50 protein-coding genes (1 of these 50 running past the window's edge) are annotated in these 57,671 nt (G+C 59.7%); 27 read left to right on the top strand and 23 right to left on the bottom strand.

The features are described from left to right. The 3 genes from ACIQU2_RS25455 to nagE form a co-directional block, all read left to right on the top strand. A protein-coding gene (locus ACIQU2_RS25455; RefSeq protein ID WP_403144819.1) for an SIS domain-containing protein crosses the window boundary here: on the top strand, window positions 1-24 show its final stretch. 999 nt of this gene lie to the left of the window's left edge; the window shows 24 of its 1,023 coding nt (coding positions 1,000-1,023); its start codon lies beyond the left edge, outside the window; its stop codon occupies window positions 22-24. A gap of 210 nt (window positions 25-234) precedes the next feature. Continuing rightward, window positions 235-2,751, top strand: a complete 2,517-nt coding sequence (gene ptsP, locus ACIQU2_RS25450) for a phosphoenolpyruvate--protein phosphotransferase (RefSeq protein ID WP_403144816.1) — start codon at window positions 235-237, stop codon at window positions 2,749-2,751. A gap of 46 nt (window positions 2,752-2,797) precedes the next feature. After that, on the top strand, window positions 2,798-4,513 hold the full coding sequence (gene nagE, locus ACIQU2_RS25445; RefSeq protein ID WP_403144814.1) for an N-acetylglucosamine-specific PTS transporter subunit IIBC: 1,716 nt from the start codon (window positions 2,798-2,800) through the stop codon (window positions 4,511-4,513). Between the two features lie 196 nt (window positions 4,514-4,709). On the opposite strand, the gene ACIQU2_RS25440 is transcribed toward nagE, so the two are convergent. Both ACIQU2_RS25440 and purL read right to left on the bottom strand, forming a co-directional pair. After that, a complete protein-coding gene (locus ACIQU2_RS25440) occupies window positions 4,710-5,021 on the bottom strand; it encodes an NGG1p interacting factor NIF3 (RefSeq protein ID WP_403144812.1) in 312 nt (103 codons plus the stop codon). A 20-nt stretch (window positions 5,022-5,041) separates the two neighbouring features. Continuing rightward, window positions 5,042-8,938 carry a phosphoribosylformylglycinamidine synthase gene (gene purL, locus ACIQU2_RS25435; RefSeq protein WP_403144809.1) on the bottom strand — a complete coding sequence of 1,299 codons (3,897 nt, stop codon included), beginning with the start codon at window positions 8,936-8,938 and terminating at the stop codon, window positions 5,042-5,044. Between the two features lie 274 nt (window positions 8,939-9,212). Here purL and mltF point away from each other — a divergent pair, with 274 nt between their 5' ends. Continuing rightward, window positions 9,213-10,673: a membrane-bound lytic murein transglycosylase MltF gene (mltF, locus tag ACIQU2_RS25430; protein WP_347803220.1), complete on the top strand. Its 1,461-nt coding sequence runs from the start codon at window positions 9,213-9,215 to the stop codon at window positions 10,671-10,673. Between the two features lie 97 nt (window positions 10,674-10,770). Here mltF and pdxJ read toward each other — a convergent pair whose 3' ends face one another. From pdxJ to lptF, 8 genes are all read right to left on the bottom strand, one after another. Further along, entirely contained in the window at window positions 10,771-11,517 is a 747-nt protein-coding gene (gene pdxJ, locus ACIQU2_RS25425) for a pyridoxine 5'-phosphate synthase (protein WP_008004962.1), read from the bottom strand. Window positions 11,518-11,726: 209 nt separating this feature from the next. Continuing rightward, window positions 11,727-12,416, bottom strand: coding sequence for a DNA repair protein RecO (recO, locus tag ACIQU2_RS25420; protein ID WP_283189055.1), 690 nt, complete (start codon window positions 12,414-12,416; stop codon window positions 11,727-11,729). 172 nt (window positions 12,417-12,588) lie between these two features. Next, entirely contained in the window at window positions 12,589-13,491 is a 903-nt protein-coding gene (gene era / locus ACIQU2_RS25415) for a GTPase Era (RefSeq protein ID WP_008151577.1), read from the bottom strand. Further along, the gene (rnc, locus tag ACIQU2_RS25410; protein ID WP_010463056.1) at window positions 13,484-14,173 is read right to left on the bottom strand and encodes a ribonuclease III; all 690 of its coding nucleotides are present in this window, start codon (window positions 14,171-14,173) and stop codon (window positions 13,484-13,486) included. Before rnc ends, era begins: the two co-directional genes overlap by 8 nt. A gap of 184 nt (window positions 14,174-14,357) precedes the next feature. Further along, window positions 14,358-15,212, bottom strand: a complete 855-nt coding sequence (gene lepB, locus ACIQU2_RS25405) for a signal peptidase I (RefSeq protein WP_403144806.1) — start codon at window positions 15,210-15,212, stop codon at window positions 14,358-14,360. Between the two features lie 5 nt (window positions 15,213-15,217). Continuing rightward, window positions 15,218-17,017 carry a translation elongation factor 4 gene (gene lepA, locus ACIQU2_RS25400; RefSeq protein ID WP_008151572.1) on the bottom strand — a complete coding sequence of 600 codons (1,800 nt, stop codon included), beginning with the start codon at window positions 17,015-17,017 and terminating at the stop codon, window positions 15,218-15,220. 171 nt (window positions 17,018-17,188) lie between these two features. Next, entirely contained in the window at window positions 17,189-18,250 is a 1,062-nt protein-coding gene (lptG, locus tag ACIQU2_RS25395) for an LPS export ABC transporter permease LptG (protein WP_347803218.1), read from the bottom strand. After that, window positions 18,243-19,361: an LPS export ABC transporter permease LptF gene (gene lptF / locus ACIQU2_RS25390; protein ID WP_347803217.1), complete on the bottom strand. Its 1,119-nt coding sequence runs from the start codon at window positions 19,359-19,361 to the stop codon at window positions 18,243-18,245. Before lptF ends, lptG begins: the two co-directional genes overlap by 8 nt. A 306-nt stretch (window positions 19,362-19,667) precedes the next feature. Between lptF and ACIQU2_RS25385 the strand changes: the two genes are divergently transcribed. From ACIQU2_RS25385 to rlmF, 5 genes are all read left to right on the top strand, one after another. Next, complete coding sequence (locus ACIQU2_RS25385) at window positions 19,668-21,158, top strand: leucyl aminopeptidase (RefSeq protein ID WP_403144802.1); 1,491 nt, start codon at window positions 19,668-19,670, stop codon at window positions 21,156-21,158. 60 nt (window positions 21,159-21,218) lie between these two features. Further along, window positions 21,219-21,647: a DNA polymerase III subunit chi gene (locus ACIQU2_RS25380; RefSeq protein ID WP_046048214.1), complete on the top strand. Its 429-nt coding sequence runs from the start codon at window positions 21,219-21,221 to the stop codon at window positions 21,645-21,647. 8 nt (window positions 21,648-21,655) lie between these two features. After that, window positions 21,656-22,051 carry a DNA polymerase III subunit chi gene (locus tag ACIQU2_RS25375; RefSeq protein ID WP_403144799.1) on the top strand — a complete coding sequence of 132 codons (396 nt, stop codon included), beginning with the start codon at window positions 21,656-21,658 and terminating at the stop codon, window positions 22,049-22,051. A 215-nt stretch (window positions 22,052-22,266) separates the two neighbouring features. After that, window positions 22,267-25,113, top strand: coding sequence for a valine--tRNA ligase (locus ACIQU2_RS25370; RefSeq protein WP_347803214.1), 2,847 nt, complete (start codon window positions 22,267-22,269; stop codon window positions 25,111-25,113). A gap of 267 nt (window positions 25,114-25,380) precedes the next feature. Then, the gene (gene rlmF / locus ACIQU2_RS25365) at window positions 25,381-26,403 is read left to right on the top strand and encodes a 23S rRNA (adenine(1618)-N(6))-methyltransferase RlmF (protein ID WP_403144796.1); all 1,023 of its coding nucleotides are present in this window, start codon (window positions 25,381-25,383) and stop codon (window positions 26,401-26,403) included. A 103-nt stretch (window positions 26,404-26,506) separates the two neighbouring features. Here rlmF and ACIQU2_RS25360 read toward each other — a convergent pair whose 3' ends face one another. Next, the gene (locus ACIQU2_RS25360) at window positions 26,507-26,788 is read right to left on the bottom strand and encodes an HU family DNA-binding protein (RefSeq protein WP_007905514.1); all 282 of its coding nucleotides are present in this window, start codon (window positions 26,786-26,788) and stop codon (window positions 26,507-26,509) included. A 395-nt stretch (window positions 26,789-27,183) separates the two neighbouring features. On the opposite strand from ACIQU2_RS25360, the gene yejK reads away from it, so the two are divergent. Together yejK and ACIQU2_RS25350 are read left to right on the top strand one after the other, a co-directional pair. After that, window positions 27,184-28,188, top strand: coding sequence for a nucleoid-associated protein YejK (gene yejK, locus ACIQU2_RS25355; protein WP_403144793.1), 1,005 nt, complete (start codon window positions 27,184-27,186; stop codon window positions 28,186-28,188). Beyond that, the gene (locus ACIQU2_RS25350) at window positions 28,188-28,538 is read left to right on the top strand and encodes a glutaredoxin family protein (protein ID WP_403144790.1); all 351 of its coding nucleotides are present in this window, start codon (window positions 28,188-28,190) and stop codon (window positions 28,536-28,538) included. Before yejK ends, ACIQU2_RS25350 begins: the two co-directional genes overlap by 1 nt. Window positions 28,539-28,658: 120 nt before the next feature. Here the strand turns inward: ACIQU2_RS25350 and ACIQU2_RS25345 are convergent, their stop codons facing one another. The 5 genes from ACIQU2_RS25345 to ACIQU2_RS25325 all read right to left on the bottom strand — a co-directional run bounded on the left by ACIQU2_RS25345 (window position 28,659) and on the right by ACIQU2_RS25325 (window position 32,595). Beyond that, window positions 28,659-29,594, bottom strand: a complete 936-nt coding sequence (locus tag ACIQU2_RS25345) for a glutathione S-transferase family protein (RefSeq protein ID WP_403144788.1) — start codon at window positions 29,592-29,594, stop codon at window positions 28,659-28,661. Window positions 29,595-29,682: 88 nt separating this feature from the next. Then, window positions 29,683-29,994 carry a GIY-YIG nuclease family protein gene (locus tag ACIQU2_RS25340; protein ID WP_403144785.1) on the bottom strand — a complete coding sequence of 104 codons (312 nt, stop codon included), beginning with the start codon at window positions 29,992-29,994 and terminating at the stop codon, window positions 29,683-29,685. Between the two features lie 40 nt (window positions 29,995-30,034). Next, window positions 30,035-30,505: a nuclear transport factor 2 family protein gene (locus ACIQU2_RS25335; RefSeq protein ID WP_403144783.1), complete on the bottom strand. Its 471-nt coding sequence runs from the start codon at window positions 30,503-30,505 to the stop codon at window positions 30,035-30,037. A gap of 124 nt (window positions 30,506-30,629) precedes the next feature. Further along, complete coding sequence (locus tag ACIQU2_RS25330; RefSeq protein WP_403144781.1) at window positions 30,630-31,946, bottom strand: CynX/NimT family MFS transporter; 1,317 nt, start codon at window positions 31,944-31,946, stop codon at window positions 30,630-30,632. Then, window positions 31,936-32,595 carry a FadR/GntR family transcriptional regulator gene (locus tag ACIQU2_RS25325; RefSeq protein WP_403144780.1) on the bottom strand — a complete coding sequence of 220 codons (660 nt, stop codon included), beginning with the start codon at window positions 32,593-32,595 and terminating at the stop codon, window positions 31,936-31,938. Before ACIQU2_RS25325 ends, ACIQU2_RS25330 begins: the two co-directional genes overlap by 11 nt. A gap of 165 nt (window positions 32,596-32,760) precedes the next feature. Between ACIQU2_RS25325 and ACIQU2_RS25320 the strand changes: the two genes are divergently transcribed. Beyond that, the gene (locus tag ACIQU2_RS25320; RefSeq protein WP_134418944.1) at window positions 32,761-33,072 is read left to right on the top strand and encodes a type II toxin-antitoxin system MqsR family toxin; all 312 of its coding nucleotides are present in this window, start codon (window positions 32,761-32,763) and stop codon (window positions 33,070-33,072) included. Beyond that, window positions 33,069-33,557 (top strand): type II toxin-antitoxin system MqsA family antitoxin, encoded by a 489-nt coding sequence (locus ACIQU2_RS25315; protein WP_403144776.1) that lies wholly within the window; start codon window positions 33,069-33,071, stop codon window positions 33,555-33,557. The genes ACIQU2_RS25320 and ACIQU2_RS25315 overlap by 4 nt, the downstream gene beginning before the upstream one ends. Window positions 33,558-33,621: 64 nt before the next feature. On the opposite strand, the gene ACIQU2_RS25310 is transcribed toward ACIQU2_RS25315, so the two are convergent. From ACIQU2_RS25310 to ACIQU2_RS25295, 4 genes are all read right to left on the bottom strand, one after another. Beyond that, a complete protein-coding gene (locus tag ACIQU2_RS25310; RefSeq protein WP_129441418.1) occupies window positions 33,622-34,386 on the bottom strand; it encodes an amino acid ABC transporter ATP-binding protein in 765 nt (254 codons plus the stop codon). Window positions 34,387-34,397: 11 nt separating this feature from the next. Continuing rightward, complete coding sequence (locus ACIQU2_RS25305; RefSeq protein ID WP_403144774.1) at window positions 34,398-35,495, bottom strand: amino acid ABC transporter permease; 1,098 nt, start codon at window positions 35,493-35,495, stop codon at window positions 34,398-34,400. Window positions 35,496-35,505: 10 nt separating this feature from the next. After that, window positions 35,506-36,687: an amino acid ABC transporter permease gene (locus ACIQU2_RS25300; RefSeq protein ID WP_283189069.1), complete on the bottom strand. Its 1,182-nt coding sequence runs from the start codon at window positions 36,685-36,687 to the stop codon at window positions 35,506-35,508. Window positions 36,688-36,752: 65 nt separating this feature from the next. Then, entirely contained in the window at window positions 36,753-37,781 is a 1,029-nt protein-coding gene (locus ACIQU2_RS25295) for an amino acid ABC transporter substrate-binding protein (protein ID WP_283189070.1), read from the bottom strand. Between the two features lie 467 nt (window positions 37,782-38,248). Between ACIQU2_RS25295 and ACIQU2_RS25290 the strand changes: the two genes are divergently transcribed. The 5 genes from ACIQU2_RS25290 (at window position 38,249) to ACIQU2_RS25270 (ending at window position 43,514) form a co-directional block, all read left to right on the top strand. Further along, window positions 38,249-38,905: an alpha/beta hydrolase gene (locus ACIQU2_RS25290; protein ID WP_347803203.1), complete on the top strand. Its 657-nt coding sequence runs from the start codon at window positions 38,249-38,251 to the stop codon at window positions 38,903-38,905. Window positions 38,906-39,002: 97 nt separating this feature from the next. Beyond that, window positions 39,003-40,490, top strand: a complete 1,488-nt coding sequence (gene rhlB, locus ACIQU2_RS25285) for an ATP-dependent RNA helicase RhlB (RefSeq protein ID WP_403144770.1) — start codon at window positions 39,003-39,005, stop codon at window positions 40,488-40,490. 141 nt (window positions 40,491-40,631) lie between these two features. Beyond that, window positions 40,632-41,579, top strand: coding sequence for an ornithine cyclodeaminase family protein (locus ACIQU2_RS25280; RefSeq protein WP_403144768.1), 948 nt, complete (start codon window positions 40,632-40,634; stop codon window positions 41,577-41,579). Between the two features lie 58 nt (window positions 41,580-41,637). Then, entirely contained in the window at window positions 41,638-42,765 is a 1,128-nt protein-coding gene (locus ACIQU2_RS25275; protein ID WP_403144766.1) for an NAD(P)/FAD-dependent oxidoreductase, read from the top strand. Window positions 42,766-42,857: 92 nt separating this feature from the next. Then, entirely contained in the window at window positions 42,858-43,514 is a 657-nt protein-coding gene (locus ACIQU2_RS25270; RefSeq protein ID WP_403144764.1) for a transcriptional regulator, read from the top strand. Window positions 43,515-43,546: 32 nt separating this feature from the next. Here the strand turns inward: ACIQU2_RS25270 and hmpA are convergent, their stop codons facing one another. Beyond that, a complete protein-coding gene (gene hmpA, locus ACIQU2_RS25265) occupies window positions 43,547-44,728 on the bottom strand; it encodes an NO-inducible flavohemoprotein (RefSeq protein ID WP_403144761.1) in 1,182 nt (393 codons plus the stop codon). A 156-nt stretch (window positions 44,729-44,884) separates the two neighbouring features. Between hmpA and norR the strand changes: the two genes are divergently transcribed. The 5 genes from norR to ACIQU2_RS25240 all read left to right on the top strand — a co-directional run bounded on the left by norR (window position 44,885) and on the right by ACIQU2_RS25240 (window position 49,297). After that, on the top strand, window positions 44,885-46,435 hold the full coding sequence (norR, locus tag ACIQU2_RS25260; protein WP_403144760.1) for a nitric oxide reductase transcriptional regulator NorR: 1,551 nt from the start codon (window positions 44,885-44,887) through the stop codon (window positions 46,433-46,435). A 270-nt stretch (window positions 46,436-46,705) separates the two neighbouring features. Continuing rightward, a complete protein-coding gene (locus ACIQU2_RS25255; RefSeq protein WP_008147551.1) occupies window positions 46,706-47,608 on the top strand; it encodes a chemotaxis protein CheV in 903 nt (300 codons plus the stop codon). Between the two features lie 27 nt (window positions 47,609-47,635). Beyond that, on the top strand, window positions 47,636-48,094 hold the full coding sequence (locus ACIQU2_RS25250) for an N-acetyltransferase (protein ID WP_347803196.1): 459 nt from the start codon (window positions 47,636-47,638) through the stop codon (window positions 48,092-48,094). Between the two features lie 43 nt (window positions 48,095-48,137). Continuing rightward, on the top strand, window positions 48,138-48,464 hold the full coding sequence (locus tag ACIQU2_RS25245; protein WP_403144755.1) for a hypothetical protein: 327 nt from the start codon (window positions 48,138-48,140) through the stop codon (window positions 48,462-48,464). Window positions 48,465-48,547: 83 nt separating this feature from the next. Next, a complete protein-coding gene (locus ACIQU2_RS25240) occupies window positions 48,548-49,297 on the top strand; it encodes a YkgJ family cysteine cluster protein (RefSeq protein WP_403144753.1) in 750 nt (249 codons plus the stop codon). Window positions 49,298-49,357: 60 nt separating this feature from the next. Here ACIQU2_RS25240 and ACIQU2_RS25235 read toward each other — a convergent pair whose 3' ends face one another. Both ACIQU2_RS25235 and ACIQU2_RS25230 read right to left on the bottom strand, forming a co-directional pair. Continuing rightward, on the bottom strand, window positions 49,358-50,497 hold the full coding sequence (locus ACIQU2_RS25235; protein WP_403144750.1) for a transporter substrate-binding domain-containing protein: 1,140 nt from the start codon (window positions 50,495-50,497) through the stop codon (window positions 49,358-49,360). Between the two features lie 141 nt (window positions 50,498-50,638). Next, a complete protein-coding gene (locus ACIQU2_RS25230; RefSeq protein ID WP_008147542.1) occupies window positions 50,639-50,896 on the bottom strand; it encodes a hypothetical protein in 258 nt (85 codons plus the stop codon). A gap of 290 nt (window positions 50,897-51,186) precedes the next feature. Between ACIQU2_RS25230 and ACIQU2_RS25225 the strand changes: the two genes are divergently transcribed. The 4 genes from ACIQU2_RS25225 to ACIQU2_RS25210 are packed head-to-tail and all read left to right on the top strand — an operon-like array spanning window position 51,187 to window position 57,486. Then, window positions 51,187-52,347, top strand: a complete 1,161-nt coding sequence (locus ACIQU2_RS25225; RefSeq protein ID WP_403144747.1) for an efflux RND transporter periplasmic adaptor subunit — start codon at window positions 51,187-51,189, stop codon at window positions 52,345-52,347. Then, the gene (locus tag ACIQU2_RS25220) at window positions 52,344-55,445 is read left to right on the top strand and encodes a multidrug efflux RND transporter permease subunit (RefSeq protein ID WP_403144744.1); all 3,102 of its coding nucleotides are present in this window, start codon (window positions 52,344-52,346) and stop codon (window positions 55,443-55,445) included. Before ACIQU2_RS25225 ends, ACIQU2_RS25220 begins: the two co-directional genes overlap by 4 nt. Window positions 55,446-55,454: 9 nt before the next feature. Continuing rightward, a complete protein-coding gene (locus tag ACIQU2_RS25215) occupies window positions 55,455-56,132 on the top strand; it encodes a heavy metal response regulator transcription factor (protein WP_007916978.1) in 678 nt (225 codons plus the stop codon). After that, on the top strand, window positions 56,122-57,486 hold the full coding sequence (locus ACIQU2_RS25210) for a heavy metal sensor histidine kinase (protein WP_403144741.1): 1,365 nt from the start codon (window positions 56,122-56,124) through the stop codon (window positions 57,484-57,486). Before ACIQU2_RS25215 ends, ACIQU2_RS25210 begins: the two co-directional genes overlap by 11 nt. Window positions 57,487-57,671: the final 185 nt, after the last annotated feature.

Genomic DNA, 57,671 nt, shown 5'->3' with positions numbered 1-57,671 from the left:
AGCAAAGTGACGCGCACCCACTGAACCGATTGGTATCCATCCCTATTTGCTGGCGGACGAATAACCCCCGTAGGAGCTGGCGAGTGAAACGAGGCTGCGATCTTTTGACGTTGTTTTTAAAGAGCAAGATCAAAAGATCGCAGCCTCGTTTCACTCGTCAGCTCCTACAAGGGAAAGTTAATCCGTACAGGGCGAGTTGATCCGAACCGTAGTTTTTATTGATGAGACCGAGCCATGCACAACAATAATAAAGAGCTGACCCTCAGCGCCCCGCTCAGCGGCCCGGTGCTCACGCTCGCCAAAGTCCCGGACCCGGTGTTCGCCAGCGGCGCCATGGGCGACGGGATCGCCATCGATCCGCTGAACGACACCCTCCACGCCCCGTGCGCCGGCGTCGTGGTACACGTCGCGCGCACCGGCCACGCCGTCACCTTGCGTGCCGACAACGGCGCCGAATTGTTGCTGCACCTGGGCCTCGACACGGTCGAGTTGCAGGGCGAAGGCTTCTCGATGCTGGTCAAGGAAGGTGCGCGGGTCAGCAACGGCCAACCGTTGTTGCGCTATGACCTGGACAAGGTCGCGCAGCAGTGCAAAAGCCTGGTCAGCCTGATGATCCTGACCAACAGCCAGGACTTTCAGGCACGGCCGATCACGCTGAAGTCGGTGAAAGTTGGCGAACCATTGCTGCACATCATTCGTCGGCACGCACCTGGAGCGCAGGCCGAAGCGGAGCTCTCCGGGGAAGAAATTGTCGGCCACATTCGCATCGCCCATCGTGGCGGTTTGCATGCTCGTCCGGCAGCGCTGATTCGTCAGACAGCGCAAGGTTTCAAGAGTAAATCGCAGCTGCATTTCGCTGGCAAATCGGCGACCTGCGACAGCTTGATCGGGTTGATGGGCTTGGCCATCGGCGAGCAGGACGAGGTTCAGGTCAGTTGCCAGGGACCGGACGCCGAAGCCGCGTTGCAAGCGTTGCTGATCGCGTTATCCACCGCGCTAGCCGAAGACAGTCATGCCGCCGCGCCGACACCGCTTGCTCGACGCACCCGAGCTGCCGAAGCGGGCGTGCTGCACGGTGTTTGTGCAGCCCCCGGTTTGGTTGGCGGCCCGTTGTTCCGCTTGAACGCAATCAGCCTGCCGGTGGACGCCGGCAACCATGATCCCGAGCAACAGCTGCACGTTCTCGACACCGCGCTAACCGTTGTGCGCAATGAAATCGACCACACGCTGGCCCAAGCCAGGAAACATAAAAACACCGACGAAGAAGCGATCTTCGCCGCGCACCTCGCCTTGCTCGAAGACCCGGCATTGCTGAACGCAGCGAACACCTCCATCGACCAGGGCATGGCCGCAACCCACGCCTGGAGCCAATCGATTGACGTGCAGTGCGAGGTGCTCCAGCAACTCGGCAGCCCGTTGTTGGCCGAACGCGCCAACGATCTGCGCGACCTCAAACAACGCGTACTGCGTGCTCTGCTCGGCGAAACCTGGCACTACGACGTGCCGGCCGGCGCCATCGTCGCGGCCCATGAACTGACGCCGTCCGATTTGCTGCAACTCAGTCAGCAAGGTGTTGCCGGGTTGTGCATGGCCGAGGGCGGCGCGACTTCCCACGTGGCGATTCTCGCTCGCGGCAAAGGCTTGCCGTGCATGGTTGCACTGGGTTCTACGCTGCTGGATCAGCAGCAAGGCCAAGCGGTTGTGCTGGATGCCGAGGGCGGTCGCCTCGAACTGATGCCAAATGCCGAACGTTTGGCCGAAGTGCATCAGGCACAACTCGATCATCAACAGCGCCGCGCCGCGCAACAGGCTCAGGCTCACACCCCGGCGCTGACGCTCGATGGTTTGCAGATTGAAGTCGCCGCCAATGTGGCCTCCAGCGCTGAAGCGGCTGATGCCTTGACCAATGGCGCCGACGGCGTCGGCTTGCTGCGTACCGAATTTCTGTTTGTAGATCGCAGCACCGCGCCGGACGAAGACGAACAGCGCCTCGCCTATCAAGCCGTGCTCGATGCCATGGGCGACAAGTCGGTGATCATTCGCACCATCGACGTCGGCGGCGACAAACAACTCGACTATTTGCCGCTGCCGGCTGAGGCCAATCCAGTGCTTGGCCTGCGCGGCATTCGCCTGGCTCAGGTCCGTCCGGAATTGCTCGACCAGCAACTGCGGGCCTTGCTGCACGTCAGCCCACTCTCCCGGTGCCGGATCCTTTTGCCGATGGTGACCGAAGTCGATGAGTTGCTGCACATCCGTAAGCGTCTCGACGCCTTGTGTACCGAATTGGGTGTGAGTGAACGCCCGGAGCTGGGCGTGATGATCGAAGTCCCCGCCGCCGCACTGCTGGCCGAGCAACTGGCCGAACACGCGGACTTCCTGTCCATCGGCACCAACGATTTGTCGCAATACACCCTGGCCATGGACCGCGACCACGCCGGCCTCGCCTCGCGGGTCGACGCCATGCACCCGGCGCTGCTGCGGCTGATCGCCCAGACCTGCGCCGGTGCTGCGGTGCATAACCGTTGGGTCGGTGTCTGCGGCGCGCTGGCCTCCGATCCGCTGGCCACGCCGGTACTGATCGGCCTGGGCGTCAGCGAGTTGTCGGTCAGCCCGGTGCAGATCGGTGAAATCAAGGACCGCGTCCGCCACCTGGACGCGAGCGAATGCCGACGCATCAGCCAGAACCTGCTCAAGTTGAGCAGCGCCAGCGCGGTGCGTCACGCCTGTCACCAGCAATGGCCTCTGAGCTGAACAACAACTACAGCTCTAAAACAAAAAGAACACAGGGAGAACCGCCATGTACCAATACTTCATCGAAGGCCTGCAACGCCTCGGCCGCGCGCTGATGCTGCCGATCGCGATCCTGCCGATCGCCGGCCTATTGCTGCGCCTGGGCGACACCGACCTGCTGAACATCGCGATCATCCACGACGCCGGCCAAGTGATCTTCGCCAACCTGGCAATGATCTTCGCCATAGGCATCGCGGTTGGTTTCGCCAAGGACAACAACGGCACCGCAGGCCTCGCCGGAGTCATTGGCTACCTGGTGATGATCTCCACCCTCAAGGTACTCGACGCGAGCATCAACATGGGCATGCTCGCCGGGATCGTCAGCGGCTTGATGGCGGGCGCGCTGTACAACCGTTTCAAGGACATCAAGCTCCCGGAATACCTGGCGTTCTTTGGCGGCCGGCGCTTCGTGCCGATTGTCACCGGGTTCGCCGCCGTGGGCCTGGGCGTCATCTTTGGCTTGATCTGGCCGCCCATCCAACACGGCATCAACAGCTTCGGCACGTTGATGATGGAAAGCGGCAGCTTCGGCGCGTTCGTCTTTGGCGTTTTCAACCGTCTGCTGATCGTCACCGGGCTGCACCACATCCTCAACAACATGGCGTGGTTCGTCTTCGGTAACTTTACCGACCCGACCACGGGCGCCATCGTCACCGGCGACTTGTCGCGCTACTTCGCCGGTGACCCGAAAGGCGGCCAGTTCATGACCGGCATGTTCCCGATGATGATCTTCGGTCTGCCCGCCGCGTGCCTGGCGATGTACCGTAACGCCCTGCCGGAACGCCGCAAGGTCATGGGCGGGATCTTTCTGTCGATGGCGCTGACGTCGTTTTTGACGGGTGTGACTGAGCCGATCGAATTCGCCTTCATGTTCCTCGCGCCGCTGCTTTATCTAGTGCATGCGTTGCTGACTGGCCTGTCGATGGCGATCACCAACCTGTTGAATATCCATCTCGGCTTTACGTTTTCCGGTGGTTTGATCGACATGATTCTCGGCTGGGGTAAATCCACCAATGGCTGGCTGGTGGTGCCGGTGGGGCTGGCGTATGCGGTGATCTACTACGTGGTGTTTGATTTCTGCATTCGCCGCTTCAACCTCAAGACGCCAGGGCGTGAAGATATTCCAGCGGGCGACAAAGTCGTCGTGGCCGACAACGAACGGGCCGGGGCTTACATCAAGGCGCTGGGTGGTGCGCAGAATTTGATCACCGTGGGTGCGTGCACCACTCGGTTGCGGCTGGACATGGTGGATCGCAGCAAGGCAAACGATGCGGAGTTGAAAGCGCTGGGTGCGATGGCGGTTGTGCGTCCGGGCAAGGGTGGGAGTTTGCAGGTAGTGGTCGGGCCGATGGCCGACAGCATTGCCGATGAGATTCGCTTGGCGATGCCTGCTTTGGGGCGCGCGATCATTTCCTCCCCCGCTGCGGTAATCGATGCGCCGAAACCTGCTGCGGTGGCGAATTCAGAAGCACAGCAATGGCTGAACGCTTTGGGTGGCGGCGAGAACGTGTTGCAGATGGATTGCATCGCCATGACCCGGATCCGGTTGCAACTGGCGGATGGCAAGGCGTTGTCGGAGTGTGATTTGAAGGCGCTGGGATGCCAGGGCATCAGCCAGTTGGACGGTGGGGTTTGGCATCTGCTGATTGGCGACAAGGCATCGAGTTTGAATGATGCACTGGATGCGTTGGTGAATCGCAGTGAGGTGAGTGCCAAGGTTTAACCCACGCCCTCTGTAGGAGCTGTCGAGTGAAACGAGGCTGCGATCTTTTGATCTTGAAAAATCAAAATCAAAAGATCGCAGCCTCGTTTCACTCGACAGCTCCTACAAGGGGTGTGTGCATTCATTGATTGTTCAGGCAACAAAAAACCCGCTGAACGCAAATTCAGCGGGTTTTTCATTTCAGCGGCCAGGAAGACTAGAAATCCTCCAACCGCCACACCTCATAAGCCGGCGTCTCGTAGGGATGACTCTGCTTCAGAGCCAACACCACAGAACGAATCAACTCATCCGCCACGACAAGCTCAACCTTCCATTCCTCAACCTGCTCGACCTGCCCCGCTTCACCAATGAACGGCTGACTGCCATCCAACGGGTGAAACTGGCCGAGGCCGAGCACTTGCCAGGCGCAATGGTCGTACGCGCCGATCCGTCCGCCACCGGCGGCGAATACGGCACTTTTCACGTCTTCGACGTGACTGGTTGGAACAAAAAAGCTGAGCTTGTACACGGCGCTTAGTTAACCCGCTTTTAGTTTACCCAGACGCGCGCATTACGGAACATACGCATCCAAGGTGCGTCTTCGTTCCAGTCTTCCGAACGCCACGAGTTCTGCACCGCGCGGAACACACGCTCCGGGTGAGGCATCATGATCGTCACGCGACCGTCGCGGCTGGTCAAACCTGTGATCCCGCGCGGCGAGCCGTTCGGGTTGGCCGGGTAGTTTTCGGTGACCTTGCCGTGGTTGTCGACGAAACGCATCGCCACGCAACCCGACAGATCGGCTTCCAGCAACGCTTCTTCGCTGGCGAACTCGGCATGACCTTCACCGTGAGCAATGGCGATCGGCATACGCGAACCGGCCATGCCTTGCAGGAAGATCGAGTTCGATTCCTGAACCTGAACCATCGCCACGCGCGCTTCGAACTGCTCGGAACGGTTGCGCACAAAGTGCGGCCAGAACTCGGGGCCCGGGATCAGCTCGTGCAGGTTGGACATCATCTGGCAACCGTTGCACACGCCGAGGGTGAAGCTGTCGTTACGCTCGAAGAAGCCCTGGAACGCATCGCGAGCGCGGCTGTTGAACAGCGCGGACTTGGCCCAGCCTTCGCCGGCACCCAGTACGTCGCCGTAGGAGAAACCACCGCAAGCGACCAGACCTTTGAACTCGTTCAGGTCGACACGGCCGGCCAGAATGTCGCTCATGTGCACGTCGATCGCGTTGAAACCGGCGCGGTCGAACGCGGCCGCCATTTCTACCTGACCGTTGACGCCCTGCTCACGCAGTACGGCAACCTGTGGGCGAATGCCTTTCTTGATGTAAGGCGCGGCGACGTCCTGGTTGACGTCGTAGCTCAGCTTGACGCTCAGGCCCGGGTTGTCTTCTTCAAGCAGCACGTCGAACTCTTGTTCGGCGCAGTCGGCGTTATCACGCAGACGCTGGATCTGGTAGCTGGTTTCAGCCCACTGACGTTGCAGCAGACGACGCTGACCTTCGAACACGGTGTCGCCGTTGAACGTGATGCTGATCTGGCCGTTGTTCATCGGCTGACCGATCACCGACACGCAGTCACCCAGGCCAGCTGCGCTGAACTGCGCGAGGATGTCTGGAGTGGCGTCCTGGCGAACCTGGATCACAGCGCCCAGTTCTTCGTTGAACAGGATTGCGGCGATGTCGGCGGAGGTTTCTGCCAGACCGTCGAGGTTCAGGCTCAGACCGCAGTGGCCGGCGAAGGCCATTTCCACAGTGCTGGTCAGCAGACCACCGTCGGAACGGTCGTGGTAAGCCAGCAGGTGACCGTCGGCGTTGAGACCCTGGATCACGGCGAAGAAGGCTTTGAGGTCTTCGGCGTCGTCGACGTCCGGCGCTTGCGAACCGAGCTTGCCGTGAACCTGGGCCAGGATCGAGGCGCCCATGCGGTTCTGGCCACGGCCCAGATCGATCAGGATCAGGTCGGTGGTGCCCTTGTCCATGCGCAGTTCCGGCGTCAGGGTCTGACGGATGTCAGCCACAGGCGCGAAACCGGTCACGATCAGCGACATCGGCGACGTCACGGTCTTGTCGACGCCTTCGTCGTTCCAGCGGGTGGCCATGGACATGGAGTCCTTGCCCACCGGAATGGTGATGCCCAGCTCTGGGCACAATTCCATGCCGACCGCTTTCACGGTGTCGTACAGACGCGCGTCTTCGCCTGGGTGACCGGCAGCGGACATCCAGTTGGCCGACAGTTTGATGTCGGAGATTTTGTTGATGCGCGAAGCCGCGATGTTGGTCAGGGTTTCGCCGATGGCCATACGGCCCGACGCCGGAGCGTCCAGCAGTGCCAGCGGAGTACGCTCGCCCATGGCCATGGCTTCACCGGTGTAAACGTCGAAGCTGGTGGCGGTGACGGCAACGTCGGCTACCGGAACCTGCCACGGGCCGACCATCTGATCGCGGGCCACGAGGCCGGTGATGGTGCGGTCGCCGATGGTGATCAGGAAGCTTTTGCTCGCCACGGCCGGGTGATGCAGAACGCGTTCGACGCAGTCTGCAATCTCGAGGGTCGACGGATCGAAATCGTCGCCCAGTTCGTTTTCGCGAACGGCCGAACGGTGCATGCGCGGGGCTTTGCCCAGCAGCACTTCCAGTGGCATGTCCACCGGGCTGTTGCCGAAGTGACTGTCGGTGACGGTCAGTTGCGGCTCGGCAGTGGCTTCGCCAACAACGGCAAACGGGCAACGCTCGCGCTCGCAGATCGCCTGGAAGCGTTCGAAGTCAGCCGGGCCGACCGCCAGAACGTAACGCTCCTGGGATTCGTTACTCCAGATTTCGTGCGGGGCCATGCCCGGCTCGTCGTTTGGAATGTTGCGCAGTTCGAAGCGACCGCCACGGTTGCCATCGTTGACCAGTTCCGGGAAGGCGTTGGACAGACCGCCCGCGCCGACGTCGTGGATGAAGCTGATCGGGTTCTTGTCACCCAGTTGCCAGCAACGGTCGATGACTTCCTGGCAGCGACGTTCCATTTCCGGGTTTTCGCGCTGAACGGAAGCGAAGTCCAGGTCTGCCGAGCTGGTGCCGGTGGCCATGGAGGAAGCGGCGCCGCCACCCAGACCGATCAGCATCGCCGGGCCGCCGAGGACGATCAGCTTGGAGCCAACGGTGATCTCGCCTTTCTGCACGTGTTCGGCACGGATGTTACCCATACCGCCGGCCAGCATGATCGGCTTGTGGTAACCGCGAACTTCGTCGCCACGCGGGGTGGTGATCGACTGTTCGAAGGTACGGAAGTAACCGGTCAGGGCCGGACGACCGAATTCGTTGTTGAACGCGGCGCCACCCAGTGGGCCTTCGATCATGATGTCCAGCGCGGTAACGATGCGCTCAGGCTTGCCGTACGGCACTTCCCACGGCTGTTCGAAGCCCGGGATTTGCAGGTTGGACACGGTGAAACCGGTGAGGCCAGCCTTTGGCTTGGCGCCACGACCGGTAGCGCCTTCGTCGCGAATCTCACCGCCACTGCCGGTGGACGCGCCCGGGAACGGGGCAATCGCAGTCGGGTGGTTGTGCGTTTCGACTTTCATCAGGATGTGCACCGGTTCCTGCACCGCGCCGTACTGGCGGGTTTCAGGGTCCGGGAAGAAACGGCCGGCGACGTTGCCGACGATGACCGAAGCGTTGTCCTTATAAGCCGACAGAACGCCTTCGCTGTGCATCACGTAGGTGTTCTTGATCATGCCGAACAGGCTTTTTTCCTGGCTCTGACCGTCGATGTCCCAACTGGCGTTGAAGATCTTGTGACGGCAGTGCTCGGAGTTCGCCTGGGCGAACATCATCAGTTCGATGTCGTGGGGGTTGCGCTTCAAGCCGACGAAGGCGTTGACCAGGTAATCGATCTCGTCTTCGGCCAGGGCCAGGCCCAGCTCGGTGTTGGCTTTTTCCAGCGCGGCGCGGCCGCCACCCAACACGTCGATCGCGGTCAGCGGTTTCGGCTCGGCATGGCTGAACAGGCCGGCGGCTTGTTCAAGGTTGCCGAGGACGATCTGGGTCATGCGGTCGTGCAGCGCATCGGAGATCAGCTGCGCTTCGGCGTCGCTGAACTGGCCGGCGACGTAGAACGCGATGCCGCGTTCCAGGCGCTGGATTTTCGTCAGGCCGCAGTTGCGAGCGATGTCGCTGGCTTTACTGGACCACGGCGAGATGGTGCCGAACCGCGGCAACACCAGGAACAGACGACCGGTCGGCTCTTGTACCGGAACACTTGGGCCGTACTTCAGAAGGCGCGCGAGCACCTGCTGTTCGTCGCCGGTCAGGACGCCGGTAACTTCGGCGAAGTGAGCGAATTCAGCATACAAGCCACTGACAGCCGGAACTTTCTGGCTCAGTTGCTCAAGGAGTTTGCTGTGGCGAAAGGCAGAAAGGGCAGGAGCGCCGCGCAGGATCAACATCTTCGGGACAGCCTCGGGAAGGGGTGTGCTTTGAGGCCGTGCATTCTAGCCTAAACAGGCCGCGACATCACCCGAAACGGTACGGGCGGCTGCACCCGGGCGTCGGGCCGGGTGTTCGGACCTCAAACAGGTGCGCGCCGAGCGTTATTTTTTCTGTCACAAAATGCTGCTCGAGCCCATTCCTGCGGGCTCCGGAGCGGTTTTAAGCCGCCTAGCAGACAAGCCCTTCGCTGTCGAGATATGGCGCTCGTGGTCCTTTGCGTATACTGCGCAGATGTTTTCCCCAACGGCTTTGCGTCCGCGGTTCGCCAAATGGCTGATCGCAACCGGACTCTTCCTGGTGCTCAGTGGCTGTGTTGATAAACCCAACACGCTTGAGCGCGTAAAGGAGGATGGCGTGCTGCGGGTGGTTACCCGAAACAGCCCCGCCACCTACTTTCAGGATCGCAACGGTGAAACCGGCTTCGAATACGAGCTGGTGAAGCGCTTCGCCGACGATCTGGGGGTGGAACTCAAAATCGAAACCGCCGACAACCTCGACGACCTGTTCAATCAGGTGGGCAAACCCAACGGCCCGGTGATCGCTGCTGCCGGCCTGGTCAGCAGCGAAGTGCGCAAAAAGCAGGTACGGTTTTCCCACTCCTATCTCGAAGTCACCCCGCAGATCATCTATCGCAACGGCCAATCGCGGCCCACCGATGCGAAGGATCTGGTGGGCAAGAAGATCATGGTGCTCAAGGGCAGCACCCACGCCGAGCAGTTGGCGGAGCTGAAAAAGAAATACCCCGGCATTGATTACGAAGAGTCCGACGCTGTTGAAGTCGTCGACCTGCTGCGGATGGTCGATGAAGGTCAGATTGATCTGACCCTGGTCGACTCAAACGAAGTGGCGATGAACCAGGTCTACTTCCCCAAGGTGCGAGTGGCATTTGACCTCGGCGACGCCAGCAATCAGAGCTGGGCCGTGGCCGCTGGTGACGACAACAGCCTGCTCAACGAGATCAATACGTATCTCGACAAAGTGAAGAAAAACGGCACCCTGCAACGCCTGAAAGACCGTTACTACGGACATGTCGATGTCCTCGGCTACGTGGGCGCCTACACCTTCGCCCAGCACTTGCAGCAACGGCTGCCCAAGTATGAACAGCACTTCAAAGCGTACGCCAAGAAAGAGAAAGTCGACTGGCGCCTGCTGGCAGCAGTCGGCTATCAGGAATCGTTATGGCAAGCGGCGGTCACGTCGAAGACCGGCGTGCGCGGGCTGATGATGCTGACCCAGAACACGGCGCAGGCCATGGGCGTGTCCAACCGGCTCGACCCTAAACAGAGCATCATGGGCGGCGCCAAGTACCTGGCTTACATGAAGGATCAGCTGGACGAGTCGATTCAAGAGCCGGATCGCACCTGGTTTGCACTGGCGGCCTACAACGTCGGCAGCGGTCACCTGGATGACGCGCGCAAACTCGCGGCCAAGGAAGGACTGAATCCGGACAAATGGCTGGATGTGAAGAAGATCCTGCCGCGCCTGTCAGAGAAAAAGTGGTACAGCAAGACCCGTTATGGCTACGCCCGAGGCGGCGAGCCGGTGCACTTCGTGGCGAACATCCGTCGTTACTACGACATCCTGACGTGGGTCACGCAGCCGCAGCTTGAAGGCAATCAAGTGGCCGAAGGCAACCTGCATGTGCCGGGGGTCGACAAGACCAAACCGAATCAGGAAACCCCACAGCTCTAATACCGCGGGGCCGGTGCAAAAAAGATCGCAGCCTTCGGCAGCTCCTACGAGGTTATGTGTACACCAAGGAGCTGGCGAAGCCTGCGATCTTTTGATCTTAGCCTTTCAACGCAGCAGCCAGAATCAGCGCCTTCATCTCCGAAACAGCCGACTTGAACCCGACAAACAACGCATGAGCCACCAGCGCGTGGCCGATGTTCAGTTCGTTGATGCCCTTGATCGCGGCCACTGCTTCAACGTTGTGATAGTGCAGACCGTGACCGGCATTGACGATCAAACCTTGAGCCAGACCAAACGCCACGCCATCCGCCACACGCTTGAGCTCTTCAGCCACTTCGGTTGGCGTCTCGGCATCGGCATAACGACCGGTATGCAGCTCAATAGCCGGCGCACCAACACGACGGGACGCTTCGATCTGCCGCTCGTCAGCATCAATGAATAGCGACACTTCACAGCCGATTTTCGCCAAGCGATCCACCGCTGCTTTAATCCGTGCTTCCTGACCCGCCACGTCCAGACCACCTTCGGTCGTCAGCTCCTGACGGGTTTCAGGCACCAGGCAAATGTGCGCCGGACGAATGCGTTCGGCGAACGCCATCATCTCTTCGGTGACGCCCATTTCGAAGTTCATGCGGGTTTGCAGCACATCCTTGAGCAGCAACACGTCGCGTTCCTGAATGTGCCGACGGTCTTCGCGCAGGTGCACGGTAATGCCGTCAGCGCCCGCCTCTTCCGCATCCAGTGCTGCCTTGACCGGATCCGGATAGCGCGTGCCCCGGGCCTGCCGCAGGGTGGCTACGTGGTCGATGTTCACGCCAAGAAGAATGCGATTGCTGGTGGTCACGGAAGCGCTCCTGAAAATGGAAAAGTTCGGCGCACAGCATACACGGGGAGATAGGGTCTGTTGATGTTTGGCAGCGGCCGCGACGGATGACCACTTGGTGCAGGGCAAGGCGCGAGGAAAGTAGTTTGGTTGTTCCAAATAAGTTCCGAGCAACGCAGCCCTGCGCCAAGTGGGCGCCCGGCGCGGCCGCTGCCAAGCATCAACAGACCCTATGGCTTGCGAAACAACTCGCGACTCACCAAGGGACGACCGCCCAGATGAACGGCCAGTGCCTGGCGCATCAATCGCTTGGCTGCCGATAGCGCGCCAGGGGCAGACCAATCTGCATCGGCCATCGCCAACAGTTCGGTGCCGTTGAACAGACCGGGTTGCAGCAGGTAGACCCGTTCGAGTCCCGCATCCACTTGCAGACGGTAGAGACCGTCCGGCGCGATAGGATCGCCATGGATGTCGGCAGTCAGGGCAAAGCCGTAACCCAAGTCATCCAGCAGCCGCCATTCGAAGGATCGCAACAAAGGCTCCAGCGGACGACCTTCGGCAAGCGCAAGCAGGGTCGCGGCGTAGTGGTCAAACACAGCGGGATGCGGGTCTTCGGACGGCAACAGCCGAATCAACAGCTCATTGAGGTAGAGACCGCTGAACAGCGCCTCACCATTTAGCCAGGTGGAGACGCCAGCGCTTTCCATGCGACCGACGTTCTTCAATTCACCACGCCCACGGAACTCCACTTCCAGCGGCACGAACGGCCGTGCCAACGTCCCGGCCTTGCCCCGAGCACTGCGCAATACCGCCCGTAACCGACCTTGCGGCGTAAGGAAATCCACCAATGCGCTGTTCTCGCGGTAAGCGCGGGAGTGGAGCACGAAGGCGGGTTGGCCGATGGGTGGGGTTTGGGACATGGAAGTCAGCGTTCTCAATGAGTCAGCACAGATTTATAAACCACCCAAAACCAATGTGGGAGCGAGCTTGCTCGCGATGAGGGCATGACATTCAACATCGATGTTGACTGGCAGACCGCTATCGCGAGCAAGCTCGCTCCCACAGGGTACTTCGGTGTATCAGGAACCGGTGTTACAGGTCGCCGTAACCCAGCGAACGCAAGGCGCGTTCGTCGTCGGACCAGCCGCCTTTCACCTTGACCCAGAGGTTGAGCATGATCTTGGAGTCGAACAGCAATTCCATGTCCTTGCGTGCCTCGGTGCCAATGCGTTTGATCCGCTCGCCCTTGTCGCCAATGATGATTTTCTTCTGGCCGTCGCGCTCGACGAGGATCAAGGCATGGATGTGCAGGGTTTTGCCCTGTTGCTTGAACTCTTCGATTTCGACGGTGATCTGGTACGGCAGCTCGGCGCCCATCTGGCGCATGATTTTCTCGCGTACCAGTTCAGCGGCGAGGAAGCGGCTGCTGCGGTCGGTGATCTGGTCTTCCGGGAAGAAGTGATCGTTTTCCGGCAGGTAACCGGCAATCACGCGCTCCAGCGTTTCGAGGTTATGCCCGTGCTGGGCCGAGATCGGCATGATCTGCGCGTTCGGCAACTGTTCCTGCAACCAGGTCAGGTGCGGCATCAGCTCGGCTTTGTCTTCGATGCGGTCAGTCTTGTTCAGCGCCACGATCAGCGGGCCGGTCACGTATTGAACGCGCTCGAGGACCATCTGGTCTTCGTCGGTCCACTTGGTGCGGTCAACTACGAAGATCACCACGTCGACGTCTTTCAACGCCGCCGAAGCGGTCTTGTTCATGTAGCGGTTCAGGGCTTTCTCGCCACCTTTGTGCATGCCGGGGGTGTCGACGTAGATCGCCTGCACGGCGCCTTCGGTCTTGATGCCGAGCATGTTGTGGCGAGTGGTCTGAGGCTTGCGCGAGGTGATCGCCAGTTTCTGACCCAGTATGTGGTTCAGCAGCGTGGACTTGCCCACGTTGGGACGGCCGACGATGGCAACATAGCCACAGCGAGTTGCAGTTGAATCAGTCATTGCCATTCTCCACACCCAGGGCAATCAGTGCTGCGGCGGCCGCTACCTGTTCGGCAATACGACGACTCACACCCTGACCTCGGCTTTTTTCATTCAGTAAGGTGATTTCACATTCGACGAAGAACGTCCGGCAATGTGGCTCACCCTGGATATCCACCACTTCGTAACGTGGCAGCTCACAACCACGCGACTGCAGGAATTCCTGCAGGCGGGTTTTTGGATCTTTGTTGGTGTCGACCAGCGTCAGGCCTTCGAACTCACCGGCCAGCCAGGCCAACACACGCTCGCGCGCCATGTCCATGCCGGCATCCAGGTAGATCGCACCGATCAGCGCTTCAAGGGCATCGGCCAAAATCGACTCGCGACGGAAACCGCCGCTTTTCAATTCACCGGAACCCAGGCGCAGGTATTCGCCCAGATCGAAACCGCGAGCCAGTACGGCCAGGGTCTCGCCTTTCACCAGGCGTGCGCGCAGTCGCGACAACTGGCCTTCGCGAGCCAGCGGGAAGCGATCGAACAGCGCCTCGCCAGCAACGAAGTTGAGGATGGCATCACCGAGGAATTCCAGGCGTTCGTTGTTACGCCCGGCAAAGCTGCGGTGAGTCAGGGCCAGGACCATCAGTTCCTGATCCTTGAAGGTGTAGCCGAGCTGACGCTCGAGACGGCTTAAGGAGACGCTCACGGTTTACCCACGCTGAGTTCGTGGTTGGATTCCACCGCCATCGCCGTGATGCGGCGCAGGCTTGGGACAATTAACGCTGTGTTCAAAAATAACGTCCTGAATATCGTTGTTTTCATGCTTCTGTCGCCGATTATGCCGGTTCCAGAAATGCATTCGGCGCTGTGTTCAACAGCGCCGTGTGTGATTACTTGATCAGGCCAACCCGCGAGAAATTCGGCAGGTGACTGAGTTTGGGTTCCGGCCAGCTCATCCAGACTGCGAAGGCCTTGCCGACGATATTCTTGTCGGGAACCATGCCCAGCAGATCCTTGGGAATGCTCGGATCATCCCAGTAGCGACTGTCGTTCGAGTTGTCGCGGTTGTCGCCCATCATGAAATAGTGCCCGGCAGGCACGGTCCACGAACGGTCCGGCGTTGCGCGGTAACGGCTCATTTCCTTGCGGATCAGGTGCTCGGCGACGCCGAGTTTTTCCTTGTAGAGCTCAGCGCTGCCCAACGTGCCCGGCTCGGAGCCGACCAGTTGTTCGGCAATCGACTCACCGTTGACGAACAGACGCTTGTCGGCGGTGTAACGAATCTGGTCACCCGGCAGGCCCACCACACGTTTAATGTAGTTGACGTTCGGATCGCTCGGGAAGCGGAACACCATCACATCGCCGCGCTGTGGATCACCGACTTCGATGACCTTCTTGTCGATCACCGGCAAGCGGATCCCATAAGAAAACTTGTTCACCAGAATGAAGTCGCCAACGTCCAGGGTCGGTTTCATCGAGCCGGAAGGAATCTGGAACGGCTCCACCAGGAACGAACGCAGTACCAGCACGATGAACAACACCGGGAAGAACGACTTGCCGTATTCGACCAGCAGCGGCTCTTTGTTCAGTTTCTCGACCACCACTCCATCAGGCTGGCTGACGCTGCCCTGATAGGAGGAAATGGCGGCACGCCGACGCGGCGCCAGGAAAACCAGATCGAGCAACGCCAACAGGCCGCAGACGAACACGGCGATGACCAGCAACAGCGGGAAATTTAGTGACATAGGACCTAACTATCCAACCTGAGCACTGCAAGGAAGGCTTCTTGTGGAATTTCCACGTTGCCGACTTGCTTCATGCGTTTCTTACCGGCCTTTTGCTTCTCAAGCAGTTTCTTCTTACGGCTAACGTCACCGCCGTAGCATTTGGCCAATACGTTCTTTCTGAGCGCCTTGACAGAGGTCCGCGCAATAATCTGCCCGCCAATGGCGGCCTGGATTGCGACGTCGAACATCTGACGTGGAATCAGTTCTTTCATCTTCTCGGTCAACTGGCGACCTTTGTAGTGCGCGTTATCCTTGTGCACGATCAACGCGAGGGCGTCGACCTTGTCACCGTTGATCAGCACATCCAGTTTCACCAGATTAGCCGATTGATAACGATCGAAATGGTAATCCAGCGAAGCATAGCCACGGCTGGTGGATTTCAGACGGTCGAAGAAGTCCAGGACCACTTCGTTCATCGGCAAATCGTAGGTCACTTGAACCTGGGTACCGAGGAACAGCATGTCGTGCTGTACGCCACGCTTCTCGATGCACAGGGTAATGACATTGCCCAGGTGCTCTTGCGGCACAAGAATATTGGCCCGCACGATCGGTTCGCGCATGTCTTCGATCGAGGACAGGTCTGGCAGCTTCGACGGGTTGTCGACGTAAATCGTTTCACCGGTTTTCAGCAGCAGCTCGAAAATTACCGTCGGCGCCGTGGTGATCAGGTCCAGGTCGTACTCGCGCTCCAGGCGCTCCTGGATGATTTCCATGTGCAGCATGCCGAGGAACCCGCAACGGAAACCGAAGCCCAGGGCATCGGAGCTTTCCGGGGTGTACTGCAGGGACGAGTCGTTGAGCGTGAGCTTTTGCAGGGCTTCACGGAAATCTTCGAAGTCGTCGGAGCTGACCGGGAACAGGCCGGCGTAAACCTGCGGCTGAATGCGTTTGAAGCCTGGCAGCACGTCGACGTCCGGCGTGGAGCTCAAGGTCAGGGTGTCACCGACCGGTGCACCGTGAATGTCCTTGATGCCGGCGATGATGAAGCCCACTTCGCCGGCCTTCAGGTCAACGGTGGCGGTGTGTTTCGGGTTGAAGACACCGACGCTGTCCACGAGGTGGATCTTGCCGGTGGACTTGACCAGGATCTTGTCGCCCTTCTTCACACGACCGTGGCGTACGCGAACCAGGGAAACAACGCCCAGGTAGTTGTCGAACCAGGAGTCGATGATCAACGCTTGCAGCGGATCTTCATAGTTGCCGGTCGGCGCAGGAATGGTCTTGACCAGACGCTCCAGCACTTCGTCGACGCCCAGACCAGTCTTGGCGCTGCACTCGACCGCGTCGGTGGCATCGATGCCAATGATTTTTTCGATTTCTTCTTTCACGCGGTCAGGATCGGCCTGAGGCAGGTCGATCTTGTTCAGGACCGGCATCACTTCCAGGCCCTGCTCAATCGCGGTGTAGCAGTTGGCTACCGACTGCGCTTCAACGCCCTGACCGGCATCGACCACCAGCAACGCGCCTTCACAGGCCGCCAGCGACCGGCTGACTTCATAGGTGAAGTCGACGTGGCCCGGGGTGTCAATGAAGTTCAGCTGGTACTTGATGCCATCGCGAGCGGTGTAATACAGGGTGACGCTGTGGGCCTTGATGGTGATCCCGCGTTCACGTTCCAGGTCCATGGAGTCCAGAACCTGGGCTTCCATTTCGCGCTCGGCAAGGCCGCCACACATCTGGATGAAGCGATCGGCCAGCGTCGACTTGCCATGGTCAATGTGGGCGATGATGGAGAAATTGCGGATATGACTCAAATCACTCACGGATCAACACTCAAAAAGGCTGCAGGCATAGCCCGCCGAAAAATAGCCGGGAATTGTACCTGATCCATGGCGCAAGCGTCACGTTCGCAGGTCAGACGGCGCCTACAAAAACGCCGCGGTCTTGCGACAGGGGCGTTTTGAGTGACCAGCAACGTCACGAGAAACCCTTGATCAGCCGGCCCGGCGCAACAACCAGACCCCGGCCAAGGCACAGACACCCGCCGGAACAAGCACCGCAAACAGTGGCGAGAAACCGAAGACCAGGCTCGAAGGACCGAGCAAATCCTGAACGATGCGAAAGGTGAAGCCCACCAGCACGCCAGTGAACACTCGCTGACCAAGGGTCACTGAGCGTAGCGGCCCGAAGATGAAGGAAATCGCCATCAGTACCAGGGCGGCGGTGACCAGCGGTTGCAACACCTTGACCCAAAATGCCAGCCAGTAACGACCATTGCTCAGGCCCTGGTCAGCCAGGTAGTGGATGTAACCCCACAGACCGCTGATCGACAGCGTATCAGGCGACATGACCACCGTACTCAACAGCTGCGGACTCAAGGCGACATTCCAACGCTCGACCGGGGCGGTGACCACTTCGGTGCTCTTTTCATGGAACAGCGTGGTGGTGACGTCGCTCAATTGCCAGTGATCCTGATCGAACTTCGCCCGTTTGGCGAAGCTGGAAGACAGCATGTGACGCTCATTGTCGAAACGATAACGGGTGACGCCGTACAGCAGACCGTTGGGCTGCACCGAGTTGACGTGAATAAACTCATCACCCTGGCGATGCCACAAACCATGCTTGGCGCTTTGCGCATCGCCGCCACCCTGAGCCAGGGAGCGATTGGCCTGAGCGGTGACTTCGGTGGCTGGGGCAACGTATTCGCCGATCAGCACACCCACCACCATCAGGATCAGCATCGGCTTCATGACCGCCCAGACGATTCGCCCGATCGACACGCCCGCAGCGCGCATGATGGTCAGCTCGCTGTGACTGGCGAGACTGCCGAGGCCGATCAGGCAACCGATCAGCGCCGCCATCGGCAACATGTCGTAAAGACGACGCGGCGCGGTCAGCAGGACATAACTCAACACGTCGACCAGGGTGTAGGTATCGCTGGCATCCCCCATCTCGTCGATGAACGCAAACAGCGTCGCCAGACCGAGAATGATCCCCAGTACCGCCAGAATCGCCACGAACACGCTGCTACCAATGTAGCGATCGAGCTTATCCACGAGCCACCTCCAGCGCGCTGCGGCGACTCGCCAGCTTCAACTGCAACGGTTCCCAATAGAGCAAGCCCAGGCCGATGGCCAGGAAGATTGCATGCACCCACCACAACCCCAGAGCTGGCGGGATTTTGCCCTTTTCAAGGGCGCCGCGAGCGGCAATCAGGATGGACAGGTAAGCCATATATAGAAGAATCGCCGGCAACAGCTTGAGGAAACGGCCCTGACGCGGATTGACCCGCGACAACGGCACCGCCATCAAGGTCACGATGAAGACCAGCAATGGCAAGGACAAACGCCATTGCAGCTCGGTACGCGAACGGATGTCGTCACTGCCCAGCAACGAGCCGGTGGTCATTGCGTCACGGTCGGTCACTTCGTCGCTGACGTCCGGCTTGGGCAGCAATACGCCGTATTCCTGGTACTTGATCGCCCGGTAATCGGCCTGCCCCGGATTGCCGTCATAGCGATAGCCGTTGTCGAGAATCAGGTAACGGTTACCGTCGGGGCGAATTTCCTGACGGCCCTTCTCGGCCACCAGCACGGAAATCCCGCGATCCTTCTTATCGGACGAGACGTTCTTTTGCGAAATGAATACGCCACCGAGGTTGATGCGATCATCCGATAGCGTTTCGGTGTAGGTCACCCGTGTTCCGTCGCGCAGCGCCTGGAAGCGACCCGGCTCGAGGGTGTCGAACTCGGTCAGGGCATCCTGCTTGTTCAACAGCAACTGGAACTGATTAGCGCCTTGTGGCGCCAGGCTCAGGCTCAGCCACGCCACCACCAGCGCGACCAGGGTGGCTGGAAAAAGGGTCATGGCAAACAGACGCTGCTGGCTCATGCCGGTGGCCGACAGCACCGTCATTTCGCTTTCAAGGTACAGGCGACCGTAGGCCAGCAGGATTCCGAGAAACAGGCCCAAAGGCAAAATCAACTGCAGGAAACCCGGCAGACGAAAGCCCATGATCAGGAATAGCGAGCCCGGATCCAGGAGGCCAGAGGCCGCCTGGGCGAGGTATTTGATGAAGCGACCGCTCATGATGATGACCAGCAGCACGGCGCTGACGGCGCTCAAGGTCAACAGGACTTCGCGGGATAGGTAGCGGAAGACGATCAAACCAGACACTCCAGGGTTGTCAGGCTAAGGCGGCCAAACAAGCAAACGTATCAGACGGCCCGCAGGGCAGAGCCGCCGAAAAAGTTGGCGCATTATCCTGTGATTGGGTGCGCCTGTCACTGCGCATGCTCAAGCAGGCGGGTAAAGCGCTGAAGATCGTACGACCGAGGGTTGTCAGGCTCGGGGCACGAGGTTCAAACTGCGGCCTTTGTCGCGGGCCGTGACCTGCGTCTTTCTATTTATAAGCAAGCTCGAATGCATGCCGTCGAGCTCTTGCGTGTTGACCATTAATTCAGGGACCCGGACATGGAACTGGTTGTAAAAAGCGTTAGCCCAGAAACGTTGAAAACCGCCACTCTGGTGGTCGCCGTCGGCGAAGGACGCAAGCTCGGCGCCGTCGCCAAACAACTCGACGAACTGAGCGGTGGCGCCATCAGCGCTGTGCTCAAGCGCGGCGACCTGGCTGGCAAAGTCGGTCAGAGCCTGTTGCTGCACAGCCTGCCGAACCTCAAGGCCGAACGCGTGCTGCTGGTGGGCGTGGGCAAAGACGAAGAGCTGGGCGACCGCACGTTCCGTAAGATCATTGCCGGCATCCTCAACACCCTTAAAGGCCTGGGCGGCAGCGATGCGGTGCTGGCCCTGGACGAAGTCGCGGTAAAAGGCCGCGACAGCTACGGCAAGACCCGCCTGCTGGCCGAAACCCTGGTGGACGGCGAATACACGTTCGACCAGTTCAAGAGCCAGAAAGCCGAACCTCGCACCCTGAAGAAAGTCACTTTGGTGACCATCAAGGCCGCACAGGCTGAAGTCGAGCGCGCCGTGGCCCACGCCACCGCTATCGCCAACGGCATGGCGTTCACCCGCGACCTGGGTAACCTGCCGCCGAACATCTGCCACCCGACGTTCCTCGGTGAGCAGGCGAAGAACCTGGGCAAAGAATTCAAAAGCCTGAAAGTCGAAGTCCTCGATGAGAAGAAGATCAAGGACCTGGGCATGGGCTCGTTCTACGCCGTGGGCCAGGGCAGCGCCCAGCCACCGCGCCTGATCGTCATGCAATACAACGGCGGCAAAAAATCCGAGAAGCCGTATGCACTGGTCGGTAAAGGCATCACCTTTGACACTGGCGGCATCAGCCTGAAGCCGGGCGCCGGCATGGATGAAATGAAGTACGACATGGGCGGCGCCGCCAGCGTGTTCGGCACCCTGCGTGCCGTGCTCGAGCTGAAACTGCCGATCAACCTGGTGTGCATCCTGGCCTGCGCCGAGAACATGCCGAGCGGCAACGCTTCGCGTCCTGGCGACATCGTCACCACCATGAGCGGCCAGACCGTGGAAATCCTCAACACCGACGCCGAAGGCCGGCTGGTGCTGTGCGACGCCCTGACCTACTCCGAGCGCTTCAAGCCACAAGCGGTGATCGACATCGCCACCCTGACCGGCGCTTGCGTCGTCGCGCTGGGTTCCCACACGTCGGGCCTGCTGGGCAACAACGACGAGCTGATCAGCCAACTGCTGAGCGCCGGCCAATCGGCTGACGATCGCGCCTGGCAACTGCCGTTGTTCGATGAGTACCAGGAACAGCTGGACAGCCCGTTCGCCGACATCGCCAACATTGGCGGCCCGAAAGCCGGCACCATCACCGCGGCCTGCTTCCTGTCGCGCTTCACCAAGAACCTCAACTGGGCGCACCTGGACATCGCCGGCACGGCCTGGACCAGCGGCGGCAAGGACAAGGGCGCCACTGGCCGTCCGGTTCCATTGCTGACCCAATACCTGCTGGACCGCGCAAAAGCCTGAAACCGATGAACCTGGGCGGCGTCACTTTCCGGTGACGCCGTTCAAGGCTCAGGAACCGCAATGACCAAAGTCGACTTCTATATTCTGCCCAGCGCCGATCCTTCGGCACGGCTGGATTTTGCCTGCAAGCTCACCGAAAAAGCCTGGCGCATGGGCCACCGTATCTATCTGCATTGCAGCGATGCTGCCCAGCGTGATGATCTCGATGCGCGTTTGTGGGCCTTCAAGGGCGAAAGCTTCGTGCCCCACGGCCCAGCTGAAAATGAGCCGGACGGTTTGATTGTGTTGGGCCTTGGCGATGACTGCGGTCCGCATCAGGACCTGTTGGTCAATCTCGCCCTGAAAGTCCCGGCATTCGCCAACAAGTTCGCCCGCGTGGCGGAAGTGGTGGTGGAAGATCCGACGATTCGTACGGCTGCGCGGGAGAGTTTCCGTTTCTACCGCGAACAGGGCTATCCTCTGCAAGATCACCGTTTACAGCGACTCTGAGCATTCCGATGGACACTCCAAAACCGCAGCAAAAGTCCGCGCACCTGCTGGATGACCTTGAGTCGATCCGTCAATTGCTCGGCGATGACAACCTGCAACCTCCTTTGCTCACCGACACGGTCGAGGAAGGTGATCAGGAACAGATTCCGATGCTGTTCGATACAGTCGGCGTCAGCCCGCCTACCCTCGAGCCGGCACCACCCGCCCCTGCAGCCCCTGCCGCCCAACCGGCGCCCGCCGCCAGCAAGAGCCCCGACGACCTGCTGCACCTGGATGGCGAACTGCGCGCCGCCGCGCAATTGATCATGCAAGACGTGATCGACGACTTCGCCCCGCACATCGAAACCGAAATCAAACGCCGTCTCAGCGCGCGGATGGAACGGTTGTTGAGTCAGTACGAATAAAACACCAATCCCCTGTGGGAGCGAGCCTGCTCGCGATAGCATCACCTCTGTTTCCTGATAGGCCGCGGCGCCTGCATCGCGAGCAGGCTCGCTCCCACATTTGATCTGCGCTGTAATTGATCAAGCGCCCGGTCTGCACCTGCTCGCCCTACGCCCCATGCCCCGCTATACTTGCCGGCTTTTCCTGAATAAATGCCAATAGGGTCCCGCCGCGCATGGATAAGACCTACCAGCCGCACGCCATTGAAACTTCCTGGTACAACACCTGGGAGTCAGAGAATTACTTCGCCCCGCAAGGCGCGGGCGAGTCCTACACCATCATGATCCCGCCGCCGAACGTCACCGGCAGCCTGCACATGGGTCACGGCTTCAACAACGCGATCATGGACGCCCTGATCCGTTTTCGCCGCATGCAGGGTCGCAACACCCTGTGGCAGCCGGGTACCGACCACGCCGGTATCGCCACGCAAATGCTGGTGGAGCGTCAACTCGAAGCTCAGGGCCAGAGTCGTCACGACCTGGGCCGCGAAAAATTCCTCGAGAAAGTCTGGGAATGGAAGGATCAGTCCGGCGGCAACATCAGCCGTCAGATCCGCCGTCTCGGCTCGTCCGTGGACTGGGGCCGCGAGCGCTTCACCATGGACGACGGCCTCTCGGAAGCCGTTAAAGAAGCCTTTGTGCGCCTGCACGAAGACGGCCTGATCTACCGCGGCAAGCGCCTGGTCAACTGGGACACCAAGTTGCACACGGCGATTTCCGACCTCGAAGTGGAAAACCACGACGAGAAAGGTTTCCTGTGGAACCTGAAATACCCACTGGCCGATGGCGCCAAGACCGCTGAAGGCAACGATTACCTGATCGTCGCGACCACTCGCCCGGAAACCATGCTCGGCGACTCCGCCGTTGCGGTTAACCCGAACGATGAACGCTACCAAGCCCTGATCGGCAAATTTGTCGAGCTGCCGCTGGTCGGCCGCCGTATTCCGATCATCGCCGACGATTACTGCGATCCTGAATTCGGCACCGGCTGCGTGAAAATCACCCCGGCCCACGATTTCAACGACTACGAAGTCGGCAAGCGCCATAACCTGCCGCTGCTGAACATCTTCGACAAGAACGCCGCCGTACTACCGGCCTGCCAGGTGTTCAACCTCGATGGCACGCTGAACGAAAGCATCGACGGCAAGATCCCGGCCGAATACGCCGGTCTGGATCGCTTCGAAGCGCGCAAGCAGATCGTTGCTGCCTTCGATGCTGCCGGCCTCTTGGTCAGCATCAACGACCACGCGCTGAAAGTGCCGAAAGGCGACCGCTCCGGCACCATCATCGAGCCGTGGCTGACCGACCAGTGGTACGTGTCGACCAAGCCTTTGGCTGAGCCAGCCATCGCTGCTGTTGAAGACGGCCGCATCGCCTTCGTGCCGAAACAATACGAAAACATGTACTTCTCGTGGATGCGCGACATCCAGGACTGGTGCATCAGCCGTCAGCTGTGGTGGGGCCACCGGATTCCGGCCTGGTACGACGAATCGGGCAAGGTCTATGTCGGTCGCGACGAAGCCGAAGTACGTGCCAAGCACAACCTCGGCCCGGACGTGGCGCTGCAACAGGACAACGACGTTCTCGACACCTGGTTCAGTTCCGGTCTGTGGACATTCTCCACGCTCGGCTGGCCTGAGCAGACCGAATTCCTGAAGAAATTCCACTCCACCGACGTGTTGGTGACCGGTTTCGACATCATTTTCTTCTGGGTTGCCCGGATGATCATGCTCACCATGCACTTGGTGAAGAACGAAGACGGCACACCGCAGGTTCCGTTCAAGACTGTTTATGTTCACGGCTTGGTGCGTGATGGCCAGGGCCAGAAGATGTCCAAGTCCAAGGGCAACGTCCTGGACCCGCTGGACATCATCGACGGCATCGAGCTCGAAGACCTGGTGCAAAAACGCACCTCCGGCATGATGCAGCCGAAACTGGCGAAGAAGATCGAGAAGCAGACCCGCGACGAGTTCGCCGACGGTATCGCCAGCTATGGCACTGACGCCCTGCGTTTCACCTTCTGCTCGCTGGCCTCCACCGGTCGCGACATCAAGTTCGACATGGGCCGCGTCGAGGGCTATCGCAACTTCTGCAACAAGATCTGGAACGCCGCGCGCTACGTGCTGGACAAGGGTGAAGACTGCGGTCAGAACGGCGAAGCTTACGAGCTGTCGCTGGCGGATCGCTGGATCATCTCGCAGTTGCAACGCACCGAAGCCGAAGTGACCCGTCAGCTCGACCAGTTCCGCTTCGACCTGGCCGCACAAGCCTTGTACGAGTTCATCTGGAACCAGTATTGCGACTGGTACCTGGAACTCTCCAAGCCTGTGCTGTGGGACGAAAACGCGCCGGTCGAACGTCAGCGCGGTACCCGCCGCACCCTGGTTCGGGTGCTGGAAGTTGCCCTGCGTCTGGCGCACCCGTTCATGCCGTTCATCACCGAAGAAATCTGGCAGCGCATCGCGCCGCTGGCCGGTATCGAAGGCAAGACGATCATGCTGCAACCGTGGCCAGTGGCCAATGAAGAGCGCATCGATCCGGCCGCCGAGAACGACATCGAATGGCTCAAAGGCCTGATGCTCGGCACGCGTAACATCCGTGGCGAAATGAACATCGGTCCAGGCAAGCCGTTGAACCTGTTCCTCAAAAACGTCAGCGCCGAAGATCAGCGTCGTCTCACCGAGAACGAAGCCCTGCTGAAGAAGCTGGCTCGCCTCGAATCGATCACCGTGTTGGCTGCTGGCGAAGAAGCACCGCTGTCCGCCACCGCTCTGGTTGGCGAGATGGAAGTGCTGGTGCCGATGGCTGGCCTGATCGACAAAGATGCTGAGCTGGCGCGTCTGGACAAGGAGATCCTGCGTCTGCAGGGCGAAGTTCAGCGGGTTGGCGGCAAGCTGTCTAACGCCGGTTTCGTCGACAAGGCCCCGGCCGAAGTCATCGACAAGGAACGCGCCAAACTGGCTGAAGCAGAGCAGGCTTTGGGCAAGTTGGCCGAGCAGCATGCGCGGATTGCCAGCCTGTAACGGCAAATCGCAATGAAAACGGGAGGCCCGAAACGGCCTCCCTTTTTTATGCCCGACGCTTTCTCCCAAACACCCCACCCCCCTGTGGGAGCGAGCTTGCTCGCGATGAGGTCATAATATTCAACATCGACGTTGGCTGACAGTCCGCTATCGCGAGCAAGCTCGCTCCCACAGGGGGGATGGCGGTGTTTGTCACAATTGCGTTCACAACGGCTGGATGTGGGACAATACCCGCCACTTTTAGCCATACCCGAATCGACCACGCCCATGAACGCCCCCCGCACACCAAGACCTGCGCGCAAAAAGCCTGATTCCACGACCCCGGCCAAAGCCGTGGAGCCCCGCGAGAAGGCCAGCCTGCATCCGCGTAACCGCCATCAGGGTCGTTACGACTTCCCGGCGCTGATCAAAACCACGCCGGAACTGGCGAAGTTCGTGATCATCAACCCGTACGGCAAAGAAAGCATCGACTTCGCCAGCCCGGACGCTGTGCGGGTGTTCAACCGTGCGTTGCTCAAGTCGTTCTACGGCGTCGCCCATTGGGACATCCCGGCCGACTACCTCTGCCCACCGGTTCCGGGCCGTGCCGATTACGTGCACTTCCTGGCTGACCTGCTGGCCAGCGTCAACGACGGCGAGATCCCTCGCGGCGCGCCAGTCAAGGTGCTCGATATCGGCATGGGCGCCAACTGCGTCTATCCGTTGATTGGCTACAGCGACTACCGCTGGCACTTCCTCGGCTCGGAAATCGACCCGACGGCCGTGGCCGCCGCCAAAGCCATCGTGCAGTCCAATGGGCTGAACAAAGCCATCCAGTTGCGCCAACAAAGCAATCCCAAGCACATTCTGCTGGGCCTGCTCGAACCCGGCGAACGCTTTGACCTGACTATGTGCAACCCGCCGTTCCACGCCTCGATGGACGAAGCGACCAAGGGCAGCGAGCGTAAATGGCGCGCGCTGGGCCGTGCTGATCCAAAACGCAAACTGCCGGTGCTGAACTTTGGCGGTCAATCGGCCGAACTGTGGTGTGAAGGTGGTGAAGCACGGTTTGTGACGCAACTGATCGCCGAAAGCGCGCATTTCCAACACAAAGTGCTCTGGTTCAGCACCCTGGTCTCGAAAGCCTCCAACCTGCCGGCGATCCAGACGGCGCTGAAAAAGGCCGGCGTACTGGAAAGCCAAGTCGTGGAAATGTCTCAGGGGCAGAAGCAAAGCCGTTTCGTCGCCTGGACCTTCCAGACCAAATCCGAGCAGCAGGTCTGGCGCGAACGCTGGGCTCGCAAGAGCTGATTAGTCACTGAGACAGCGATTGGCCCTGGGTCAGTCGCTGAATCGCAGACACAAAAAAGCCGCGCCCGGATCACTCCGGAGCACGGCTTTTTTTTACTGCGTCTTACTTGTTAACAGCGTCGGTCAGGCCTTTGGCCACAACCAGCTTGATAACTTTCTTGGCAGCGATTTCGATGGCAGCGCCAGTCGAAGGGTTGCGGCCGGTACGGGCAGGACGCTCAGTCACTTTCAGTTTGCCGATACCTGGCAGAGTGATTTCGCCGCCGTTTTCCAGCTGATCGGCAACGATTTGGCCCAGTTGGTCCAGAGCGTTACGCGCGGTGGTTTTTGGCGCGTCGATAGCTTCAGCGATGTCGGCGATCAGTTGGTCTTTAGTAAGAGCCATGTAGTGTTCCTTCCCTATCAAATTCATATGGATTGCAGAGTGCAGTGTCAGCCATCGAGCCCGATCTTCTGGATCTGGCACCCCCGGCCATAACCGCGACGAGTCGGGGTTATAGATACCGAAATCAGGGTTTGGTTCGACCTGACAAATGCTGAATGCACGCTTAACGCAGTGACTTCGCGTAAGACCGGGCAAAACTAGCACAGAGACGGGGAAATATCCGCCTCTAGCTACCCATTTGGTCAGCTTTATTGCTCTAAAACTGTAAAAAACAGCATAAGCGCCATCGGACACCTGCGAATTGCCCTTCGTACCGCGCCAAAACCAGTGGTTGCGGTACACTGAGCGCTTTTTCGGGGAGCACGCCCTCCTCTCTTCAATCAGCCGAGAAGCCCATGCCGATCCGCCATTGCATCGTCCACCTGATCGACAAAAAACCCGACGGCCCGCCCGCAGTTCTCCACGCTCGCGATTCCGAACTGGCCGAGTCGAGCGCCATCGAGTACATGCTTGCCGACCTCAATGAGAGCTACAACGCCAAACAAGGCAAGGCCTGGGGTTTCTTCCATGCCGAGTCCGGGGCGCATCCGTTCAGCGGCTGGCTGAAGGAATACCTCGATGGCGGCAAGGATTTCACAGCGTTCAGCCGGGTGGCGGTGGAACATCTGCAAAAGCTGATGGAAGAGTCGAACCTCTCAGTGGGCGGCCACGTGCTGTTTGCGCATTATCAGCAAGGCATGACCGACTACCTGGCGATCGCCCTGCTACACCACAGTGAAGGCGTTGCAGTGACCGATCAACTGGACGTGACCCCGTCCCGGCACCTGGACCTGGGCCAACTGCACCTCGCGGCGCGGATCAACGTTTCCGAGTGGCAGAACAACAAGCAGTCCAGGCAGTACATTTCGTTCATCAAAGGCAAGAACGGCAAAAAGGTTTCGGAGTATTTCCGCGACTTCATTGGCTGCCAGGAAGGCGTCGACGGCCCGGGCGAAACCCGCACCCTGCTCAAAGCCTTCAGTGACTTCGTCGAAAGCGAAGACCTGCCGGAAGAGTCCGCCCGCGAGAAGACCAAAACCCTGGTGGATTACGCCAGCAGCCAGGCCAAACTCGGTGAGCCCATGGGCCTGGAAGAACTCTCGGAGCTGATCGACGAAGAGCGCCCGAAAGCCTTCTACGACCACATCCGCAACAAGGACTACGGCCTGTCGCCGGAGATTCCGGCAGATAAACGTACCCTCAACCAGTTCCGCCGCTTCACCGGTCGCGCCGAAGGCCTGTCCATCAGCTTCGAAGCGCACCTGCTGGGCTCGAAGATCGAATACGACGAAGAAGCCGGCACGCTGATCATCAAAGGTCTGCCGACCCAACTCACCGATCAGCTCAAGCGACGTATCTGATGCTCGGCGGCGTACTGAAGAAATGCCTGCTGATCCTGCTGGTGGTCGTGGTCTACCAGAACTGGGGCAAGATCGAGCGGGTGTTCCATCCGGCGCAGGTGGTGTCCGAGCAGACTCAGGCCAAGGCCAACGTCGTGCTCTACGCCACTGAATGGTGTGGCTACTGCAAACTGACCCGGCGTTTTCTCGATCAGAAGGGAATTGCGTACAAGGAGTTCGATATCGAGAAGGATGCCGAGGCGCGCAAGGCCTACGAGGCGCTGGGTGGACGCGGGATACCGCTGATCGATGTGAATGGGACGCTGATTCGCGGGTATGACCCGGATGAGATCCTCGCCGCGTTGAAATGACCTGAAGATCAAAAGATCGCAGCCTTCGGCAGCTCCTACAGGTGTACACCGATCCACTGTAGGAGCTGCCGAAGGCTGCGATCTTGGCAATATCCCTCTCGCCAGAGTATTACCGGAAGATCAACGGGCCTCGATGCGGAACCCGAACCGCGGAAAGTGCACATGCACCACGCCGCCCCGCTCGTCTTCACGACGCAGAATCAATTCTTCACTGCCCGCAAACAGCAACTCACCCGCCACCGGGTCAACGCCGTAATCGATGGCGGCAATGACTACCTGCTGGCCAACCTCAAAACCATTCGGCTCGTCGAATTGCTCATCCGGCAATGCGGCCGGTGTGGCATTGCGCGCAGCCTCCAGCGCCTCCTCGGACGTCATCTCGCTGAACGCGCCATGACCGAAGCCCATCACGCGCCCGAACCATGCGCTGACCGCGGGATAGGCATCAACCAACGGTGAAGTTACCGGTGTGGCTTTGAGGAACCACAGCGGATGGGCCAGGGCAAAGTCGGCAATCGACGGCTCGCCGAACAGGAAGTCGCCCTGTTCGCGCTGAAGCTGCTGCTCCAGACGTCCCATGATCGTCGGCCATTGATGCTTGGCCTGCTCTGCGGACAAACGTGTAGCGCTGCCTCCACTGAACAGCCCGGCGCGATCGGCCATGAATGCCTTGATCGCTTCTGGCGGTAATGCGCCAAAGCGCACGGCCACCGATTCCGGCTGAAACACCAGGCTGACCGCGTGCTGGAACACCACCGAATCCGCCCACGCGGCGAAGGTCGCGGCGATCATTTCCTGACCTTCCGGGAAGAACGCCGGCAAGGCTTTTTCCTGTTCAAGACAACGGGCGATCAGCGACGTGTCGCAATAGATATCCGCGCCAATCTGCAATACCGGCGTCTTGCGGTAGCCGCCGGTCAGCGCGGTCAGATCGGGTTTGGGCATCACCGGCGAGATCTTCACCGAGCGCCAGGACAGCCCCTTGAAACCCAGCAGCAAGCGGGCCTTTTCAGAAAAAGGGGACGTCGGGTAATGATGAAGAATCAACTCTGACATGCTCGGCTCCGCCGCACGGATTGGGAATCCGCAGCTTAGCGCGCATTCCCTGAGCAGCCCACCCATCTCCCTGATGGGCACTTATCAGTCAGATTGATAAGCCCGCAGCGGCGCTCGCCACCAGGCATTCCTTGGCGCTTTTCTTGAGTTTTTTGATCAGCCGTTCCTGACGCAGCGCTTCGCTTTTATCGCGGCAGGCTTCGGTGTAAACCAATGCCACGGCAGGGCTGGAGAGAAAAAAGCGCGCACCCTTGCCGCTCTGGTGGGTGGCGAAGCGGCGCACGGGATCGTCGCTGATCCCGCAATAGAGCGAACCATTGGCCGCGCGAACGAGGTAGACGAACCAGGGTTTGCTCACCGGCGTATCGGCATCGACGGAGATTTCGCTGAGGGTGTTCACGTGACGATCAAGGCTTGAAAGAAAACAAGCCGCGATCTTATCAGCGACTGGCCTGGAATGCCTTCAGCCCCTTCAAGGCTTGCGCGCGCACGGCGTTTCTCACCGCCGGCGTCCAGCCCAACAACAGCCCCTTGAAACCCAGCGCCTGTCGGGACCAGGCCCACAGATCGAAGCTGTCGTGATGCTCGCAAATCTTACCGTCGCGAAAAACAAAACGCGCCTGAATGTCGTTGACCACCGTGTTGCCGGTCTGGCTGAACAGGTACGTTGCCACCCAATGGGCGCCACCCGTGCGCTCATCGCTGCGCACGTTATCGAACGTCAGGGAAAAGTCCTTGGCCCGGGTGGTGAGCATGCGCCACATGTCGCCGGCATCGCGGCCACGCAGCTCGCCGAATGCTGGATCATTGAACACCACGTCGTCGGTATAGCAGGCACTCATGGCCTCGGCATCCAGCCGCTGGAAGGCTTGGTAAAACTGGGTGATCAATGCGTTGTGGGCTTCACTCATGGGCAGGCTCCCTGATGTGCAAATAGATGTGCAAAGTGGTTTCAAAAGATTGCCTGCACGATAGTCAACAAAGGCGCGAAACACTATCGGCATTCGTGAGCAGAATACCGACAGTGTGCGGGTGTCAGATCTTTTCGCTTTCGACCTGGACGTACAGCGAACGTCCGGCGCCGAGGCCGGCGATGATCGCCCCGAGGCCGATGATGCCGAATATCCAGCCCAAAGCATTCCAGCCGCCGGTCCAGTCATGCACGATGCCGACCGCGAACGGCCCCATGGACGCCAGGGTGTAACCGAAGCCTTGGGCCATGCTCGACAGATTCGCTGCGACATGGGCGTCCCGCGAACGCAGCACGATCAGGGTCAACGCCAGACTGAACGTACCGCCCTGCCCAAGACCCAGCAGGATCGCCCAGCCCCACAAGCCTTCGATCGGTGCGTAAAGACAACCGAACAGGCCGCCAAGGGTCAGCAGCATGACGATGACGATCGCCAGACGCTGATCCTTGCCACGCGTCGCCAGCCATGGCGCCGCCAGTGAACTCGCCAACTGAACGATGACCGAGCCTGACAGCACCAGACCCGCCTGGGTCGGCGTCAGGCCGCGACCGATCAGGATCGACGGCAACCAGCCGAACACGATGTAGGCCAGAGAAGATTGCAGGCCCATGTAGAGCGTCACTTGCCAGGCCAGCGGATCACCCAACAGACCGCGAACCCGGTAGGCGACGTTGTGCGCGCCGTGTTTCTGACCGACTTGCGGCAACCAGAAAATCGCCGCGACCAATGCCGGCACCACCCAGAAGCCGAGGCCCAGCGCCCAGCTCTTGTCGAAATGCTCGCTCAACGGCACGGTCGCGCCCGCCGCCATCGCCGCGCCCAGACACAGCGCCATGGTGTAGACGCCGGTCATGGTCCCGGCGTGTTTAGCGAAGTCGCGCTTGACGATGCCCGGCAACAAAACGCCGATCACACCGATGCTCGCACCGGCCAGCACGCTGCCGGCAAACAGGCCGATTGTGCCGAACGAACTGCGCAGGATGATCCCGCCGGCCAACATCAAAAGAATCCCCAATACCACCCGTTCGGCGCCGAAACGTCGTGCCAGCACGGGCGCCAGCGGTGCAAACAAGCCGAGGCACAGCACCGGCAACGTCGTCAGCAAACCGGCCTGAGCTGACGACAAACCGAGGGTCTTCGAGATCTCGCTGAGCATCGGCGCCATGCTCGACAGCGCCGGGCGCAGGTTCAGCGCCACCAGAATCAGGCCCAGCAACAGCAGCCACGGCCGCCGCAGGATCGGGTGACTTTGCTGGACCTGTTCGTCATCCGCCTCGGCGTCGATCAGCAGCTCTTCGAGCTCCGCCGTGCGCTTGGCTTGGGGGATGCTGCTTTTGTTGACCTGCTGGCTGGACATGGGGTTCTCGGTTTCAAGGTTCATTGATCAACTGCCTCGACAGGGCTTTGGCCCGTTCCGGGTCGCGTTGCTCGACGGCATCAAGCAATTCGATATGGAGGTCGAACACCTCTTGGCGTCGGGGGGAAATGTTCAGGGTTTCGCGCAATTGCGCACCGACGACGCTGGAGAAATAGCGGTACAGCTCGCTGAGCGTCGGGTTATGCGCGGCGTCCACCAAACGCCGGTGGAACACCAGATCGCAGGCGATATACGTGTCGAGATCGCCGTGATAGTGACTGCCGCTGACGCCCAACGCCTCGCGCAATGCCACCAGGTCTTCATCGGTACGGCGCAACGCGGCGAGACCGATGGCTTCGACTTCCAGAATATGCCGGGTTTCCCGGGCCTGTTCATGGGAGCAGCGAGACAACGCTTTCATGGTATCGAGCGGATCGACCACCGCCCGCAGATAGCTGCCGTCGCCCTGACGGATTTCGATCAACCCGGAAAACGCCAATACGCGCATGGCTTCACGCACGGTATTGCGGCTGATGCCCAGCTCGGCGGACAGCTCAGGTTCGGTGGGTAAACGCTGGCCGACCGTCCAGACGCCTTCGGTGATGCGCAGGCGTAACTGGTCCAGTGCCTGGTCGACCAGGGACCGTTTAACTATCGGAAAAATGTCTGACATAGGATTCGCCCTTTCATCCAATCATAGGATGAATTTTCTGACATGTTAGTCAGCTATGCGTAGGACGGCAACCGCCTACGGTCAGAGAGAGGGAATGAAGCGGGATTTTCGATTAGTCAAAATTACCCTTTAAGGGTAATTTCAGGGACAGGGTTTTGGATTCTTATGGAAAAGAGCACACCCCATTACGACTTGGCGGTGATCAAGGCTGAGGTGGTCAGGCTGGGTAGAAAGGCATTCACCCGACGGGCTGTGGAATCGGGCAGCTACATGGGTTTCAACGTCCGGCAAATGATCGAGGTGATCTGTGCACTGGAACGCCGAATGCTTTTCAAATCCATGACCACCTATGTCGACCACCGGGTTTGGCAGGACGTTTATCACACAACATTTCACGGATTGGAGATTTACATAAAAGTGTCTTACCGCCCCGGCGGTGGACATCCAGTAGTCTCCTTCAAGGAGAAAGACCTATGAGAACGCAGCAATGCGTCAACTGTGGCACACACGATGGGATGGGGCACTTCGAAGGCCGCACACTCTCAGTCAATTACAAACAGATGTCGCGACTTGTTGACGAGCTTGCGGGTTGGGAATGCAGAGTTTGCGGTGAAATCGAATTCGATCATGACACCGACAGCGCCGAGCGTTATGCAGATGCCAGCGATCAATTGCTTCAGGACTGCCTGCAACTGATCGGCTCGGAGATCAAGCGTATCCGCCGCAAACTCCACCTCACGCAAAAAAACGCAGTGAAGTTGCTGTCCGGCGGTGGGAACAATGCCTTTTCGCGATATGAGCGTGGAGAGCTGCCTGCGCCAAAACCGTTACTCACACTGATGCAGCTGTTGGATCGTCATCCCTATTTACTGGCGGAAATTCAGGTGTTGAACGAAGGTGCCGCCCTTAAACAACTATTGGCCGCCCGCCATCCGGAACTGGAAGCGGCACTAACCTCCTGACCTCAAACCCCAGACAAAAATAAACCCGGATCAAGTCCGGGTTCATTTCAACGCCTGCGCAGGATCAATGCAGAATCTGGCTCAAGAACAGCTTGGTACGCTCATTCTGCGGATTATCGAAGAAGTCGTTCGGCGCGGCCTGTTCGACGATTTCGCCCTTGTCCATGAAGATCACACGGTTGGCCACGGTGCGGGCGAAGCCCATTTCGTGGGTTACGCAAAGCATGGTCATGCCGTCTTCAGCCAGACCGATCATGGTGTCCAAAACCTCTTTCACCATTTCCGGGTCGAGCGCCGAGGTCGGTTCATCGAACAGCATGATTTTCGGTTTCATGCACAAGGCACGAGCAATCGCCACACGCTGTTGCTGACCGCCGGACAGTTGCCCCGGGAATTTATGCGCCTGCTCCGGAATGCGGACGCGTTCCAGGTAATGCATGGCGATTTCTTCGGCCTGGCGCTTGGGCATCTTGCGCACCCACATCGGCGCCAGCGTGCAGTTCTGCAGGATGGTCAGGTGCGGGAACAAGTTGAAGTGCTGGAACACCATGCCGACTTCACGGCGGACCGATTCGATCTGCTTGAGGTCGTTGGTCAGCTCCACACCATCGACCACGATGCGGCCCTGCTGGTGTTCTTCCAGACGGTTGAGGCAACGAATGGTGGTGGACTTGCCGGAACCCGACGGGCCGCACAGGACGATACGCTCGCCCTGTTTAACGTTCAGGTTGATGTCTTTCAACACGTGGAACTGGCCGTACCACTTGTTCACGCCCTGCATCTGAATAATGCCTTCAGGGCTCACAGGCTGTTTGATCGCTTCACTCATAAACTACGCTCCTAACGCTTGTGGCCAGTGTCCAGCTTACGTTCCAAATGCATGGAATAGCGGGACATACCAAAACAGAAAATCCAGAACACCAGGGCCGCGAACACATAGCCTTCGGTGGCCATGCCCAACCATTTCGGGTCGGCGGCGGCTTGTTTGACGCTGTTGAGCAAGTCGAACAGGCCGATGATGATCACCAGGCTCGTGTCCTTGAACAGCGCAATGAAGGTGTTGACGATGCCAGGGATCACCATCTTCAGGGCTTGCGGCAGAATCACCAGGCCCATGCTGCGCCAGTAACCGAGGCCCATCGCTGCAGCCGCTTCGTACTGACCTTTGGGAATCGCTTGCAGACCACCGCGCACCACTTCGGCCACGTAAGCCGACTGGAACAGGATCACGCCGATCAGCGCCCGCAGCAGTTTGTCGAAGTTCATGCCTTCAGGCAGGAACAACGGCAGCATCACCGAGGACATGAACAGCACCGTGATCAACGGCACGCCGCGCCAGAATTCGATGAAGGTCACGCAGACCACGCGAATCGCCGGCATGTTCGAACGACGGCCCAGTGCCAGGACAATACCCAGCGGCAATGCACCGGCAATACCGACGGTGGCGATCACCAGAGTCAGCATCAACCCGCCCCACTGGCTGGTCGCCACGGCGCTCAGGCCGAACACGCCGCCGTGCAGCAGGCACCAGGCAACAATCGGATACACCACCAGAAAGCTCAGCCCGTACACCGCTTTACGCGGGAAGCGCGAGATGAACAACGGTGCCACGCCGATGACCGCCAGCCATACGGTCAGGTCAACGCGCCAGCGCAGGTCCACTGGGTAGTAGCCGTACATGAACTGGCCAAAGCGTTGCTGGATGAACACCCAGCAGGCGCCTTCCTTGGTGCAGTCAGCCTGGCTGGTGCCAACCCAGTTGGCATCGAGGATCGCCCAGCTCAGGATTGGCGGCACCACCAGGTAGATGAGGTAGAACGCGAACAGGGTCAGTAGGGTGTTGAGCCAGCTGGAGAACATGTTGGCGCGCATCCACGCCACGACACCGATGCTGCGGCTCGGGGGTGGCATGTCAGGTTTGAAAGTATGAGTCGTCATGCGCTTTTCCTTACCGCTCGATCAGCGCAATGCGCTTGTTGTACCAGTTCATCAGCAGAGAAATGCTGATACTGATCGCCAGGTACACGCTCATGGTGATGGCAATCACCTCGATCGCCTGCCCGGTCTGGTTCAGCACCGTACCGGCAAACAACGAGACCATTTCCGGATAACCGATACCGGCCGCCAGCGAGGAGTTCTTCGCCAGGTTCAGGTATTGGCTGGTCAGCGGTGGAATGATCACGCGCAGGGCTTGCGGGATGATCACCTTGCGCAGGGTCGGACCGTTGCGCAATCCCAACGAGTGCGCCGCTTCTGTCTGGCCGTGGCTGACCGACTTGATGCCCGAACGCACGATCTCGGCGATGAACGCCGCGGTATACACGGTCAGGGCCAGGGTCAGCGCCAGCAGTTCCGGGATCAGCACCCAGCCACCGACGAAGTTGAAGCCCTTGAGCTCCGGCATTTCCCAATGCACGGGGGCGCCGAAGATCAGCGCACACAGCGCCGGGATCACCAGCAACAGCGCCAGGCCGGTCCAGAACTTGCGGAACGGAACGCCGGTGGCTTCGAAGCGTTTGTTGGCCCAGCGGCACATCAGCACGATGGCGACGATGGCCACGACGACGCTGACCACAAACGGCCAGAAACCGTCCGCCGCCAACGCTGCAGGCATATTCAGGCCGCGGCTGCTGACGAAGAAGGTGTCGCCGAAGTTATGGCTGTTGCGTGGCCCTGGCATGGTCAGGAACACCGCGAAGTACCAGAACAGGATTTGCAGCAGCGGCGGAATGTTGCGGAAGACTTCCACATAAACAGTCGCCAGCTTGGCAATGATCCAGTTCTTCGACAGCCGTGATACGCCGACGATGAACCCGAGGATCGTCGCCAGGATCACGCCGATGAAGGTCACCAGCAGGGTGTTGAGCAAGCCGATGACAAACACCCGGGCATAGCTGTCCGATTCGGTGTAGTCGATCAGGTGTTGAGCGATGCCGAAACCGGCACTGCGCTCCAGAAAGCTGAAGCCGGAGGTAATGCCCCGGTGTTCAAGGTTGGTCTGCGTGTTGTCGAACAGATACCAGCCCATCGAGACCACCGCCACAATGGTGATGATCTGAAATAGCCACGCACGCACTTTTGGATCGCTGAGGCTGAGCCTCTGCTTTGGTGCGCCGATTGAATTTTGCATGAAGTGCCCCGCAAAGAATGGAACAGAACATCACCCGGCGGTTGGCCCACCGGGTGATAGAACCATCAGCGCACTGGTGGTGCGTATTGAATGCCGCCGTTGTTCCACAGAGCGTTCAGCCCGCGGTCAATGGCCAGTGGAGTGCCCTTGCCGAGGTTTTTCTCGAACACTTCACCGTAGTTACCCACTTGCTTGACGATCTGAACGACCCAGTCTTTCTTCACTTTCAGGTCTTTGCCGTATTCACCGTCAGCGCCCAGCAGACGAGCAACGTCCGGGTTCTTGGTGGCTTTGGCTTCAGCTTCAACGTTTGTCTGGGTGATGCCCATTTCTTCAGCGTTGAGCATCGCGAACAGGGTCCACTTGACGATGCTGAACCACTCTTCGTCGCCTTTACGCACGACCGGGCCCAGAGGCTCCTTGGAGATGGTTTCCGGCAGAACGACGTAGTCGGTCGGGGTCGCCAGCTTGCTGCGTTGTGCGTAGAGCTGGGATTTGTCGGAGGTCAGCACGTCGCAACGACCGGATTCCAGCGACTTGGCGCTTTCATCGGAGGTGTCGAAGGTGATCGGGGTGTATTTCAGACCGTTGCCGCGGAAGTAGTCGGAAACGTTCAGCTCGGTCGTGGTACCGGCTTGAATGCAGATGGTGGCGCCATCGAGCTCTTTAGCGCTCTTCACACCCAGTTTGTTGTTCACCAGGAAGCCGATGCCGTCGTAGTACGTCACGCCGGCAAACACCAGACCCATGCCCGAATCGCGCGAACTGGTCCAGGTGGTGTTACGCGACAGCACGTCGATTTCACCGGACTGCAGCGCGGTGAAGCGCTCCTTGGCGTTCAACTGGCTGAATTTGACCTTGGTCGCATCGCCGAAAACGGCAGCGGCCACAGCGCGGCAGACGTCAGCATCGATACCGATGATCTTGCCAGTGGAGTCCGGAACCGAGAAACCCGGCAGACCGTCACTTACACCGCACTGTACGAAACCTTTCTTCTGCACTGCATCCAGGGTTGCACCCGCCTGAGCGAACCCACTGACACCGAGTACTGCGGCTGCAGTCACGATAGCCAGGGTGGATTTCAACATCTTCATTCAAACCTCCAGTTTTGCTCTTGTTGTGTCGGAGCTTGAGTCCAGTCGCACCCTTATGAGGCGTTGTTGACCCGTGTTGGCTTTTTTTGGGGTCAACCGACGTAAGACCTGCGCTATGAGTCTAGTAGGAGAAAATCCACATCATGGACAACTCACTTCTCACCAATCGGCCGAACGGGCTGTAGCCCTTTCACGTTCGCGAAGCCCGTAGCGGCCACTGGCGAACATCCATCACCGGATTCTTTGCTATCCCATCGCCAGCAGTACACTGATAGTGTTACCGCAAGGCGCGAGATGGGTTGCACCGTTTTCCCATAGCAAAGCCCGTACCAGACCGCTCGCCGAAGCGATTGCGCGACAGGTCAATAGCAAAACTTGTAGCCTTGCGACATCTTCTTAACTGATCAACCAGGCGCGCACTCAGATCTCGCACCCAATGAGAGCGCCTGCACAATATTGGAGCAACCATGACCGAGCCCTTGATTCTTCAACCCGTCAAGCCCGCAGACGCCTGCGTTATCTGGCTGCACGGCCTGGGCGCCGATCGCTACGACTTCTTGCCGGTGGCCGAGGCGTTGCAGGAAACCCTGCTGACCACCCGCTTCGTTCTCCCTCAGGCACCGACCTGCGCCGTGACCATCAACGGTGGTTACGAAATGCCGAGCTGGTACGACATATTGGCCATGAGCCCGGCTCGCGCGATCAACCGCGAGCAGCTGGAAGCGTCCGCGCAAAGGGTCTTTGAATTGATCCAAGAGCAGCACGCCGGCGGAATAGACGCATCGCGGATTTTCCTCGCAGGTTTTTCCCAGGGTGGTGCCGTGGTGTTGCACACCGCTTTTCTGAAATGGCAGGGGCCGTTGGGTGGCGTACTTGCCCTCTCTACTTATGCGCCGACCTTCAGCGATGAACTGGAGCTTTCAGCCAGCCAGCAGCGCATTCCGGTGCTGTCTTTACACGGCCAGTATGATGACGTCGTTCAAAACTCCATGGGCCGGACCGCCTACGAGTATTTAAAGCAGCTTGGTGTCACCGTGACATGGCAGGAATACCCAATGGGCCACGAAGTGTTACCCGAGGAAATTCGCGATATCGGCGTCTGGCTCGCCGAGCGCTTGCGTTAACCACGTATGTAAAAACAGCCCATTGATCCATCCCACTACGCCGCGCCCGATTCTTGCATTACACTGGCCGGCGTATATTCCTTAACCAATTGATGAGATGACCGTGCTCAAAGCACTCAAGAAAATGTTCGGTAAAAGCGAGACTGAGCAGCTCGCGCCAGTCTCCAACGCTCCGTCTCACCATCCCAGCCACCGCACCGACGGTAATCAGTCTGGCCGGACCGCAGCCGTAGCGGTACCGAAGCACGAGCCGATGACCACACCGGCCGTCCAACCCGTTGAGGCTCAAGCCTCTGAAGAACCGCGCAGCGAAGCTGCGAAACCTGCCAGACCGCGTCGCGAACCCAAGCCAAAAGCGCCGGTTATCCCTTGGAAACTCGAAGACTTCGCCGTCGACCCCCAGGAAGGCAAAACCCGTTTTCACGATTTCAAACTCGCCCCCGAACTGATGCACGCCATCCAGGACCTGGGCTTCCCGTATTGCACGCCGATTCAGGCACAGGTGCTTGGCTTCACCCTGGCCGGCAAAGACGCCATTGGCCGCGCCCAGACTGGCACCGGCAAAACCGCAGCGTTCCTGATTTCGATCATCACTCAGTTGCTGGAAACCCCACCGCCGAAAGAGCGTTATATGGGCGAGCCGCGGGCGCTGATCATTGCACCGACCCGTGAACTGGTGGTGCAGATTGCCAAGGACGCAGCCGACCTGACCAAATATACCGGCCTCAACGTCATGACGTTTGTCGGCGGCATGGACTTCGACAAGCAGCTCAAGCACCTCGAAGCCCGTCATTGCGACATCCTCGTGGCCACCCCGGGCCGTCTGCTGGACTTCAACCAGCGCGGTGACGTGCACCTGGACATGGTCGAAGTCATGGTGCTGGACGAAGCCGACCGGATGCTCGACATGGGTTTCATCCCACAAGTGCGTCAGATCATTCGCCAGACTCCGCCGAAGGACGAGCGTCAGACGCTGCTGTTCTCCGCGACCTTCACCGAAGACGTGATGAACCTGGCCAAGCAATGGACCACCGACCCGTCGATCGTCGAGATCGAGTCGCAGAACGTGGCCAGCGAAAACGTCGAGCAACACATCTACGCCGTCGCCGGTGCCGACAAATACAAACTGCTCTACAACCTGGTCAACGACAACGGTTGGGAGCGGGTGATGGTGTTTGCCAACCGCAAGGATGAAGTGCGGCGCATCGAAGAACGCCTGGTGCGTGACGGCGTCAACGCCGCGCAGCTGTCCGGCGACGTGCCGCAGCACAAGCGCATCAAGACCCTGGAAGGTTTCCGCGAAGGCAAGATCCGCGTACTGGTCGCCACCGATGTTGCCGGTCGCGGCATCCACATCGACGGCATCAGCCACGTGATCAACTTCACCCTGCCGGAAGTCCCGGACGATTATGTGCACCGCATCGGCCGTACCGGTCGTGCCGGCGCCGATGGTGTGTCCATCAGTTTTGCCGGTGAAGATGATTCCTACCAGCTACCGTCCATCGAGGCGCTGCTAGGTCGCAAGATCAGCTGCGAAACGCCACCGACGCATCTGCTGCGGGCGGTTGAGCGCAAGCGCCCGTAACGCGGGACGCACTAAAAGAGGCGCAGCCGGAAACGGACTGCGCTTTTTTTTCGTCCGGCTTTTTTTCAACAGGAGCTTGCTCGCGATAACTAAAAGTCCATAATGGACAAATTAGTTTACTTCCAGCTCCCGGAGCCGACCATGTCCAGTACGCCTTACGTGATCACCCAACCTCAGGCCAGCGAGTTGCTGGCGCAGGTCGACGTGCCGCAGATCCTGCGCAAACTGTTCCGCGACCTGGCCGCCGGGCAAGCTGTGCAACCGTCGCAGCAGCTAGTGGAGTTTCCACAGGGCGCTGGCGACTTCATCAACTATCTGGGCGTACTGGCCGAAGACGGCGTTTACGGGGTCAAGACCTCGCCGTACATCGTGCGTGAACAAGGCCCGCTGGTGACCGCCTGGACGCTGCTGATGTCGATGCGGACCGGCCAGCCGTTGCTGCTCTGCGATGCCGGTGAACTGACCACGGCACGCACCGCTGCAACAACCGCAGTGGCGGTCGACGCCCTCGCCCCGCTGAAGGCCCGACGCCTGGCGATCATCGGCAGCGGCAAGGTCGCCCAGGCGCACTTGCACTACGCCAAAGGTCTGCGCGACTGGCAGAGCATCAGCCTCTACTCGCCGAGCCTGAGCGACAAGAATCCCGAAGTATTGGCACAGATCCAAAGTCTCGATCCTCGGCTGACCATCGTCGACAGTCGTGAAGCAGCGGTTCAAGACGCCGATGTGATCATGCTCTGCACCTCGTCCGCAGGTCCGGTGATCGACCCTTCAAGCTTGAGCAAACCGGCGCTGATCACCTCCATCAGCACCAACGCACCACGTGCCCACGAGGTGCCGCCGCAGAGCCTCAATGACATGCAAGTGTTCTGCGACTATCGTCTGACCACCCCGGGCTCGGCCGGCGAGATGCTGATTGCCGGTGAACAACATGGCTGGGACAAAAACGCGATCATCGGCGACCTGCCCGATCTGCTCAGCGAAAAAGTCCAGCGCCCCGACTACGACCGTCATGTGTTCTTCCGCTCTATCGGTCTGGGCCTGGAAGATATCGCACTGGCCAATGCCATCTACCGCCTACAGCACTAACACCACAAACCCAAGGGATCACTACAATTTCGGCATTTGCGCCCATCAGGAGACGTTCATGAGCCAGGCAGATTTCATCATCATCGGCGGCGGGATTGCCGGTGCTTCCACCGGTTTCTGGTTGTCGCAGCACGCCCGAGTGATCGTGCTCGAACGCGAGTCCCATCCGGCTTACCACTCCACCGGACGTTCAGCTGCACTGTTCACCGCCGCATACGGCACACCGCAGGTTCGGGCGCTGACCCAAGCCAGCCGCGACTTCTTCGACGCGCCGCCGGCCGGTTTCTGCGAACACCCGCTGCTGACCCCGCGTGGCGAGATGACCGTGGACTTCACCGGTGACCCGGACGAGCTGAACAATCAATACCTGAGCGCCAAAGCCACGGTGCCGGAGATGCAGCGGCTCAGCGCCGACGAGGCCTGCGTGCGCCTGCCGATTCTGCGTCGGGAAAAAGTCCATGGCGCAATTTATGACCCGACCGCCAGCGACATCGACACCGATGCCTTGCACCAGGGTTACCTGCGCGGTATCCGACGCAACAAGGGCGAAGTTCATACCGACAGCGAAGTCCTGAGCCTGACCCGTGACGCCGAAGGTGTATGGCAAGTACACACCAACGGTCAGACCTTCAGCGCCCCGATCATCATCAACGCGGCAGGCGCCTGGGCCGACAAAATCGGTGAGCTGGCCGGTGCCAAACCACTGGGCCTGCAACCCAAGCGGCGCGCGGCGTTCATCTTCGCCGGCCCCGAGGGCGTGGACATCCACCATTGGCCAATGCTGGTCAGCCTCGACGAATCCTTCTACATGAAGCCCGACGCGGGGATGTTTCTCGGCTCGCCAGCCAACGCCGACCCGGTAGAACCGCACGACGTGCAGCCCGAAGAGCTGGACATCGCGATGGGCATCTACCAGATCGAAGAAGCCACCACCCTGACCATCCGCCGTCCGACCCGCACCTGGGCCGGCTTGCGCAGTTTCGTGAGCGACGGTGATTTGCTGTCCGGTTTCGATCCGCAGGTGCCGGGGTTATTCTGGGTAGCGGCACAAGGCGGTTATGGCATCCAGACCTCGCCGGCCATGGGCCAGGCCAGCGCTGCACTGGTGCGCGGTGAAGCCTTGCCTGAGCAACTGACTCGCTTCGGTCTGAACACCGAGATGCTCTCCCCCGCGCGGCTGGGCTGACGTTCAGACTCAGGTGACGTGTCGACACGATTGCGGCAAACTTCCAGCGCCCCTTTTTGACGGGGCGCTGATGCTGTCTGGAGCTCCACTTTATGAACGCCCAAGAACAAGAACCGGTCGGTGATGACTCTGCATTGAAGAGCTCGCCGCTGGATAACTTCCGCGCGATCGCCGATGCCATCGCCACGTTGTTCTTTCCTCACGCCGAGGTGGTGCTGCACGACCTGCGTACCCAGAAGGTCGACTACATCGCCAACAACTTGTCCAAACGGGAAATTGGTGACGACTCGGCGCTGGAGGACATGCTCAGCGAAGAGATCAGCGAACGAAACATCGGGCCGTACGAAAAGCTCAATTGGGATGGTCAGAAGATTCGCAGCCTGAGCAGCGTGCTGCGCGACAGCGAAGGTCATCCGCTGGCGGTGCTGTGCATTAATCTGAATATTTCGTTGTTCGAAAATGCCAAAGCCGCACTGGATCTGTTCCTGTCGCCGAGCAAGTTGATTCCGCAACCGGACTCGCTGTTTCGCGATGACTGGCAGGAGCGCATCAACACCTTCCTCCACGCCTGGCTGCGCGAACGTCAGCTGAGCCTGAACCTGCTGACCCGTGACCATAAGCGCGAACTGGTGCTGGCACTGCACGCCGAAGGCGCCTTCAAAGGTAAAAGCGCCTCCAACTATGTAGCGAACGTGCTGAACATGGGGCGGGCGACGGTGTACAAACACTTGAAGGAAGTGAAGGGCTGAGCTCCCTCGCCGCAGACCACCCGGCGTTAGCGTTACTCCAACGACGAAGCCGGTCCGAAGAATTCGTAACGGCTTTGCTTCTCCGGCACACCCAGCGCTTTGAGGTGACGTTTGACCGCCGCCATGAAGCCTTTAGGCCCGAGGAAGTACGCGTCCAGATCACGCTGTTGCGGCAACCACTCGCCCAGTTGTTCCTGGCTCAACCGGCCAACCTTGTGCGCCGACGGGCTCACGCCATCATCTTCGTCGTAGCAATAGAAGCGCTTGAGTTGCGGATGACGTTCGGCCAAGCCATCGATCCAGTCGCGGAAAGCATGAACGCTACCGTTGCGTGCGCAGTGGATAAAGTGCACCGGCCGCTCGGTCGCCAGCGCCGCTTCAAGCATCGCCAACGTCGGAGTGATCCCGACGCCGCCGCTGATCAGCACCAATGGTTTGTCGCTTTCGGTCAGGGTGAATTCGCCCGATGGCGGGAACAGCTGGATGCTGGAGCCCACATGCAGTTGATCGTGCAAATGGTTGGAGGCGCGGCCACCGGTTTCACGTTTAACGCTGATCCGGTACTGGCCTTTGTTCGCCAAGGCCGACAGCGAATAGTTACGACGAATCTCTTCGCCATCGAGGATCAGTTTCATGCCGATGTACTGGCCTGGCTCTGCCGCCAGAATCGGGCCTTTGTCGGCCGGTTCGAAGTAGAACGAGATGATTTCCGCACTCTCCTCGACCTTGGCCACCACGATGAATTCCCGCGCTCCGCGCCAGCCGCCCGGTGCCTGTTCCTTTTGGTCGTAGATGCTGGTTTCGGCGCCGATCAGGATGTCGGCCAGTTGACCGTAAGCAGCCCCCCAGGCGGCCATCACTTCAGGTGTGGCGATCTCGTCGCCCAGCACTTCGGAGATGGCTCGCAGCAGGCAGGCGCCGACAATCGGGTAGTGTTCCGGGAGGATTTGCAGGGCCACGTGCTTGTTGATGATCTTTGCCACCAGGTCGCCCAACTGGTCGAGCTGGTCGATGTGCCGCGCATACATCAAGACGCCATGCGCCAGGGCGCGCGGCTGATCACCGCTGGCTTGGTGAGCCTGGTTGAACAGCGGGCGAACTTCCGGGTACTCGGACAGCATCATGCGGTAGAAATGAGTGATCAATGCTTCGCCACCGCTTTCCAGCAAGGGCACGGTGGATTTGACGATTGCACGGTCTTGAACGCTAAGCATAAGGCGACTCCTGATCTACTTGGATTGCTAACTGACTGTCTTGTACTTATCAGTTTCCGTGCCAGAAAATAAAACCTTATAAATCAATTAGTTAAGTTCTTTATAGTCATATCGACACACACTGACTTATAGTCATGCCGACTACATGGAGTCACTATGACTGCAAAAGCCTTGCTCACCACCCTGCTGCCACTGGTCTCCGACCTCTCCCGCGAACTCCCCGAAGGCGAACGCTATCGGCGCTTGCTCGAAGCCATGCGCGCCTTGCTCCCGTGCGACGCTGCCGCCCTGCTGCGACTTGATGGCGAATGGCTGGTGCCACTGGCCGTCGACGGGCTGAGTACCGACACTCTCGGCCGACGCTTCAAAGTCAGCGAACACCCGCGTTTCGAAGCGCTGCTCAGCAGCCACGGCCCGACCCGTTTCGCCGCCGACAGCGTATTGCCCGACCCTTACGACGGCCTGGTCGATGGCCTCGATGATCATCTGGAAGTCCACGACTGCATGGGTTGCCCGCTGTTTATCGACGAGCGTCCATGGGGTTTACTGACCCTCGACGCACTCGATCCGGAGCGCTTCGAACCGATCGAGCTGGACGCCCTGGAAGCCTTCGCCAGCCTCGCCGCCGCCACGGTCAACGCCGCCGAGCGCATCGAACGCCTGGCCACTCGTGTCGAAGACGAACATCAGCGTGCCGAGGTTTACCGACAAGCCAGCGGCCAGCAGAACCGCGAGATGATTGGCCAGAGCAAGGCCCACAAACGGCTGGTGGAAGAAATCAATCTGGTGGGCGGCAGCGATCTTACCGTGCTGATCACCGGCGAAACCGGGGTCGGCAAGGAACTGGTCGCCCAAGCCATCCACGCCGCATCGCCCCGGGCCGACAAGCCGATCATCAGCCTCAACTGCGCCGCGCTGCCGGACACGCTGGTGGAGAGCGAATTGTTCGGCCACGTCCGCGGCGCCTTCACCGGCGCGATGAACGATCGGCGCGGCAAGTTTGAACTGGCCAATGGCGGCACGCTGTTTCTCGATGAGGTCGGTGAGCTGTCCCTGACCGTCCAGGCCAAATTGCTGCGAGTCCTGCAAAGTGGTCAGCTGCAGCGATTGGGGTCGGATAAAGAACACCAGGTGGACGTGCGTCTGATCGCCGCGACTAACCGCGACCTGGCCGAGGAAGTGCGCAGTGGCCGCTACCGTGCCGACTTCTATCACCGCCTGAGCGTTTATCCGTTGCTGGTGCCAGCACTGCGTGATCGTGGGCGGGATGTGCTGCTGCTCAGCGGCTACTTCCTGGAGCAAAACCGCTCTCGCATGGGCCTCAACAGCCTGCGCCTGAACAGCGATGCGCAGGCTGCATTGCTGGCGTACGCATGGCCGGGCAATGTGCGGGAGCTGGAGCACTTGATTGGCCGCAGTGCCTTGAAAGCACTGGGTAACTGCAAGGAGCGGCCGAAGATTCTCAGCTTGAGCGCGGCGGATCTGGATTTGCCCAATGGCAGCGTTGAGCTTGCAACCGAGCCAGCCCCAATCAGCCCTGCTGCTTTGGTCTCGGGAGACTTGCGGGTGGCGACCGAGGATTATCAGCGTCGACTGATCAACGCCTGTCTGGAACGGCACCATAACAATTGGGCGAGTGCGGCGCGTGAGCTAGGCTTGGATCGGGCGAATCTTGGAAGAATGGCCAAACGCCTGGGCATGAAATAACCCGATCTCCTGTAGCAGCTGCCGAAGGCTGCGTCCGAGGACGAAGTCCTCGCCAAACGATTCACCGTGTTGTATCTGATGCACCGGGGACAGGGTTTACGACTGCTACGCAGCCGAACGCAGCCTTCGGCAGCTGCTACTTAGGATCGCGTTGGTCGGCAATACCGGGGAATAACCCTAAAGCCTGCCCGCAACAAGTCGATAACCCGGCATCGATAGCTGTTGGCGATCCTCGCGGTCGCCCATCACCTTTTTCCACAGAAGGTTTTTATGTCTTCAAACAAAGCCCGCGCAGACTCACTTTCGCTTCTGCTGTTTACCTTGCGCAGCGGCAAGCTGATGGCGATCAACCTGCTGAAAGTCAGTGAAATCATTCCCTGTCCACCGCTGACCAAACTGCCGGAGTCGCATCCCCACGTCAAAGGCATCGCCACCCTGCGCGGTGCCTCGTTGTCGGTGATCGACCTCAGCCGTGCCATCGGCGAACGACCGCTGGAAGACCCGAACGGTGGCTGCCTGATCGTCACCGATGTCAGCCGCTCCAAGCAGGGGTTGCACGTTCAGGCGGTGAGCAAGATCGTCCACTGCCTGACCACCGACATCCGTCCGCCGCCCTTTGGCTCTGGCGGCGTGCGCTCGTACATCACTGGCGTGACCTCGGTCGACGGCACGTTGGTACAGGTGCTGGACATCGAAAAAGTGATCCATGGCATCGCCCCGGCGCAGATCGAAACGGCCCCGACCGAACTGAGCATGGAGGACGCCGAAGTACTCGGCAACGCGCGGATTCTGGTGGTCGATGACAGCCAGGTGGCGTTGCAGCAATCGGTTCACACCTTGCGCAACCTCGGCCTGCAATGCCACACCGCGCGCAGTGCCAAGGAAGCCATCGACTGCCTGCTGGACCTGCAAGGCACGGCCCAGCAGATCAACCTGATCGTCTCGGACATCGAAATGTCGGAGATGGACGGTTACGCATTTACCCGAACCCTGCGCGAAACCCCGGACTTCTCGCACCTCTATGTGCTGCTGCACACCTCTCTGGACAGCGCGATGAACAGCGAAAAGGCCCGTCTTGCCGGCGCGAACGCGGTGTTGACCAAGTTCTCCTCGCCAGAACTGACCAAGTGCCTGATCGAAGCGGCCAAGGCTGTCGCTGAACAAGGTCATTGAGTCTTGGCCGAGGACTTCTGCTTTCTGATGCGGCGCAACCTTGCTGAAGGTGTGCCTGCGATCGCTTGGCCTCAGGAAATCGTCCTCAGCGAATACCGCCCCGATCTGGCAGACGCCGTTCATCGTTTGATGGAACTGGGCTATCAGGACGGTGGCGGTCGCGTGCCGGCCCTGGACGTCTGGCAGCAGCGATTTGAAACCGATCCGGAATACGACCCGACCCTGTGCTTCATCGCTCTGGATGCCGAAGGTATTGTGGGTGTTTGCCAGTGCTGGACAAGTGCCTACATCAAAAACCTGGTAGTGCATCCACGAGCTCAGGGGCAAGGATTAGGACGTGCGTTGCTGCTACATGCTTTCAAGATATTTCAGCAACGACGCGAAGGTTTTGTGGATTTGAAGGTGCTGGAAGACAACCTTCGGGCGCAGCGTTTGTATGAAAACGCCGGAATGCGCGTGGTCCGCCGGGAACCGGTTCCGGCCTGACATACTCAGACCTTGGTCAATACCCACCCACGGATGCCAGAACATGAAAGCCTCAACCCTGACCCTCCTCTGCCTCACCGCTCTCGCCTCCCAGGCCCACGCCTCCAGCCCCGACGCCTGGGCCGCCTACGACAAAGCCGTGCTCGCCAGTTGCACCAAGGCCAGCGGCCTGAAGAATGCCAAACCCGTGGGCAATGCCGCGCAGTTCAATGACCGGGTTGGCTACACCGCACTTCTGTTGCAAGGCCAATACCCGCAAAAACACATGAAAGGCCAGCAAGGCACCGAACTGTGTCTGTACAACAAGAAAAGCAAAACCGCTTACGTCACCGAATGGGACTCCATCCGCCCAACCGCCAAGGCGCAGTGACTGGCGCATAACTTGCTTCGACAGCGGCCTTTGCGGCGGCATTCTGTCGCCGTTTCATATCCTTTTATGCGACTGGCCGTTCAATGAATACGACGTTTTCCTGCGTAGGCTGTGGCAAATGCTGCAACGACCACCACGTGCCCCTGACCCTGCCCGAAGCCCGGATGTGGGCGGCCGATGGCGGTCAGGTGATCGTGCTGGTGGAAGGTTTCCTGGGCAATGGCCTGGGCCTGCCCATGCAGCAACGCGAACACGCCGAACGCCGTTCGGTGAGTGTTCGAAGCGGCGCATCCGAGGCGTACATAGCCATCACCTTTGCCGCCTACAACGTCGGTCCTTGCCGGAATCTTGACGAAGACAACCTCTGCCGCATCTACGAACGCCGACCGTTGGTGTGCCGCATCTACCCGATGGAAATCAATCCGCACATCCCCCTGAACATTGCCGTGAAGGAATGTCCTCCCGAGTCGTGGGAAACGGGACCGGATCTGATTGTCGGTGGTGAATTGGTGGATCAGGAACTGGTCGGATTAATCCAGCGCTCCCGTCAGGCGGATCGCGATGACATTCGGACCAAGGATGCGATTTGCGCGTTGTTGGGGATTCGGACTACAGCACTGAAGGGCGATGGCTTTACTGCTTATTTGCCGGACATGACCGCGTTTGCGAGGGTCATCGATCAGGTTGCGGCGCAGCCATTGGCTGAGTCAGGCGCTGACTGGTTGTTTCATGTGTCGGGCGAGGACATCGCCGGGCAAGTGCAGGCGGCCGGGGCGCACGTGGCGACTGATGCTCCTGAGAATTACGCGTTCATTTCGTTGCGGCCAGCCTAAGACGCATGACTTCGGAACCACTGCGCAATCCCGTTGCGCAGTGGCTCGTCGTCAAAAGAATTAGCTGGCCGTCACCGCCAGACATTCCACTTCTACCCGCGCGTTCTCGACCAACTTGCCGGCAAACGTCGTACGTGCGGGCAAACGATCCGCCGGAAAGAAACTGCGATACACAGCATTCATGGCGGAAAAATCCCTTATGTCGGCAAGGATGACCGTGCATTTGGCCACTTGAGCCAGGGACGAACCGCTGCGTTGCAGCGCGGTACGCAAGTTCTCCATGACCTGGGTCGTCTGCGGGCCGATGCCGCCCTTCACCAGTTCACCATCAGCCCCTAGGCCGAGCACCCCGGAAAGGTAAATGGTCTCGCCGATCTGCACCGCATCGGAGAATGCCAGACCTTCCTCATTCGGAAAGTAGCGCGGTGATTCCGGTGCTGCGGGTGGCAAATAACGCTGGGTAATCGCCTGGTACTGGCCATTTTGCTTAAGACGCTCAAGCGCCGCATTCAGGTTATCGCGCAGCAGGGTGTCGGTTTTTCGCACAGCCATGGCCACGCCACTGCCCAGCATGGAGTCCTTGAGAGGGGCACCGGCAAACTCGAAAGCTTGCCCTTGGGGCAGACTTAATAACGCTTGGGTAATTTCAATCGAGTCTTGCAGGGTTGCATCGATATCACCCGCCAACAGGCTGGCGACCAAATGGTTGTTGAAATTGAAACTGCGCACCGTCACCCCGGCCGCCGCCCAGCGAGCCTTGGCGAAAGCCTCGCGACTTGTGCCCGCAAGGACGCCGACACGCTTGCCCTTGAGTGATTGCGCATCCGGCTGCAGATTCGAGCCCACGCGAGCCACCAGACGGTTACTCAAGGGATACAGGTTTTCGGTGAAATCAACCCGCTCGCGACGCGCAGAGGTGGCGGTCATCGGCATGATCACGTCGAAACGGTTGACTTCAAGGGCATGAATATTGGTGGCGTAATCCTGGTCGACCCAGACACAGCGGGATTTGAGTTCGGCACACAGCGCGTTGCCCAACTCGATGTTTAATCCGACCAGCTCACCCTTGTCATTACGGCTCTCGAACGGCGGAACCAGCGCTTCGACGCCGAAACGGATCTGTGGATCGGGCGCAGACGACATGCAGCCAGTGGTCAGGGCCACCAGCGACAGTAGAGAGAGGGTTTTTACCAGAGTCATTTCGGCGGCCTTCATCAAGAATTCACGGGTATGAATCTTCGACGAGCGGCCACCTTTTCCCCAGAGGACGAATCGCTCATCCTTGTGGGAACTGTCTCAAAAACAGGAGAAACAATTACCGGTCAACAAAACGCCTGACAGTCAGCGTTTACCCATTGAGCGACGAGTGCCGGGAGGCGCGGCGCCGGGGGTCTTGGTATGGCCGTTTTTGGCGCCATTCTTGTACCAGGGCTGACTGGCGTTCTTCGCTGCGGCCAGGTCGCCCGGCTTGAACGGGAACTTGAACGCCGGGATCTCGGCTTTGGTTTCGCTGTCTGCGCTGGAGTCGACGCTGTCTGGCAGGTCTGCCTGGTCGTCGCTCAAAGCGTCGGCAACCGGCGGTTGTGTCGGGGAAGTCATGAAAGCTCCGGGTGATGCAATAGAGTCGGGCCCGGTCAGCGAGCCGCGAAAGGCGGCAGTATACCTGTGTCGGAAGCAGCAAGCTTCAAGCCGCAAGCGAGTCCGTCGGGTTTTGTGTCTTGGTCGGTGAGGGTCAAGACGGTATCTACAGGGGATCGGCGTCGACCCGCAGAGGTCCAAACTGACAGCGCCGTCAGTTAGCAGTCACCTTCCTGACGGGCGAACAGGTTTATAAAGGAAGGTATCAACCTGAAAAAAATCCGACCATCCAGCTCCGGCGCCCCACTCGCATGCGAATTCAGAAAAAACCCGCCCTGCTCGCAGCCCTTCTGATCGTTCTGGCAGCGCTGGGCCTGTGGTACGCCATCAAGCCCGCTACCACCACACTGACCGCGCCCTCTGCTATCCCCGTTCGGGTAGTGAACGTCGTCGAAAAAGATGTCCTCCGCTACGTCAGCGGCATCGGCTCGGTGCTGTCGCTGCACAGCGTGGTAGTGCGTCCGCAAATCGACGGCATCCTCACCAAAATCCTGGTCAAGGAAGGCCAACCGGTGAACAAAGGCGACCTGTTGGCCACCATCGATGACCGCTCGATCCGCGCCAGTCTCGATCAGGCACGAGCGCAATTGGGCGAAAGTCAGGCGCAATTGCAAGTCGCGCTCGTCAACCTCAAGCGTTACAAGTTATTGAGCGTGGACGACGGCGTTTCCAAACAGACTTATGACCAGCAACAGGCGTTGGTCAACCAACTCAAAGCCACCGCCCAAGGTAACCAGGCCTCGATCGACGCCGCTCAGGTGCAGCTCTCCTACACACAGATTCGCTCCCCGGTGACCGGTCGCGTCGGTATTCGCACAGTGGATGAAGGCAACTTCCTGCGCATGACCGACGCTCAAGGCCTGTTCACGGTGACCCAGATCGACCCGATCGCCGTGGAGTTCTCCCTGCCACAGCAAATGCTGCCGACCCTGCAGGGTCTGATCGGCGACCCACAACGTGCAAAAGTGAAGGCCTACATCGGCGCCGACACTGACGGCGAAACCGGCAACCTGCTCGGCGAAGGTCATTTGACCCTGATCGACAACCAGATCAACGCCAACACCGGGACCATTCGCGCCAAAGCTGAATTCAACAACCCCGGGCAGAAACTCTGGCCGGGTCTGCTGGTGACGGTAAAAATTCAGACAGCGCTGGATAAAGATGCGCTGGTGGTGCCGCCCACCGTCGTACAACGCGGTCTCGATCAACATTTCGTGTACCGGGTCAACGGCGACAAGGTCGAAACCGTCACCGTACAAATGGTCTATCAAGGCAGCGGCCAGGACATCATCAAAGGCGTTAAACCGGGCGACGTGCTGGTCAGCGACGGCCAGTCGCGGCTCAAGCCCGGCTCGACGGTGCACGTAGTGACTGACCCGCCGCAAGTGGTCCAATCGGAGCCGAAACCATGAAGGGCCATGGCTCGGTCTCTGCCTGGTGCATCGACCATCCGGTGGCGACGATCCTGCTGACTTTTGCACTGGTGCTGCTCGGTGTTATCGCCTTCCCGCGCCTGCCCATCGCGCCGTTGCCGGAAGCAGAATTTCCGACCATTCAGGTGGCCGCGCAATTACCCGGTGCCAGCCCGGAGACCATGGCGTCGTCGGTGGCCACGCCGCTTGAAGTGCAATTCAGCGCCATCCCCGGCGTGACCCAGATGACCTCGAGCAGCGCACTGGGCTCGACCATCCTGACCCTGCAATTCACTCTCGACAAAAGCATCGACACCGCCGCTCAGGAAGTGCAGGCCGCGATCAACACCGCCGCCGGCAAACTGCCCAAAGACATGCCGACCCTGCCGACCTGGAGGAAGGTCAACCCGGCCGACAGCCCGGTACTGATCCTCAGCGTCAACTCGACCCAGATGCCCGGCACCGAACTCAGCGACTTGGTGGAAACCCTGCTCGCCCGTCAGATCAGTCAGATCGACGGTGTAGGCCAAATCAACATCACCGGCCAGCAACGTCCGGCGATCCGCGTACAGGCCTCGGCGGACAAGCTCGCGGCCATCGGCCTGACGCTGGCGGACATTCGTCTGGCGATCCAGAACACCAGCCTCAACCTGGCCAAAGGTGCGTTGTACGGTGAGTCGAGCATTTCGACGCTGTCGACCAACGACCAGTTGTTCCATCCTGAGGAATACAGCCAACTCATCGTTTCCTACAAGGACGGTGCCCCGGTTCACCTCAAGGATGTGGCCAAAGTCGTCAACGGTTCGGAAGATGCCTACATCCAGGCCTGGGCTGACGGTCAGCCGGGGGTGAACCTAGTGATTTTCCGGCAACCGGGGGCCAACATCGTCGAGACCGTCGACCGTATTCAAGCGGCCCTGCCGACGCTGGAGGCCATGCTGCCGGCCTCGGTGCAGGTCAAGGTGTTGATCGACCGCACCCAGACTATCCGCGCTTCGCTGCATGAGGTGGAAGTCACCCTGCTGATCGCGATCATGCTGGTGGTGGCGGTGATGGCGCTGTTCCTGCGGCAGTTGTCAGCGACCCTGATCGTGGCGTCGGTGCTCGGTGTGTCCCTGATCGCCAGTTTCGCCCTGATGTACATCATGGGTTTCAGCCTGAACAACCTGACGCTGGTGGCGATCGTGGTGGCCGTGGGGTTTGTGGTCGACGATGCGATTGTGGTGGTAGAGAACATTCACCGTCACCTTGAGGCTGGCGACGGCATGCGCGAGGCGGCGATCAAAGGTGCCGGCGAGATTGGTTTCACCGTGGTCTCCATCAGCTTTTCGCTGGTGGCGGCGTTTATTCCGTTGCTCTTCATGGGCGGCGTGGTCGGGCGGCTGTTCAAGGAATTCGCCCTGACCGCCACTTCGACGATCATGATTTCGGTGGTGGTCTCACTGACCTTGGCGCCAACGCTTGCCGCGCTGTTCATGCGCGCGCCGGTGCATCACGCCCACAGCAAACCTACGTTTGGCGAACGCTTGCTGACAGGCTATGAAAAACTTCTACGCCGCGCCCTAGCCCACCAGAAGCTGATGATCGGGGTGTTCTGCCTGTCTCTGGGCCTGGCGATTGCCGGTTACATCTTTATCCCCAAGGGCTTCTTCCCGGTGCAGGACACCGGTTTCGTCCTCGGCACCACCGAAGCGGCCGCCGATATTTCCTACGGCGACATGGTGAAAAAACACCTGGCGATGGCCGAAATCGTCGCCGCAGATCCGGCGGTCGCGGCGTTTTCCCACTCGGTCGGCGTCTCCGGCAGCAACCAGACCATCGCCAACGGTCGCTTCTGGATCTCCCTGAAAAAGCGCGGCGACCGCGACGTCTCCGCCAGCCAGTTCATTGACCGGATTCGTCCGCAACTGATGAAAGTCCCGGGCATCGTGCTGTACCTGCGCGCCGGGCAGGACATCAACCTCAGCTCCGGCCCGAGCCGCGCGCAGTACCAATACGTGCTCAAGAGCAACGACGGCGCGACCCTCAGCACCTGGACCCAGCGCCTGACGGAAAAACTGCGCGCCAACCCGGCGTTCAGCGACATTTCCAACGACCTGCAACTGGGCGGCAGCATCACCCACATCAGCATCGACCGCAGCGCCGCCGCGCGTTTCGGCCTGACCGCCAGCGATGTCGATGAAGCGCTGTACGACGCCTTCGGCCAGCGGCAGATCAATGAATTCCAGACTCAGATCAACCAGTACAACGTGATTCTGGAACTGGACACCAAGCAGCGCGGCAAGGCTGAAAGCCTCAACTATTTCTACCTGCGCTCGCCGCTGAGCGGGGAAATGGTGCCGCTGTCAGCGCTGGCGAAATTCGATGCGCCGACCGTGGGCCCGCTGTCCATCGCCCATGACGGCATGTTCCCCGCCGCCAACCTATCGTTCAACCTCGCGCCCGGTGTGGCACTGGGCGATGCGGTGATCATGCTCAACCAGGCCAAGGCCGAAATCGGCATGCCGGCCGCCATGAGCGGCAACTTCCAGGGCGCGGCCCAGGCGTTCCAGAGTTCGCTGGCCAGTCAGCCATGGTTGATCCTGGCGGCGTTGGTGGCGGTGTACATCATTCTCGGCGTGCTTTACGAGAGCTTCGTCCATCCGCTGACCATCATCTCGACGCTGCCGTCGGCAGGACTCGGCGCGGTGATCATGCTGTGGATTTGCGGCCAGGACTTTTCGATCATGGCGCTGATCGGGCTGGTGTTGCTGATCGGGATCGTGAAGAAGAACGGCATCCTGATGATCGACTTCGCCCTCGAAGCGCAGCGCAAGGGCGGGCTGTCGCCGGAAGAAGCGATCTACCAGGCCTGTATCACACGATTCCGGCCAATCATCATGACCACCCTCGCCGCCCTGCTCGGCGCGTTGCCGCTGATGCTCGGCTACGGCACCGGCGCCGAACTGCGCCAGCCCTTGGGGATCGCGGTGGTCGGCGGCTTGCTGGTGAGCCAGGCGCTGACGTTGTTCACCACTCCGGTCATATACTTGTGGCTTGAACGGCTGTTCCATCAGCCCAAACCCGCACCGATGCCGGTGCTGACGACCACAGACTGAGGCGGGGTCATGCGCGTTCTGATTATCGAAGACGAGGAAAAAACCGCGGATTATCTGCACCGCGGCCTGACGGAACAGGGTTACACCGTGGACCTGGCGCGCGATGGCGTCGAAGGCCTGCACCTGGCGCTGGAAAGCGACTACGCGGTGATCGTCCTCGACGTCATGCTGCCGGGCCTCGACGGCTTCGGCGTACTGCGCGCATTACGTGCGCGCAAGCAAACCCCGGTGATCATGCTCACCGCCCGCGAGCGTGTGGAAGACCGGATCAAAGGCCTGCGCGACGGTGCCGACGATTACCTTGGCAAACCGTTTTCCTTCCTCGAACTGGTGGCGCGCCTGCAAGCGCTGACCCGTCGCAGCGGCGGTCACGAACCGGTGCAGGTGAGCATCGCCGACCTGTGGATAGATTTGATCAGCCGCAAGGCCACCCGCGCCGGCACGCGCCTGGACCTGACCGCCAAGGAGTTCTCGCTGCTGAGCGTACTGGCGCGGCGGCAAGGGGAAATTCTGTCGAAAACCGCCATCGCCGAAATGGTCTGGGACATCAATTTCGACAGCGATGCCAACGTCGTCGAAGTCGCGATCAAACGCTTGCGAGCGAAGCTCGACGGGCCGTTCGACGAGAAACTGCTGCACACGATTCGTGGCATGGGTTATGTGCTGGAGAGCCGTGGTGTCCAGTAATTCTATTGCGCTGCGCCTGAGCGGGATGTTCACGCTGGTGGCGCTGCTGGTGTTTCTGTTGATCGGCTGGGCGCTGTACCAGCAGGTCGATAAAGGTTTGGGTTTGTTGCCGGAAGCTGAGCTGGACGCGCGCTACAGCGTGCTCGAATCCACCGTCGGCCGTTACGGCACGCCCGAGCATTGGGTGAAGATCAACAACAAGCTCAAGCTGCTCGGCGAGGAAGACAAACGCATCAGTTTCTGGATCATCAGCGGTGATCCGCACTACGAATACGGCAACCTGACGCCGCAGATCCGCGCCTTTGCCGAAGGGCCGCTGGGCATGCGCGACTTGAATCTGCCGGACCAGCCTTATCCGCTGAAAGTGCTGGTCAGCCAGTTCCCGGCCAAGGATCAGCGCCCGCCGTTACGCTTCATGATCGGCATCGACACCGAGACGTTTCTGCAGACTCAACATCATCTGCTGATTGCCCTAATCAGCCTGGCGATCATCGGCGTGTTGCTGGCGTCGGCCCTCGGTTATTGGGTGGCGCGGATCGGCCTCAAACCGCTGATCAAGTTGTCCCAGGAAGCCCAGCGGCTGGCGCCGCCGTTGTTGTCCGGTCGTCTGCAATTGTCGCCGCTACCGCCGGAACTGAATCAGTTCGTCAATTCATTTAACTCAACACTGGAGCGGGTCGAACAGGCTTACTCGCGCCTTGAGTCGTTCAACGCGGACGTGGCCCATGAACTGCGCTCGCCCCTCACCAACCTGATCGGCCAGACCCAAGTTGCGCTGACTCGCGGGCGATCCGCCGAACACTATTTTGAAGTGCTGCAATCGAACCTTGAAGAGCTTGAGCGACTGCGCTCGATCATCAATGACATGCTGTTTCTCGCCAGCGCAGACCAGGGCAGCAAAGCCACCAAACTGACCTCTACGTCGCTGGCTGACGAAGTGGCGACGACGTTGGAGTATCTGGATTTCATTCTTGAAGACGCGCAGGTTCAGGTGCAGGTCAGTGGTGATGCCCAGGTGCGGATCGAGATCGCTCATCTACGCCGGGCATTGATTAATCTGCTAAGCAATGCGGTGCAACACACCGAACCTGGCCAGGTGATTGAGGTGCGGATCGAGGTTGAGGAGCATCAGGTGAGCATCGGGGTTGCGAACCCTGGATCGCCGATTGCCAGCGAGCATTTACCGCGGTTGTTTGAGCGTTTTTATCGGGTCGATGCGTCGCGCAGCAACAGTGGGAATAACCATGGCTTGGGGTTGGCGATCGTCAAGGCAATTGCGTTGATGCATGGGGGGGATGTGTTTGTGCGCAGTGATCATGGGATGAATACGTTCGGCATCCATCTCCCCGTTTAACCCCAACGCGATGCCCGGACTGCACCCGGTCCTGTAATTGGATGGACTCGCCCAAGCCGAGGCGTCAATGCGCCACGGTGGCAGTCTAAACAGCCAACGACAGCGAGGGCGAGTCCATGAAAAAGCATACTTCGATTGATCAATCCCTGTCTTCTTCCGATTTGTCGGCCTGCACAACTGTGGCG

The organism is Pseudomonas sp. NPDC098740, assembly GCF_044760065.1.
Taxonomy (GTDB): domain Bacteria; phylum Pseudomonadota; class Gammaproteobacteria; order Pseudomonadales; family Pseudomonadaceae; genus Aquipseudomonas; species Aquipseudomonas rossensis.
This window is presented reverse-complemented; position numbering and strand designations above follow the sequence as displayed.

Coding starts and splice junctions, on each gene's coding strand:
- ACIQU2_RS25275 (WP_403144766.1), top strand. CDS start 41,638: ATGAGCCAGGCAGATTTCATCATCATCGGCGGCGGGATTGCCGGTGCT.
- ACIQU2_RS25325 (WP_403144780.1), bottom strand. CDS start 32,595: ATGTCAGACATTTTTCCGATAGTTAAACGGTCCCTGGTCGACCAGGCA.
- ACIQU2_RS25290 (WP_347803203.1), top strand. CDS start 38,249: ATGACCGAGCCCTTGATTCTTCAACCCGTCAAGCCCGCAGACGCCTGC.
- ACIQU2_RS25225 (WP_403144747.1), top strand. CDS start 51,187: ATGCGAATTCAGAAAAAACCCGCCCTGCTCGCAGCCCTTCTGATCGTT.
- ACIQU2_RS25270 (WP_403144764.1), top strand. CDS start 42,858: ATGAACGCCCAAGAACAAGAACCGGTCGGTGATGACTCTGCATTGAAG.
- ACIQU2_RS25345 (WP_403144788.1), bottom strand. CDS start 29,594: ATGTCAGAGTTGATTCTTCATCATTACCCGACGTCCCCTTTTTCTGAA.
- ACIQU2_RS25380 (WP_046048214.1), top strand. CDS start 21,219: ATGACCAAAGTCGACTTCTATATTCTGCCCAGCGCCGATCCTTCGGCA.
- ACIQU2_RS25215 (WP_007916978.1), top strand. CDS start 55,455: ATGCGCGTTCTGATTATCGAAGACGAGGAAAAAACCGCGGATTATCTG.
- recO (WP_283189055.1), bottom strand. CDS start 12,416: ATGTCCCAAACCCCACCCATCGGCCAACCCGCCTTCGTGCTCCACTCC.
- ACIQU2_RS25350 (WP_403144790.1), top strand. CDS start 28,188: ATGCTCGGCGGCGTACTGAAGAAATGCCTGCTGATCCTGCTGGTGGTC.
- ACIQU2_RS25335 (WP_403144783.1), bottom strand. CDS start 30,505: ATGAGTGAAGCCCACAACGCATTGATCACCCAGTTTTACCAAGCCTTC.
- ACIQU2_RS25230 (WP_008147542.1), bottom strand. CDS start 50,896: ATGACTTCCCCGACACAACCGCCGGTTGCCGACGCTTTGAGCGACGAC.
- ptsP (WP_403144816.1), top strand. CDS start 235: ATGCACAACAATAATAAAGAGCTGACCCTCAGCGCCCCGCTCAGCGGC.
- ACIQU2_RS25255 (WP_008147551.1), top strand. CDS start 46,706: ATGTCTTCAAACAAAGCCCGCGCAGACTCACTTTCGCTTCTGCTGTTT.
- lepB (WP_403144806.1), bottom strand. CDS start 15,212: ATGTCACTAAATTTCCCGCTGTTGCTGGTCATCGCCGTGTTCGTCTGC.
- rhlB (WP_403144770.1), top strand. CDS start 39,003: ATGACCGTGCTCAAAGCACTCAAGAAAATGTTCGGTAAAAGCGAGACT.
- mltF (WP_347803220.1), top strand. CDS start 9,213: ATGTTTTCCCCAACGGCTTTGCGTCCGCGGTTCGCCAAATGGCTGATC.
- rlmF (WP_403144796.1), top strand. CDS start 25,381: ATGAACGCCCCCCGCACACCAAGACCTGCGCGCAAAAAGCCTGATTCC.
- ACIQU2_RS25220 (WP_403144744.1), top strand. CDS start 52,344: ATGAAGGGCCATGGCTCGGTCTCTGCCTGGTGCATCGACCATCCGGTG.
- purL (WP_403144809.1), bottom strand. CDS start 8,938: ATGTTGATCCTGCGCGGCGCTCCTGCCCTTTCTGCCTTTCGCCACAGC.
- ACIQU2_RS25245 (WP_403144755.1), top strand. CDS start 48,138: ATGAAAGCCTCAACCCTGACCCTCCTCTGCCTCACCGCTCTCGCCTCC.
- ACIQU2_RS25280 (WP_403144768.1), top strand. CDS start 40,632: ATGTCCAGTACGCCTTACGTGATCACCCAACCTCAGGCCAGCGAGTTG.
- hmpA (WP_403144761.1), bottom strand. CDS start 44,728: ATGCTTAGCGTTCAAGACCGTGCAATCGTCAAATCCACCGTGCCCTTG.
- ACIQU2_RS25330 (WP_403144781.1), bottom strand. CDS start 31,946: ATGAACCTTGAAACCGAGAACCCCATGTCCAGCCAGCAGGTCAACAAA.
- ACIQU2_RS25385 (WP_403144802.1), top strand. CDS start 19,668: ATGGAACTGGTTGTAAAAAGCGTTAGCCCAGAAACGTTGAAAACCGCC.
- ACIQU2_RS25250 (WP_347803196.1), top strand. CDS start 47,636: ATGCGGCGCAACCTTGCTGAAGGTGTGCCTGCGATCGCTTGGCCTCAG.
- ACIQU2_RS25370 (WP_347803214.1), top strand. CDS start 22,267: ATGGATAAGACCTACCAGCCGCACGCCATTGAAACTTCCTGGTACAAC.
- ACIQU2_RS25305 (WP_403144774.1), bottom strand. CDS start 35,495: ATGACGACTCATACTTTCAAACCTGACATGCCACCCCCGAGCCGCAGC.
- ACIQU2_RS25375 (WP_403144799.1), top strand. CDS start 21,656: ATGGACACTCCAAAACCGCAGCAAAAGTCCGCGCACCTGCTGGATGAC.
- ACIQU2_RS25310 (WP_129441418.1), bottom strand. CDS start 34,386: ATGAGTGAAGCGATCAAACAGCCTGTGAGCCCTGAAGGCATTATTCAG.
- ACIQU2_RS25300 (WP_283189069.1), bottom strand. CDS start 36,687: ATGCAAAATTCAATCGGCGCACCAAAGCAGAGGCTCAGCCTCAGCGAT.
- yejK (WP_403144793.1), top strand. CDS start 27,184: ATGCCGATCCGCCATTGCATCGTCCACCTGATCGACAAAAAACCCGAC.
- norR (WP_403144760.1), top strand. CDS start 44,885: ATGACTGCAAAAGCCTTGCTCACCACCCTGCTGCCACTGGTCTCCGAC.
- ACIQU2_RS25320 (WP_134418944.1), top strand. CDS start 32,761: ATGGAAAAGAGCACACCCCATTACGACTTGGCGGTGATCAAGGCTGAG.
- ACIQU2_RS25235 (WP_403144750.1), bottom strand. CDS start 50,497: ATGACTCTGGTAAAAACCCTCTCTCTACTGTCGCTGGTGGCCCTGACC.
- ACIQU2_RS25240 (WP_403144753.1), top strand. CDS start 48,548: ATGAATACGACGTTTTCCTGCGTAGGCTGTGGCAAATGCTGCAACGAC.
- nagE (WP_403144814.1), top strand. CDS start 2,798: ATGTACCAATACTTCATCGAAGGCCTGCAACGCCTCGGCCGCGCGCTG.
- ACIQU2_RS25315 (WP_403144776.1), top strand. CDS start 33,069: ATGAGAACGCAGCAATGCGTCAACTGTGGCACACACGATGGGATGGGG.
- ACIQU2_RS25360 (WP_007905514.1), bottom strand. CDS start 26,788: ATGGCTCTTACTAAAGACCAACTGATCGCCGACATCGCTGAAGCTATC.
- ACIQU2_RS25295 (WP_283189070.1), bottom strand. CDS start 37,781: ATGAAGATGTTGAAATCCACCCTGGCTATCGTGACTGCAGCCGCAGTA.
- era (WP_008151577.1), bottom strand. CDS start 13,491: ATGACTGATTCAACTGCAACTCGCTGTGGCTATGTTGCCATCGTCGGC.